Origin of the sequence: Pseudomonas sp., from assembly GCF_049645325.1 — a bacterium.
Lineage (GTDB): Bacteria > Pseudomonadota > Gammaproteobacteria > Pseudomonadales > Pseudomonadaceae > Aquipseudomonas.
In genome coordinates, this window is record NZ_JBARTQ010000623.1 from 1 (window position 1) to 56,615 (window position 56,615).

Below are 56,615 nucleotides of genomic sequence, written 5' to 3' on the forward strand. Positions count from 1 at the left end.
CGGCGGCCCACGGATTCAAGCCGGAGTGCGGGCATGCCGAGCCTAAGCGAGGCACCGAGTGGAGGGGCAAGAGCGTTTTGCTTACTTTTGCGCTCTATCAAAAGTGAGCCGCCGTAAGGGCGGAACCATAACCAGCCACACCCCAAACAACGGATACCCACTCAATCCCCCCGATAAAACACCCGATACCCCACCTGCCCCACCGCCTCATTGATCAACTGCCCACTGCGCCACACCGCCACAAACTCCGGCATCCAGCCGCCCAACGGCCGAGCATTATCCACACCCAAAAAGCCCACCGGCCCCGGCACCACGGTGAAGCCAGCCTTCTCAAAACTCCACACCGCACGCGGCATATGCCACGCCTGGGTCACCACCACCACGCGCTTGATACCTTGAGGCAATAAAATCCCCGCACTCATCTGCGCGTTTTCCCACGTCGTACGGCTGCGCTCTTCCTTCCAGCGCACCGTCACGCCGAAATCATCCTGCATAGAGACGGCCATCAATTCCGCCTCACTGGGCGGCGTGCCGTAATGCAAGCCACCGCTGGTCAACACCGGCAACCCCGACGCCTTGGCCAGCCGCGCGGCATACCGCTGGCGCTCCAACCCGATGCCGGTGGGCTGGTCGCTGCCCCACGCAGGATCACCTCGCTCACGCCCAGACCCCAGCACCACAATCGCATCAGCGCGCTGGGCCAGGGTCGCCCAGTCTTCCCGAGCCAACGCCGGCTCAGTCTCCAGCGCATACGCGCCCCACTGCACCACTACCGGCAGGCTGATCAGCCACATCCCGCCCAACCCAACGGCAAAGCAAAGCCCCGCCAGGCGCGGGCGGCTTTTACGAAACCACCACGCAAGCGCAAGCAACAGCAAGAAAATGCCGGGCGGCAAGAGCAATTGTTTAATGAAATAACGAAAAGGCATCGGGCATCTCCAAAGATGCCCGAAGCCTAGATGCAACGCGGTTTAGCGACAATCTTTACCAGCATCTTTTGAGAAGGCCAACGACTAACGCTGTGCTTCACTTGGACCGGACGGCCCGACGTTTTTCGGGGCCGCGACCGGCAGACACGTCCTTCAGCCAGATCACCTTGGCCGAACGCGAGGTCTCCTGGGTCGGCGGGGAAGCCTGCCCATGAGAGGCACGGTGGTGATTCAATTCCAGGTAGCACTTGATCAGTTCAAGTTCTGCCTGGCTCAAGCCTCGCAACTCCAGTTCCAGAGGCCGCTCATCACGCAATCGGCCTGCTGTTCTTGCGGCGTCCAATGCCCGACCCAACCGGTCGATCAGTCCTTCATACAACTGCGGTTTCGTTAAAGTTCGCTGCGATTCAACCATCCCCTCACCTCATTGAAGATAAGACTCACTCCCCAATAAACAGCGTAGTCCCCACGGCTGCACCTGCCCGGCGCCGCGACAGACGGCCCTGCCTGCGCAATCAGGGTTTCCCTCGATAGAGTGGGGTCATGTATGCTACGGCGCTTCCTGTAACTCCACTTCCCGCAGGGTTTGGGCACGGACGCGCCGCTTTTTGGTGTCGATCAACCTGAACGTTGCACCGAAGAGGATTAGGCCACCCCTATTCAGTTCAAAAGTAGCCATGCACGAACAATATCAGCCCCGTGAAATAGAAAACGCCGCCCAAACCTTCTGGGACGAGCAAAAGTCCTTTGAAGTCAGTGAACAGCCAGGCAAGGAGACTTTCTATTGCCTGTCGATGTTCCCTTACCCCAGCGGCAAGCTACACATGGGGCACGTGCGTAACTACACCATCGGCGATGTGATTTCCCGCTACCAGCGCATGCTCGGCAAAAACGTCCTGCAACCTATGGGTTGGGACGCCTTTGGCATGCCGGCGGAAAACGCCGCGATGAAGAACAACGTGGCGCCCGCCAAGTGGACCTACGAAAACATCGCCTACATGAAGACCCAGCTGCGCAGCCTGGGCCTGGCGGTGGACTGGTCCCGCGAAGTGACCACCTGCAAGCCGGATTACTACCGTTGGGAACAATGGCTGTTCACTCGCCTGTTCGAAAAAGGCGTGATCTACCGTAAAAACGGCACCGTGAACTGGGACCCGATCGACCAGACCGTACTGGCCAACGAGCAGGTGATCGACGGTCGCGGCTGGCGTTCCGGCGCAGTGATCGAAAAACGCCAGATCCCGATGTACTACTTCAAGATCACGGCCTACGCCGATGAACTGCTGTCGAGCCTCGATGACATGCCGGGCTGGCCTGAACAGGTCAAGACCATGCAGCGTAACTGGATCGGCAAATCCAAGGGCATGGAAGTGCAGTTCCCGTACAACGTCGATTCCATCGGAGTTGCCGGCGCGCTGAAAGTCTTCACTACCCGTCCAGATACGCTGATGGGCGCCACCTACGTCGCCGTGGCCGCCGAACACCCGTTGGCCACCCAGGCCGCACAGAACAACCCTGAGCTGCAGGCGTTCATCGCCGAATGCAAAGGCGGCAGCGTCGCCGAAGCCGACGTCGCCACCCAAGAGAAAAAAGGCCTGCCAACCGGCCTGTTCGTCGAGCACCCGCTGACCGGTGAAAAGCTGCCAGTGTGGGTCGCCAACTACGTGCTGATGCACTACGGCGACGGAGCCGTCATGGCTGTGCCGGCTCACGACGAGCGCGATTTCGAGTTCGCCAACAAGTACAGCCTGCCGATCAAGTCCGTCGTGCGCACCAGCGCCGGTGACGCCAACCCGGCCCCGTGGCAAGACGCCTACGGCGAGCACGGCGAACTGATCAACTCCGGCGAGTTCGACGGCCTGGACTTCCAAGGCGCCTTTGACGCCATCGAAGTCGCACTGATCAAGAAAAACCTTGGTGCCTCGCGCACCCAGTTCCGCCTGCGCGACTGGGGCATCAGCCGTCAGCGCTACTGGGGCTGCCCGATCCCGATCATCCACTGCGAAACCTGCGGTGACGTGCCGGTGCCGGAAGACCAGTTGCCTGTGATACTGCCGGAAGACGTGGTGCCGGACGGTGCGGGTTCGCCACTGGCGCGCATGCCCGAGTTCTACGAATGCAGCTGCCCGAAATGCGGCCAGCCTGCCAAACGTGAAACCGACACCATGGACACCTTCGTCGAGTCCTCGTGGTACTACGCCCGCTACGCCTCGCCTCACTATGAAGGCGGCCTGGTGGAGAAATCCGCAGCCGACCATTGGTTGCCGGTGGATCAGTACATCGGCGGCATCGAACACGCGATCCTTCACCTGCTGTACGCACGCTTCTTCCACAAGCTGATGCGCGACGAAGGCCTGGTGAGTTCCGACGAACCGTTCAAGAACCTGCTGACCCAAGGCATGGTGGTCGCCGAGACGTACTACCGCCGCGAAGCCAATGGCGCCTACACCTGGTTCAACCCGGCGGACGTCGAGCTTGAGCGTGACAGCAAAGCCAAGGTCATCAGTGCCAAGCTGATTGCCGACGGCCTGCCGGTGGAAATCGGCGGTACCGAGAAGATGGCCAAGTCCAAGAACAACGGCGTTGACCCGCAGTCGATGATCGATCAGTTCGGCGCCGACACCTGCCGCCTGTTCATGATGTTCGCCTCGCCGCCCGACATGAGCGCCGAATGGTCCGACTCCGGTGTCGAAGGCTCGCACCGTTTCCTCAAGCGCGTCTGGCGCCTGGCCCACGCCCATGTCAGCCAGGGCTTGCCCGGCAAACTGGACGTGGCCAGCCTCAACGACGAGCAGAAAGCCATTCGTCGCAGCACCCACCTGGCCATCCGCCACGCCAGCCAGGACGTGGGCCAGAACCACAAGTTCAACACCGCCATTGCCCAAGTGATGACGCTGATGAACGTGCTGGAAAAGGCGCCGCAAACCACTGAACAAGACCGCGCGCTGGTACAGGAAGGGTTGGAGACAGTCGTCCTGCTGCTGGCGCCAATCACGCCGCACATCAGCCATGACCTGTGGAGCCGTCTGGGCCACAGCGGCGCGGTGATCGACGCCGGCTGGCCGGTGCAGGATGACAGCGCCCTGGTACAGGACACGTTGCAACTGGTGATTCAGGTCAACGGTAAACTGCGTGGCCAGATCGACATGCCGGCCAGCGCCAGCCGTGAAGACGTAGAAGCCGCCGCACGCGTCAACGAAAACGTGCTGCGTTTTACCGAAGGCCTGACGATCCGCAAAGTGATCGTAGTGCCCGGCAAACTGGTCAACATCGTCGCCAGCTGAATCGGATCGGGCGCAGGGCTTGAGCCCTGCGCCGAACAAAACCTCCAAGGCCTCGATATGGCCGACATGGTTTCAAGGGGAGCAACACAATGATCAAACGCAACTTGCTGGTGATGGGCCTTGCTGTGCTGTTGAGCGCCTGCGGCTTCCAACTGCGCGGCACCGGCACCAATGAACTGAGCATCAAGGAACTCGACGTCAGCGCCCGCAACGCCTACGGCGACACCGTGGTTCAGCTGCGCCAGACCCTGGAAAACAGCGGCGTGCATGTCTACACCGGCGCGACCTACAAACTGGTGCTCGTGGACGAGAAAGAAACCCAGCGTAACCTCAGCTATGCGAGCGCCGGCCGAGCGTCGGATATCGAGCTGAATACGTTGGTCGCCTATGAACTGCAAGGCCGCGACCAACTGCCATTGATGGGTGACAAGGTCGAAGTTCAGAAGGTCGTGAGCCACGACGGTAACAACCTGGTCGGTTCGGACTCGGAGACGATCCAGGTTCGCAAGGAAATGCGCCGCGAGCTGATCCAGCGCCTGATGGTTCGCCTGCAACAGCTGACCCCGGAAAAACTGGAAATGCTGCAGCAAACCGCTGACAACAAGGCCAAGGCTGACGCCGACGCCCTGAAAGCCGCGCAAGAGTATGAAGACAACACGCCGAAACAATCGCCTGCTGAAGTTCCAGCCGAGTAAGCCAGACGGGGCGCCCCAGGCGCCCCGTTCGACCCGCCTATGAAACTTGCCCCCGCCCAACTCGCCAAACATCTGCAAGGTGGCCTTGCGCCTGTCTATATCGTCAGCGGTGATGACCCGCTGCTGTGCCAGGAAGCGGCGGACGCCATTCGCACTGCTGCTCGCCAGCAAGGCTTCGATGAACGCCAGGTGTTCAGCGCCGACGCCAGTTTCGACTGGGGAACGCTGCTGCAAGCTGGCGCGAGCATGTCGCTGTTTGCCGAAAAACGCCTGCTGGAGCTGCGCCTGCCGTCGGGCAAGCCCGGTGACAAGGGCGCAGCCGCCTTGATGGAATACTGCTCACGCCCCGCCGAAGACACGGTATTGCTGGTCAGCTTGCCGAAGCTCGACGGCAGCGCGCAGAAAACCAAGTGGGGCAAGGCGCTGGTGGAAGGGCCGCAAACCCAGTTCATCCAGATCTGGCCGGTGGACAGCAACCAGCTGCCGCAGTGGATTCGTCAACGGTTGTCCCAGTCGGGGTTGTCGGCGACACAGGACGCGGTGGAGCTGATTGCTGCGCGGGTCGAAGGCAATTTGCTTGCTGCCGCCCAAGAGATCGAAAAGCTCAAGCTGATGGCCGAAGACGGGCAGATCACTGTCGAAACCGTGCAAGCTGCGGTGGCTGACAGCGCCCGCTTTGACGTGTTCGGGCTGGTGGATGCGATTCTTAACGGCGAACCGGCCCACGCTTTGCGCATGCTCGAAGGGCTGCGCGGCGAAGGCGTGGAGCCTCCGGTGATTCTGTGGGCCCTGGCCCGGGAATTACGGGTGCTGGCCAACATTGCCTTGCAATACAGCCAGGGCATCCCGCTGGACAAAGCCTTCAGCCAGGCAAGGCCGCCGGTGTGGGACAAGCGTAAACCCCTGATGAGCAAAGCCCTGCAACGGCACTCAGCGCAACGCTGGGCGCAGCTTCTGTTGGAGGCGCAACGCATTGATGCGCAAATCAAGGGCCAGGCAGCGGGTTCACCGTGGATGAGCCTGAGCCGTTTGTCGTTGCTGATGGCGGGCCAGCGCCTTACATTGCCGGCCGAGTAACTTTCGTTCCAAACACACCACATCCCCCTGTGGGAGCAGATAAGCCAGCGCCCACATTAACTGTGTCCACTTGATTCTGTGAAAATGCCTACACATCGCCGGGCTTTACAGCCGCACCACTTCGGCAGATGATTTGCCCCGCTCCACCCCACCTATCGAGAGTACCCATTATGAGCAAAAAGCCATCCAAGCATGGCCCCAACAAGGCCAAATCCATCATCGCCCAGCCACTGTTCCGCAGCCGTCAGGAACGCGCCGGCAAGGGCAAAGGCAGCTACCGCCGCGAAGCCTTCCAGTCTAATAGCTGGGAGGCTTCTTACTTTCTGGCTGCTTGAAGGCAAGCGCCCCTTCGGCATGATAAGGTCTGCACCTGATTTGTAATCCCTGGACCTGTGCATGCCCTCTAGTCTTTCCCGTCGTTGGCACCTTCGCCAATTGATCGCTGCCTCCAGCCTCATTCTGCTTGTCGCCTGCGCGGAAAAACCTACCGCTGCGGACGCTCAACCCCTGCCAAAACTGCAGACCGTACCGGCCGTCGCGCCTGCTGTGGTTGCACCCCTGGCTCTGGACAACCTTGATATCCAACCGACCCAGACCTTCGCCGAATGGCAGGCTGGCTTTCGTGTGGAAGCCCTGAAAGCCGGGATTACCGCGGCCGTCTTCGATAATGCCTTCGCCAACGTCACGCCCGACATGGGCGTGATCCGCGCTGACCGCAGCCAGCCGGAATTTTCCCGCCCGGTGTGGGAATACCTCGACGGCGCCCTGTCGCCGGTGCGCGTGCGTAACGGCCAGGCCTTGCTGATCAAGTACGCCGATATCCTGCAAAGCATCGAACAACGGTATGGCGTTGACCGCCAGGCGCTGGTCTCGGTGTGGGGCATGGAAAGCAACTTTGGCCAGTTCCAGGGCAATAATTCGGTGATCCGCTCCCTCGCGACCCTGGCCTATGAAGGCCGTCGCCCGGCATTCGCCCAAGCGCAACTACTGGCGGCGTTGCAGATCATCCAGCATGGCGACATCCAGGCTGACCAGATGAAAGGCTCCTGGGCCGGCGCCATGGGCCAGACCCAGTTCATCCCGACCACCTACAACACCCACGCCGTCGACTTTGATGGCGACGGCCGCCGCGATATCTGGAACAGCCCGGCCGACGCCCTCGCCTCCACTGCGCACTACCTGCAAAGCTCCGGCTGGCAGAAAGGCCAGCCTTGGGGCTTCGAGGTGCAGCAATTGCCGGCGAATTTCGATTACGCCCTGGCTGACGGCGGCATCCGCAAGACCGTCGCCGAATGGCTGAAACTGGGCATCCAGTTGCCGCCTGGCGCGAGCATGCCCGCGAATGTCGACCAACTGTCCGCCGCCCTGCTGCTGCCCGCCGGCTACCGTGGCCCGGCATTCCTGGTGCTGGATAACTTCCGCGCGATCCTCAAGTACAACAACTCCTCGTCCTACGCGCTGGCGGTGGGCCTGTTGTCGGAACGGTTCGCCGGAGGTGGTGTGATTCGTGGCGACTGGCCGAAAGATGAGCTGCCGTTGAGCCGCTCCCAGCGCATGGACCTGCAAACGGCGCTCAGCGCCAAAGGCTATGACGCCGGTAACCCGGACGGGATTATTGGGGCCAATACGCGCAAGGCGATTCGTGCGGCGCAGCAGTCGCTGGGCTGGCCGGCGGATGGGTATCCGACGGTGAAGCTGTTGGAGTCGTTGCAGAGCCAGTGATGGGGGGCTGCTGCTTAATGTGGTAGCGGGCTTGCCCCGCTCACCACATGAAAGCCTCACCCCATCAGGGTTTGAACCACAGCCTGCTCCAACACCACCCGCTGCTCCCCTGCATCCAGCCGCACCCACGCGCCCATCGGCAGCGTCAGGTTCGGATCGCAATGCCCACTGCGCCAGCCGGACAGCACCGGAATGCGCAATGGTTCGAAGGTTTGCTTGAGCAGACGCTCCAGCGCGACGTTATCCACACCCGCCACATCCCCTACCAGCACACCCGCGACCTGCGCCAACTTGCCCGCCAGGCGCAGATGGGTCAGCAGACGGTCGATGCGATAGATCGGCTCGTTGACGTCCTCGATGAACAGGATGATGCCTTCAGCGTCAATCTCGTACGCCGTGCCCATCACTGCCGCAATCATTGAGAGATTACCCCCCAGCAAGCGCCCACAGGCGATGCCAGGCTCGATCGTGGTCAACGGGTAAGCCGCCGGGTGCGCCAACACGCTACCGGCGCCGAGGTCACCGCGCAGCATGCTGAACAGTGACGTCTGCGTGGGTGGCTGCTTGTTTCCCAGCAAGTCGGCATTCAGCATCGGCCCGTGGAAGGTCACGAAGCCTGCGTAGCGGCTGATAGCCAGGTGCAGCGCGGTAATGTCGCTGTAACCGACGAACGGCTTGGGGTTGGCTCGCAGCAGGTCGAAGTCCAGGCGGTCGAGCAGGCGTGGCGTGCCGTAGCCGCCGCGCAGGCAGAAGATGGCGTCGATCTCGGGGTCGGCGAAGGCGGCATGCAGGTCACGCAGGCGTACGTCATCGCTGCCGGCAAGGTAGCCGTCGCGTTCGTACACGCTCGGCAAGATGCGCAATTCGTAGCCCCGGGCACGCATCCATTGCCCGGCTTTTTCAACGTCCAGAGTGGCAGGGCCAGCGGGGGCGATCAGGCCGATGACGCCTTCGGCGCGCAGGGCGGGTACGGCGGCGACGCGTTCAGTGGTCATCCATGTTCTCCGTATGGGTGTCGCACAACGAACTGTGGGAGCTGGCTTGCTTGCGATGCGGGCACCTCGGTGCATCGGGTGCACCGAGGTGATGCTATCGCAGGCAAGCCAGCTCCCACAAAAGCCAGCTCCCACCTGTGTGGCAGCGGCGTTGTTACGAAACCAGGCTAGCCTTGACCAGCTTGGCCTGCTCGTCGGCGTGGTACGAGGAACGCACCAACGGGCCGGACGCCACGTTCTTGAAGCCCATTTTGTAACCTTCCTCGGCGAACCAGGCGAACACGTCCGGGTGCACGAAACGCTGCACTGGCAAGTGGCTGCGGGACGGTTGCAGGTACTGGCCCAGGGTCAGCATGTCGATGTCGTGTTCGCGCATGCGCTTCATGACTTCGATGACTTCTTCGTCGGTCTCGCCCAGGCCCAGCATCAGGCCGGACTTGGTCGGGATGTGCGGCATCATCTGCTTGAATTTCTGCAGCAGGGTCAGCGACCACTGGTAGTCCGAACCCGGACGCGCGGCCTTGTACAGGCGCGGCACGGTTTCCAGGTTGTGGTTGAACACATCCGGCGGCTCGGCGGCGGTGATTTCCAGCGCCACGTCCATACGGCCGCGGTAGTCCGGCACCAGGGTTTCAAGCATCACGTTCGGCGACAGCTTGCGGATCTCGCGGATGCAGTCGGCAAAGTGCTGGGCACCGCCGTCACGCAGGTCGTCGCGGTCTACCGAGGTGATCACAACGTATTTGAGTTTCAGGTCGGCGATGGCGATGGCCAGGCTTTCCGGCTCGTTGACGTCCAGTGGCTTTGGTCGGCCGTGGCCAACGTCGCAGAATGGGCAACGACGGGTGCAGATGTCACCCATGATCATGAAGGTCGCGGTGCCACCGGAGAAGCACTCGCCCAGGTTCGGGCAGGACGCTTCTTCGCACACGCTGTGCAGCTTGTGTTTGCGCAGCAGGGCCTTGATACGGTCGACTTCCGGCGAAACCGGGATGCGCACGCGAATCCAGTCAGGCTTTTTCGGCAGTTCGGTGGTCGGGATGATCTTGACCGGGATGCGTGCAACCTTCTCGGCGCCGCGCAGCTTGACGCCGGCTTCCACCTTGGCACGCGGGGCCGGGGCCGGACGCTCGGTAATGTCCAGCGTCGGGATCATGGTTTGCACTGCATCAGTAGTCATAATCAGTCGATTCCGCCCGTGAGGGTCGTCTGCTCAGCATAGTCGAGGTGTTTGACGAGCTGCGCACGCAGCCGGGCACTTACCTCGGCAAATTTAATCGGTGTGGCGTGGTCGCTCATCTGGGTCATCGCCAACCCGGCATAACCGCACGGGTTGATCCGCCGAAACGGCGCCAGGTCCATGTCCACGTTCAGGGCCAGGCCATGAAAGGAACAGCCGTGGCGAATACGCAGCCCCAAAGAGGCGATTTTCGCGCCGTCCACGTACACACCGGGTGCATCGGGCTTGGCCGCGGCGGTCACGCCGTAACTGGCCAGCAGCTCGATCAGGCAAGCCTCCATACGGCTCACCAGGTCGCGCACGCCGAAACCCAGCTTGCGCACATCCAGCAACAGATAAGCGACAAGCTGACCGGGGCCATGGTAAGTCACTTGGCCACCTCGGTCGACCTGCACCACCGGAATATCACCCGGCAGCAACAGATGTTCGGCCTTGCCGGCCTGGCCCTGGGTGAACACCGGCGGGTGTTCCACCAGCCAGATTTCATCGGGGGCCGAGCTGCCGCGCTCGTTCGTAAAACGCTGCATGGCATGCCAGACGGGCTCGTAGGCCATCTGGCCGAGCTCACGAAAGCCCAGGACCTGAGACATCACAGCACCATGTGCACGAAGCCGGTGGCCCGCAGTTCGCTGTTGATGTCGTAGAGCTGGTCTTGACCCGTCGCAACGATGTGCAACTGGATCGTGGTGTATTTACCGTTGGAGCTCAAACGCTCGTCCACCCGGTTGTCGTTGATCTCTGCGTGTTTACGCACAATCTCAAGAATCTTGTCTTTGTTGCCCACACCGGTATCGCTGATCACCTTGACGGGATAGTCCACGTTTGGGAATTCGATCTTCGGCGCCTTTACTTCTACTTCTTTATCGGTCATGGCGTAACGGCCTCGTAAGCGTAAGCCGTGGCGACGGGCAAAGCCCCGTGTCGGATCAACACGGGGCTTTGCAGGTGCACACTTATCAGTTGAACAAGCTGTAGAAGAATAGACGGATGCTATCCCAGACGCGGCGGAAGATACCACCTTCGTCGACGGCTTCAAGCGCGATCAGGTCGGCGCTGTGGACCACTTTATCGTCCAGCTTCACTTCGACCTTGCCGATAACGTCGCCTTTGGCGATCGGTGCAGTCAGTTGCTGATTCATGGTCATGCTGGCAGCGAGCTTCTTGAGCTGGCCTTTAGGCATGGTCAGGGTCAGGTCGTCGGCCAGGCCAGCCTTGACTTGATGGGTCGCGCCTTTCCATACCGGGGCTTGAGCCAGCTCAGCACCCTTCTGGTAGAAGGTCTGGGTTTCGAAGAAGCGGAAACCGTAGGTCAGCAGCTTTTGCGTTTCAGCCGCACGGGCCTGCTCGCTGTTGGTGCCGAATACCACGGCGATCAGGCGCTGGCCATCACGTACGGCGGACGACACCATGCAGTAGCCGGCTTCGTCGGTGTGGCCGGTTTTCAGGCCATCAACGGTCTTGTCGCGCCACAGCAGCAGGTTGCGGTTAGGCTGCTTGATGTTGTTCCAGAAGAATTCCTTCTGGGAGTAGATCGCGTAGTGCACCGGGTCGACGCGAATGATCGCGCGCGCCAGGATCGCCATGTCGTGAGCCGACGAGTAGTGCTCCGGGTTCGGCAGACCGGTCGGGTTCATGAAGTGGCTGTTGGTCATGCCCAGGTCAGTCACGGTTTTGTTCATCATGTCGGCGAACGCGTCTTCGCTGCCGGCGATGTGCTCCGACAGCGCCACGCTGGCGTCGTTGCCGGACTGGATGATGATGCCGTGCAGCAGGTCGCTCACAGTTACCTGCGAACCCACCTTGATGAACATCCGCGAACCGCCGGTGCGCCAGGCGTTTTCGCTGACGGTCACCGGGTCGTTCTCGCCGATCTGGCCGCGACGGATTTCCAGGGTCGCAATGTAGGCCGTCATCAGCTTGGTCAAGCTGGCGGGCGGCAGGCGCTGGTCACCGTTGTTCTCGACCAGCACGTTGCCGCTGGCGGCATCCATGAGGACCCAGGCCTTGGCGGCCAGTTGCGGGGAAGCCGGCACCATTTCAACCGCCCAGGCGGCCGGGGTGATGATCAGCGAAAGAAGCAGGCACGTGCGTTTGGCTAAGGTGGTGATGTTCATCCGTCTCTCGAAATTGCTTATGGAAACTTGCCCTCGCGGGCAAAACTTATTCAGACAGGCCGTTGCCAGACTGTCGCGTGTTCGGTTGCCCGCTCACCCCTTGCCCCTGGGTTTTTATTCTTCAACGAGCCAACAACCAAGGCCCGGGCGCGCATGCGAACCCGAACCATCAATCCTTTACTTATTCGGCGGTGACCACGCTGGGTTGCCCCAGGTTGGCCAAACGCACGCTGTTCTGCACTTGCGCCACTTCACTCGGCGAACCGATCGGGCCCATGCGCACACGGTGCAGGGTCTGCTGGTTACGCACGATGGAGCTGATAAATACGGGCGCGCTGACCATGCCGCTGAGCTTGGACCTTAACAGTTCCGCCGCATCCGGGTTGGCGAAAGCGCCGACCTGCAGGTATTGCCCGCCCACGGTCGAGGCACCCGGTGCGGCACGCGGCACGACGACCGTGTCCGGCGCGTGCTGCGCCGGTGGTGGCGTCCACTGTTCGATCTTGCCGGCCGACGCGGTGACTTGCGGCTGCTGTGTCTGCGGTTCGTTGAGCATCAACGGCGCCGGTTTGCCACGCTGGGCCCAGTACTGCGCGGGGTCGATCCCTTCAACCTTGACCCGCGCGGTGCCGATTTCGGCATAGCCGAGTTTTTTCGCGGCAGCGTAGGACAAGTCGATGATCCGGTCCGAATAGAACGGCCCACGGTCGTTGACCCGCAGGATCACTGTGCGGTTGTTGTCCAGGTTGGTCACGCGTACATAGCTGGGCAGCGGCAGGGTCTTGTGCGCCGCGCTCATGCCATACAGGTCATAGACTTCGCCGTTGGCGGTGTTCTGGCCATGAAACTTGGTGCCGTACCAGGACGCGGTGCCCGATTGCACGTAGGTCTTGGATTCCTGCAGCGGGAAGTAGTTTTTACCTAGCACGGTGTAAGGGTTGGCCTTGTACGGGCCGGTGTGCAGGGTTGGCGTGGCGTCGGGGATCTTCGACACGTCGACGTCCCACCACGGCGCGCCGTCTTTGTGCGCGCGGTTGATGTCCAGGCCCGGCTGGGCACGGACGATTCCGCCACCCGACTTTTGCGCCGGTGCGCGGTTGGTGGTGGATGAACAACTGACAACCAGCAAGGACAACGCGGCAAACGCCACCAGCTTGAGCGGTTTTTTGAACGGCGATGCCCGCATTACTTGTTGCCCCGTGCTTGGACCAGCATGTCTGACAGCTGATGCACGGCCATGGCGTACATCACACTGCGGTTATAACGCGTGATTGCGTAAAAATTCTTCAGGCCCATCCAGTATTCCGGGCCGTTTTCGCCTTCCAGGCGGAACGCCGTCACCGGCATGTCATCGCGTGGCGCATTCTGACTCGACCAGCCCAGCGCCCGCAACTCCCCGACCGTCTTCGCAGGCTCGATACCCTGGGTCAGGCCTTCGTCGGCGCGGTCCCCGGTCACGTCGGCACGGATGACGACCGGCTCGCCGGCAACCCAGCCATGGCGCTTGAAGTAGCTGGCCACGCTGCCGATGGCATCGTCCGGGTTGCTCCAGATATTGATGTGGCCGTCGCCGTCAAAATCCACCGCGTACGCGCGAAAGCTGCTCGGCATGAATTGCGGCAAGCCCATCGCCCCGGCGTAGGAGCCCTTGAGGGTCAGCGGGTCGACCTGCTCTTCACGGGCCAGCAACAGGAATTCGCGCAGTTCCTTGCGGAAGAACTCGGCGCGCGGCGGGTAATCGAAGCCCAGGGTCGACAACGCATCGATCACCCGGTAACTGCCGGTATTGCGCCCGTAAAAGGTTTCAATGCCGATGATCGCGACAATTACCTGGGCTGGCACGCCGTATTCCTGCTCGGCGCGGGCCAGCACGGCTTCGTGCTGGCGCCAGAAGTCCACACCCCGGGCCACGCGGGCGTCGGTGAGGAACATCGGGCGGTATTCTTTCCACTGCTTAACCCGCTCGGCGGGGCGCGAAATAGCATCGAGGATCGCCTGCTTGCGCTGGGCTTCGCGGAACACGCCCATCAGCTGTTCACCGGCGAAACCGTAGTCGCGGGTCATCTCACCGACAAATTCGGCGACCTGGGGCGAGCCATCGTAGTCACCGGCCTGCGCCTCTTGCGTCGCGCCCAGCAGCCCAATCAGGCCCATCCAGGACGCGTGCCGAGTCGCCCAGCCGCGCATTACTTGCATTGACATCTTCACCTTATTCAAACCTGTGCGATCCATTTGCGATGCGTATGAATCGACATCAAAACCCCAAACGCTGACATCAAAGTCACCAGCGAAGTTCCGCCGTAGCTAATGAATGGCAACGGCACCCCAACCACCGGCAGCAGGCCACTGACCATACCGATGTTGACGAAAACGTAAACAAAAAAAGTCATGGTCAGGCTGCCGGCGAGCAACTTGCCGAACAGCGTCTGCGCCTGGGCGGTGATCACCAGGCCGCGCCCAATCAACAGCACATAGATCAGCAACAAGGCGCAAATGCCCACCAGGCCGAACTCTTCGCCCAATACCGCAATAATGAAGTCGGTGTGGCTCTCGGGCAAAAAGTCGAGGTGCGACTGAGTGCCCAGTAACCAACCCTTACCAAATACCCCACCGGAACCGATGGCGGCCTTGGACTGAATAATGTTCCAGCCGGTGCCCAGCGGGTCGCTTTCCGGGTCGAGGAAGGTCAGGATCCGCTGCTTCTGGTAGTCGTGCATAAAGAAGAACCACATCGCCACGGCCACCGGGATCGCGGCGGCCAGCACGCTGAGAATCCAGCGCCAGCGCAGCCCGCCCATAAACAGTACGAACGCGCCGCCGGCGAGGATCAGCAGCGAGGTGCCGAGGTCGGGCTGGCGCACGATCAGGATAAACGGCACGCCGATCAGGATCAGGCTGACGCCCACGTGCTTGAGCTGCGGCGGCAAGGTGCGCTTGGACAGGTACCAGGCGATGGTCGCCGGCATCAGGATCTTGAGGAACTCCGACGGCTGGAAGCGAATCACCCCCGGTATGTTGATCCAGCGGGTCGCGCCCATGGCGTTGTGGCCCATCACGTCCACCACCACCAGCAGCAATACGCCGACGACGTAACCCAGCGGCACCCAGCGCGCCATGAACCGCGGCTCCAACTGGGCGATCACCACCATCGAGAGCAAGCCCAGGCCGAACGAAGACGCCTGCTTGATCAGCAGGTCCCAGTTCTTGCCACTGGCCGAATACAGCACGAACAGGCTGCCGGCCGCGAGGGTCAGCAGCAGGATTAGCAAAGGGCCATCAATGTGCATGCGTTGCAGCAACGTCGCACGGCGACGCATCACATCCTCGCTTGAGAGGATGCGGTCAAAATTACTCTTCACGGGCCGTAACCTCGGTGCTTGAAGGGGGGCCGCCATATTCGGGCTTGAGCCTGCCGTCGTCGGCCAGCAGCCAGGCGTCCATGATCTGACGCACCACAGGTGCCGCGACGCCGGAGCCGGATTCACCGTTCTCGACCATCACCGCCACCACGATTTTCGGCGCGTCCGCCGGGGCGAAGCCGACAAACAAGGCGTGGTCGCGGTGGCGTTCCTGAACCTTGGAACGGTCGTATTTTTCGCCCTGCTTGATCGCGACCACCTGGGCGGTGCCGCTTTTGCCGGCAATGCGGTACTGCGCGCCGGCGGCCGCTTTACGAGCGGTGCCACGGGCGCCGTGCATCACTTGCTGCATGCCGTGGTTGACCTTGGTCCAGTCGGACGGGTCACGCAGCACGATGTCGGGGATCGGGTTTTCATCCACCGGCTTTTCGCCTTCGATGGTCTTGGCCAGGTGCGGCCGGTTCCAGACGCCCTTATTGGCCACCAACGCCGTGGCTTGCGCCAGTTGCAACGGTGTGGCCTGCATGTAGCCCTGGCCGATCCCGAGGATCAGGGTTTCGCCCGGGAACCAGGCTTGGCGGCGGGTCGCGCGCTTCCACTCCCGCGATGGCATCAGGCCTGGCGATTCCTCGAACATGTCCAGGGAGACTTTCTGACCGAGGCCGAACTTGCCCATATAGGCAGACAGGCGATCGATCCCCAGCTTGTGGGCCAGATCGTAAAAATAGGTGTCGTTGGAGCGCATGATTGCGGTGTCCAAATCGACGTAGCCGTCACCAGTGCGGTTCCAGTTGCGGTATTTGTGGTCGTAGTTGGGCAGCATGTAATAGCCCGGGTCGAACACTCGGCTTGAGGCCGTGACCACACCCGAATCCAGGCCGGCAATCGCCACCGCCGGCTTGATCGTCGAACCGGGCGGGTACAGGCCGCGCAGCACGCGATTGAACAGTGGCCGGTCGATGGAATCACGCAGCTCGGCATAGGCCTTGAAGCTAATCCCCGTCACGAACAGGTTGGGGTCGAAACTCGGCTGGCTGACCATGGCCAGCACTTCACCCGTGGTCGGGTCCAGCGCCACCACGGCCCCGCGTCGCCCGCCCAGCGCCATCTCGGCCGCTTCCTGCAACTTGATGTCCAGGCTCAGCACAATGTCCTTGCCCGGCACCGGGTCGGTGCGCTTGAGCACCCGCAGCACGCGGCCACGGGCGTTGGTCTCGACTTCTTCGTAACCCACCTGGCCGTGCAATTCCGGCTCGTAGAAACGCTCGATGCCGGTTTTGCCGATATGGTGGGTGCCGCTGTAATTGACCGGGTCGAGGCTTTTCAGCTCTTTCTCGTTGATCCGCCCCATGTAGCCGACGGAGTGCGCAAAGTGCGGCCCTTGCGGGTAATGCCGCACCAATTGCGCCACCACTTCCACACCGGGCAGGCGGAACTGGTTCACCGCGATCCGCGCGATCTGCTCTTCGTTCAGCTCAAACAGGATCGGCACCGGCTCGAAAGGTCGGCGCCCCTGCTTCATGCGCTTTTCGAAGATCACCCGGTCTTCCGGCGTCAGCTGCAGCACCTCGACGATCACATCGAGGATCTGCTGCCAATCGCCGGAACGCTCGCGGGTCATGCTCAGGCTGAAGCTGGGCCGGTTATCCGCGACCACCACGCCATTGCGGTCGAAAATCAGCCCACGGGTCGGCGGAATCGGCTGCACATGCACCCGGTTGTTTTCCGACAGCGTGGAGTGATAGTCGTACTGGATCACCTGCAGGAAATACAGGCGTGCGATCAGCACCGCGATCAACCCCACCACCAGAAAGGCGCCGAACACGACCCGCGCGCGTACCAGACGTGCGTCTTTCTCGTGGTCCTTGATGCGGATCGGCTGAGTCATCGGGAGGGGCGCAGATTATTTGTGGTAAGGGTGCCCGGACAGAACTGTCCAGGCGCGATACAGCTGTTCACCGATCAGAATCCTTACCAACGGGTGCGGCAGCGTCAGCGCCGACAGCGACCAGCGCTGGTCCGCCCGCGCACAGACTTCCGGCGCCAGCCCTTCGGGGCCGCCGACCATGAAGTTGACGGTGCGCGAATCCAGGCGCCAGCGATCCAGCTCCACCGCCAATTGCTCGGTGCTCCAGGGTTTGCCGTGCACTTCCAGGGTGACGATGCGCTCGTTGGGGCCGACCTTGGCCAGCATGGCTTCGCCTTCCTGACGGATAAAGCGCGCCACGTCGGCATTCTTGCCCCGGGTGTTGAGCGGTATTTCCACCAATTCCAGCGACAGCTCAGCGGGCAGACGCTTGGCATACTCGTGCCAGCCTTCTTCCACCCACTTGGGCATGCGTGAACCGACAGCGATCAGACGCAGGCGCACAGCCGTTCCTTATTCCTGGTCTTTGTTGAGCTTGTCGAAGTGCGCGTGGCCCACTTCCGGGTTGTGGTGCTTGCCATCGGCGGCACGGCTCTGCTCGGCGCCTTTCCACAGACGCTCCAGGTCGTAGAACTGACGGGCGTTGGAGGTCATCATGTGAACGATCACGTCGTCCATGTCCAACAGCACCCAGTCGCTGTCGCCCTTTCCTTCTTCACCCAATGGCTTCACGCCTTGGGCTTTGACGGCTTCGCGGACCTTGTCGAGCATCGCGCCGATCTGGCGGTTCGAGGTACCGGTGGCGATGATCATGAAGTCAGTGATGCTTTGCTTGTCACGCACGTCCAGGACCTGGATGTCCTGGGCCTTCACGTCTTCCAGGGCAGCCACGGCCACTTTTACCAGCTCTTCGCCAGCCAGTTCCGGGCCAACGTGGGCTTCTACCGGCAGCGGCGCGCTTTTGAAGGTGCCTTTGCGCTTAACTTTGCTTACGTCTTTGTTCGTCATATAAAACTCGTTTTGCTCGTATGTTCGGGCGCTTGCTGCACGATTTTTCGTGCGTTCAAGCGCGCCTTTTCAGTTCGACGCACGGTAAAGCCCGTGCGCATCGATGTAGGCCAGGACCGCGTCAGGCACCAGGAAACGTACCGACTTACCGCTGGCCAGCAGTTGACGGATCTGGGTGGCGGACACCGCAAGCGGGGTCTGCCAGACGAATGCAATATTCCCGTTCGGCCCGGTCAGGGCCAAGGGGTCACTTACCGACCGCGCGGCCAGCAGGTTGCGCAAGGCATCCGGCGGTTCGCTGTCGGCATCCGGGCGTTGCAAAACCAGGATGTGGCAATGCTGGAGGAGTTCCTCCCAGCGGTGCCAAGAGGGCAGGCCGCAAAATGCGTCCCAGCCCAGAAGCAGAAACAACTGGTCATCCGCGGCCAACTCGGCACGCATCAGTTCCAGGGTATCGACAGTGTAGGACGGTTTATCACGCTTGAGCTCGTGGTCGTCCACCACCAGCGGCGCTATGCCTTCCACCGCCAGGCGCACCATTTCCAGGCGCTGTTGCGCCGACACCTGCGGCGTGTCGCGATGCGGCGGCCGCGCGTTAGGCATCACACGCAGCTCATCCAGCGCGAGGGCATCCGCGACTTCCAGTGCACTGCGCAAGTGGCCGATGTGCACGGGGTCGAAAGTGCCGCCGAGCAGCCCAATGCGTTTAGCCATCAAGTGCGCACATGACCGTCGCCGAACACCACGTACTTCTCGCTGGTCAGGCCTTCCAGGCCAACCGGGCCGCGTGCGTGGAGCTTGTCGGTGGAGATGCCGATCTCCGCCCCCAGGCCATACTCGAAGCCGTCGGCAAAGCGCGTCGAGGCGTTGATCATCACCGAAGCGGAATCCACTTCGTTGAGGAAACGCCGGGCATCACTGAAATGCTCGGAAACAATGGCGTCGGTGTGCTTGGAGCCGTATTTGTTGATGTGTTCGATGGCCTGATCCAGGTCGTCGACGATGCGGATCGACAGGATCGGCGCCGTGTATTCGGTGTACCAGTCTTGCTCAGTCGCCTCGATCACGTCGGCGCCCAGCAATGCACGGGTGCGTTCACAACCGCGCAATTCAACGCCCTTGTCGCGGTAAATGGCAGCCAGCGGCGGCAGCACGCGCTCGGCAATGCCGACGTGCACCAGCAGGGTTTCCATGGTGTTGCACGGCGCGTAGCGGTGGGTCTTGGCGTTGTCGGCGATGCGGATCGCCTTGTCGATGTCGGCGGCGACGTCGATGAACACGTGGCAGACGCCGTCCAGGTGCTTGATAACTGGCACCTTGGCATCGCGGCTCACGCGCTCGATCAGGCCCTTGCCACCGCGCGGCACGATCACGTCGACGAATTCCGGCATGGTGATCAGCGCGCCAACGGCGGCGCGGTCAGTGGTCTCGACCACTTGCACCACGTCGGCCGGCAACTCGGCCACGGCCAGGCCTTGCTGGATGCAGGCGGCGATAGCACGGTTGGAATTGATCGCCTCGGAACCACCACGCAGGATGGTGGCGTTGCCGGACTTGAGGCACAGGCTCGCGGCGTCGATGGTCACGTTCGGGCGCGACTCGTAAATGATGCCGATCACGCCCAGGGGCACACGCATCTTGCCCACCTGGATGCCGGACGGCAGGTAACGCATGTCGCGGATTTCACCGATGGGGTCAGGCAGCTTGGCCACCTGACGCAGGCCTTCGATCATGTCGTCGATACGTGCCGGGGTCAGCGCCAGGCGGTCCAGCAGGGCCGGCTCCAGGCCATTGGCGCGGCCGTTGGCCAGGTCCAGTTCGTTGGCGGCGGCCAGCTCGGAGCGCGAAGCATCCAGAGCATCGGCGGCGGCCAGCAGGGCACGGTTCTTCTGCGCAGTGCTCGCACGGGCGATCAACCGCGAGGCCTGACGGGCAGCGCGACCCAGGCGGGTCATGTAGTCAAGAACGGACTCAGTCATGGTCAGGGAGTCTTGGCAGGGAGGAAAGCGGCAGATTATAGCTGTGACGCCGCCCGACTGACAGCGGTGCGGGGCGGATGGTCGAAATGAACTGTAAAAACCCGGGGTTCAGCGGTAATTAAGGTGGGAGTTGTTATTATTCCGTCACATTTAGCCGTATTAACCGCCAAACGCCATGAATGTCATGACCCCGCAACGCCCCGCCAGCGCCCTGCCCGACCACTTCTTCGACCGCGACGCGCAACTGCTTGCGCGAGATTTGCTCGGAAAAGTCATACGTCATCGCGTGGGAAATCTCTGGCTTTCAGCTCGAATTATTGAAACCGAAGCCTATTACGTGGCCGAAAAAGGCAGCCACGCCTCACTCGGCTACACAGAAAAGCGTAAGGCTTTGTTTCTGGATGGCGGGCACATCTACATGTACTACGCCCGTGGCGGTGACTCGTTGAACTTCAGCGCCCATGGCCCGGGCAATGCCGTGCTGATCAAGTCGGCGTACCCGTGGGTCGACGACGTCTGCGGGCCGGCCAGCCTGGCGCAGATGCTGCTGAACAACCCGAACGTCGACGGCAGCCCGCGCGCCGCGCAGAAGCTCTGCGCCGGCCAGACCCTGCTGTGCAAGGCACTGGGCCTGAAAGTGCCGATGTGGGACGCCAAGCGCTTCGACCAGGAATTGCTCTATGTTGAAGACGTGGGCCAGACGCCTTCGCAGATCATCCAGACCACCCGTCTGGGCATTCCCAGCGGGCGCGATGAGCACCTGATGTACCGCTTCGTCGATGCTGGCTATGCGCCGTATTGCACGCGGAACCCGCTGCGCCGGGGGCAGGTCGAAGGCCGCGATTATTATTTGATTTGAATGAAAACATCAAAACCGGCAGCGCAGAGATCCAATGTGGGAGCGGGCTTGCTCGCGAATGCGGTGTATCAGTGAAGGAAGCCGTAGCTGACACACCGCATTCGCGAGCAAGCCAGCTCCCACAATTGATCTCCACGGGCTCTGGTTATGTATTGCATGGATGGAGTAACAATTTATGAGCCAATGGCTCGATAGCATTACCGGCTGGCTGACTCTGAACCCTGAATGGCTGGCGGTGGCAGTGTTTGTCGTCGCATGCGTGGAATGCCTGGCCATCGCCGGGCTGATCGTACCCGGCACGGTGTTGCTGTTTGCGATTGCAGCATTGGCCGGCAGCGGCGCGCTGTCCTTGAGTGAAACCTTGCTGCTGGGGTTTCTCGGCGGGTTATTGGGCGACGGGGTTTCGTACTTCCTGGGCCGACATTTCCACCAGAACATCCGGCGTTTGCCGGGCCTGCGTCAGCACCCGGAATGGATGAATGGCGCCGAAACCTACTTCCACAAGTATGGAATCGCCAGCCTGCTGGTAGGGCGTTTCATCGGCCCGCTGCGGCCCATGCTGCCGATGGTGGCCGGGATGTGTGACATGCCGTTTCCGCGCTTTGCCGCCGTGAGCGTTGTGGCCGCCGCCGGCTGGTCAGTCGCGTACCTGCTGCCGGGCTGGGCCACCGGCGCTGCATTCCGCCTGCCATTGCCGGAAGGTTTCTGGCCGGAAGCCGCGATTGTCGCTGCCTGCCTGGCGGTATTGCTCGGGTTGAGCTTGAACAGCAGCCTGCGCGGCCATCGTCGCGCCACGCTGTGGATCGGTTGCGCCAGCCTGACCTTGCTGATCGCGCTGTTTATTGGCTATCCGCACCTCAACCACTTCGATCAAGGCCTGAGCGCGCTGGTGCAGGAGCATCGCAGCCCGTGGCTGGACGAGGTGATGGTGCGCATCACCCAACTGGGTGAGTTCAAGAAGATGTTTGTCGCCAGCGCCGTGTTCACTGGCTTGCTGTTACTGGCGCGACAATGGCGCCATGCCGTGTTTGTCGGCGCGACCCTGGCCGGGGCGGCAGTGATCAACACCGGCACCAAGCTGTTTTTTGCGCGTGGCCGCCCGGAAATCCTGACCGACCCGCTGACCAGCTTCAGCATGCCGAGTGGCCACGCCTCCGGCGCCTTTGCGTTTTTCCTGGCGTTGGCGGTGCTGGCCGGGCGTGGGCAACCCACGCGGTTGCGCCTGACCTGGATGCTGATGGGCTGCATCCCCGCCGCGTTCATTGCCTTGTCACGGGTTTACCTGGGCGCGCACTGGCCGACGGACATCTTGGCCGGCACGCTGTTGGCGATGACCATGTGCGCGTTCAGCCTGAGCGTCATCCAGTATCAAAGCCCGTTGCCGGCCCTGCCGCGGAAAACCTGGTGGCTGCTGCTGCCAACACTGGTGGCGGTGCTGAGCTTTATCGCCCTCACCGGCACACCGCACGCCCTGCTGCGCTACGCCTATTGAGTGAACAGTTCGCCCTGCAACTCGTCGAGCAACATCTGGATCGCATCCAGCCGTTGCTGCGGGTCGTCGAGTTGCAGCAGGTCGATCTTGTCGGCCTCGGTGAACGGCAGCAGGTACGCCAGCTGATTGCCCAGGGATTGCTGGCCATCCGCTTCGTTGCCCATGTCCAGCGAGGCGACCATCGGATGTTCGGCCAGGGCATGAAGTAACGCCAACAGGTCGGCGTCCTCTTCTTCCAATGGCTGGTCCGGCAGTTCTTCGAGCCATTGCACCTCGGCGACCAGCAACTGGTCCTTCTGCGCACCGGCGTCACGCACGCGGAACCGGCGCCCGCCTTCGACGCGAATCCCGAGCAGGCCGTTGTCCTGTTGCTTGAAGTCGCGAATCAGCGCTTCGCAGCCGATCAGCGCATAGCCATCAGGCGCCATGCCCACTTCCTTGCCGTCGAGGATGCACACCACGCCAAAGCTTTCGCCCTTTTTCATGCAGCGGCTGATCATGTCCAGGTAGCGTGCCTCGAACAGTTGCAGGTCGAGGGTGCAGCCAGGGAACAGCACGGTATTGAGCGGGAACAGCGCCAGACTCATAAAGGTTTCCTTAAACCCGGTTTAAACAATCACCGACACGGCCAACGGCAAAAACACCGCCGTGGCCACGCCCATCAGACTCATGGCCAGCGCTGCAAAGGCGCCGCACTCTTCGCTTTCCTGCAAGGCCACCGAAGTGCCGACGGCATGGGCGGTCATGCCCAGGGCCATGCCGCGCGCTTCGGGGCTGTGCACACCGAGGCGCGAGAGGTAGGCCGGACCGATCATCGCGCCAATCACGCCGGTGATCAGCACAAACACCGCCGCCAAGGCCGCCACACCGCCGATCTGCTCGGCCACCAGCATGGCGATCGGTGACGTCACCGACTTGGGCGCCATGGTCATCAGCATCATGTGTTCGGCGCCGAACCACCAGCCCAGCAAGACACACAAGCCGGTGGCCAACACGCCGCCTATCACCAGCGTAGTAAAAATCGGCCAGAACAATTGGCGAATCCGCCGCAGGTTCAGATAAAGCGGCACCGCCAGGGCGACGGTGGCGGGGCCGAGCAGGATGCCCATGATCTCGGTGCTCTTGCGGTACTCGGCGTAGGTCAGGCCGCAGGTGAGCAACACACCAATCACCAGCAACATGGACACCAGCACCGGTTGCAGGAAGGTCCAGCGGGTTTTCTCGAAGGCCGCCAGCACTAATTGATAGGCGCCAAGGGTGATGCCAATGCCGAATAACGGATGGTGAATGACCGCCGTCCAGGCGCCCTGCCAGTCGAAGGTCATTGATCCTTCTCCTTGCGCTTGACCAGGTGCTGCATCAATACACCGACAAACCCCATGGCAACCACCAGCGACAACACCAGCGCGCCGACAATGGCCCAGAAATCCGCAGCAATATCTTTGGCGTAGACCATCACGCCCACCGCCGGCGGCACCAGCAGCAACGGCAGGTAGCGCAACAGGCTGCTCGCCGCCAGGCTCAATGGTTCGCCGACTTCGCCGCGCCAGATCAAAAAACCCAGCATCAGCAGCAAGCCAATGATCGGCCCCGGCAGCACCGGCACCAGCAAATGGTTGATCGCGGTGCCGATCAATTGAAACAACACCAGCCATGTCAGGCCTCGTAACAGCATCCGTCCTCTCCCCCTCAACGCTCGCGCGCATTATAAGCACGCCCGCCCTATGCTCCGGCATTCGCCAAAAGCATGGTGGGTTGACCGGGCCTGTTGCCCATGATGATCTACCATGGATTTCGCACACCTATAAAAACCGATGAACCAAGGAGAGTCGCAATGCCCTATGTACCTGTAGCGCAGCTCAAAGATTATGTCGGCAAGGAACTGGGACGTTCCGAATGGCTCACCATCGACCAGGCGCGTATCAACCTGTTCGCAGAAGCCACTGGCGATCATCAGTTCATCCACGTCGACCCGGTCAAGGCCGCGCAAACACCGTTCGGCACCACCATCGCCCACGGTTTCCTGTCGCTGTCGCTGATGCCCAAGCTGATGGAAGACATCCTCATCGTGCCTGAAGGCCTGAAGATGGCGGTCAACTACGGCCTGGACAGCGTACGTTTTATCCAGCCCGTGAAGGTTAACTCCAGGGTCCGCCTGAATGTGACCCTCACGGATGTCACCGAGAAAAAACCTGGGCAGTGGCTGTTAAAAGCTACCGCCACCCTGGAAATCGAAGGCCAGGAAAAACCCGCTTACGTTGCCGAGTCGTTGTCGCTCTACTTCGTATAAGGCCGGGCCTGTGGTGAGGCAATAAACCTTGCCACAGTGTATGTAAATTTATGTATGAATCTCGCGGCTGCGGCATACTCGGCGCTCAATTATCCGGATCCCGCTATGCGCCCACTCGCTCCCCTTGCCCTTGCCCTGTTGCTCACCGCTTGCGGAGATGGCGAATCGCTGTTGCCGCCCGATGCGCGCCTGCCCGATGGCGGCCGCTACCGGGGCGATGTGGTCAATGGTTTGCTGCAGGGCCAAGGCCGTGTGGACTACCCCAACGGCAGTTGGTACGCCGGCCAGTTCGAAAAAGGCCAGTGGCACGGCCAGGGCGAATGGCATGGCAGCAATGGCGAGGTCTATAAAGGCCAGTTCCAGCAAGGCCTGTTCGACGGCCACGGCAGCCTGACCACCGCGGGCAGCAGCTACGTCGGCGGCTTCAAAAGCGGTCGACGCAACGGCGAGGGCACCCTCAAAGAGGGGCAAATGACCTATCGCGGCGAATTCAAGGATGACCAGTATTCCGGCCTCGGTCGCCTGGAGCTGGCCGACGGCAGCCAGTACCAGGGCCAGTTCGCCCACGGCAAGCCGAATGGCGAAGGCCAGCGCAACGACGACAGCGGCAACCAGTTCAGCGGCCACTTTGTGGATGGCCAGCTGGAAGGCAACGGCACATTCAACAGCGCCGACGGCGACATCTATGTCGGCCAGTTCAAGCAGAACCAGCTCAACGGCAAAGGCCGCTACGAAAACGCCGACGGCGACGTGTGGATCGGCCAATTCAAGGAAGGTGCCCTGAGCGGCAAGGGCGAACTGATCGGCATCGACGGCAGCCACTATGTCGGCCAGTTCAGCGAGTGGCGTTTCAGCGGCGAAGGCCGTTTGAACCTCACCGACGGCAGCTTTTATATCGGTGGTTTCGACAGCGACAGCTATCAAGGCAAAGGCACCCTGGTATTGACCGACGGCTCCGTACAGGCCGGCACGTGGGTCAATGGCATGCGCGTGCGTGACGCCGACGGCAAGCTGCTGCCCGACCCGCTGGAAACCGGAATACTGGCGCAAGGCCGCTTGCTCGATGCGGCTCTCGCGGCGGTGCCACCGTCTACCCCGGCAGTCGAGCTGTACACCCTGGTGCTGGCCGGCGACGGTAAACAAAGCGTGTTCCTGCGCGAAGCCGATTACGTCAGCAACATGCTCGCCACGCGCTTCGGTGCACGTGGGCAGATCCGCCTGGTCAACCACCGCGACCATATCGCCGACCGCCCGTTGGCCACCCGCGAAAGCCTGCGCCGCGCAGTGCAAACCCTGGCCGAGCGCACCGGGCCGGAAGACCTGGTGTTTATCTACATGACCAGCCACGGTACCCACGAACACGAACTGGTGCTCGACCAGCCGCGCATGGAGCTGGCCGACCTGCCCGCCGACGAGTTGGCCGCCGTGCTCGAACCGCTGAAAAACCGCGACAAGATCATCGTGATCTCCGCGTGCTACTCCGGTGGTTTTATCCCGGCCCTCAAAGACGAACGCACCTTGATCATGACAGCCTCCCGCGCGGATCGCGTGTCGTTCGGCTGCTCTGAGGAAGCGGACTTCACCTACTTCGGCGACGCACTGTTCGCCCAGGCTTTCAACCAGACCGACGATTTGCAGCAAGCCTTCAAACTGGCACAAGGGCACGTGGCCGAGCGCGAACAGGCGGACAACTTCGAAGCCTCCGAACCGCAGATCTGGGCGCCCAAGGGGGTGATCGCCCATTGGCAGTTATTACGCAAACAGCAGGCACGAAAGGCGCTCGAAAGCGTCTCTATGAATAGCAAGGAAGCCAAAGGCAACTAAGCTGTAATGTGTAACAAGGGGGAAACACCATGTACCTGACGCCTCAACATATCCTGCTCGCTGGCGCCTCCGGCCTGACCGGCGAACACCTGCTCGACCGCCTGCTCAACGAACCCACGGTGACCCGCGTTCTGGCGCCCAGCCGCAAGCCACTGGCCGAACACCCGCACCTGGAAAACCCGGTGGGCGACCCGGCCGTGTTCCTGCCGCAGCTGAGCGGCCAGGTCGATATCGCCTTCTGTTGCCTGGGCACCACGATCAAAAAAGCCGGCTCTGAAGCCGCCTTTCGCGCCGTCGACCTGGACATGGTCGTGGCGTTCGCCAAGCGTGCGCGGGAAATGGGCGCGCGGCACCTGATCGTAATCAGCGCGATTGGCGCCGACCCGAAATCCTCGATCTTCTACAACCGCGTCAAAGGCGAAATGGAACTGGCGCTCAAAGCGCAGGACTGGCCGCAACTGACCATCGTGCGGCCGTCGTTGTTGCTGGGTGAGAGGCTGGAACAGCGCCTGGCCGAGAAGCTGGCCGGGCCGTTGTCGCGCTTGATTCCGGGCAAGTACCACGGCATTGAAGTCTGTGAACTGGCCCGCGCCATGTGGCGCCTGGCGCTGGAAGAACAGGACGGCGTGCGCGTGGTGGAGTCGGATGAGCTGCGCAAGCTCGGCAAATAATTCTGCTGTGCCTTTAACGGCCTCATCGCAGGCAAGCCAGCTCCCACAGGGGAATGCATTCCAAAGGTGGGAGCTGGCTTGCCTGCGATGGGGCCAGTGCAGGCACCATCAAGCTAAAGACCGCCGGTTGCGTTAAACCCAACCCCCAACACCGTCAACACCGACAGCGGCAACAGCAGCGTGTCGAGCACCGCGCTGGCGGGCAGGTCCACATGCGGATAGCTCGGCGCCTCTGCGCCAAACCGGTCCCTGGCGCAACAGCCGCCGTTAATCGCATACAAATCCAGGCGCGTACCGGCATACACCACCGGCGCGCCGCGTTGCGCGGCATCCAGGGTGCGCGCCGTGGCGCAGCCCGTCAGTTGCAGCGCCAACAGCACCAGCAGCGCCTTATTCATCGCTGCTCAAATGGTGCTCGCCCCAACGCGGCAGCATGTCTTGAGGGATGTTCAGCAGATTGAGAATCCGCGCCACCACAAAATCCACCAGGTCATCAATGGTCTGCGGCTGGTGATAAAAGCCCGGCGAGGCCGGCAAGATTGTCACGCCCATGTTCGACAGCTTGAGCATGTGCTCCAGGTGGATGCTCGAATACGGCGCTTCGCGCGGCACCAGGATCAATTGGCGGCGCTCCTTCAAGGTCACATCCGCCGCGCGCTCGATCAGGTTGTTGCAGGCGCCCGTAGCGATCGCCGACAAGGTGCCGGTGGAGCATGGCACTACCACCATCGCCGCCGGCGCACCGGAGCCGGAGGCCACGGGCGACATCCAGTCCTCTTTGCCGTAGACCTTGATCTGCCCTGCCGCCGCACCGGTGTATTCGGTGAGGAAGGCCTGCATCATCTGCACCTTGGGCGGCAGCGAAACATCGGTCTCGGTGGCCAGCACCAATTGCGCAGCCTTGGAGATCAGGAAGTGCACCTCGCGGTCCTCGCGCACCAGGCAATCGAGCATGCGCAAACCGTACGGCGCGCCGGAGGCGCCGGTCATTGCCAGGGTGACGCGTTCCGGGCCGCTCATTTCAATGCCTCAGCCAGTTTGCCATGCAGGCCGCCGAAACCGCCGTTGCTCATCACCACCACATGGGTGCCGGGCTTCGCCAGCTGCTTGACGTGTTCAATGATGCCCTCAATCGAATCGCAGACAGTGGATGGCACGCTGCACAGCGCCGCAATCGCCGGCAGGTCCCAACCAAGATTGGCAGGCGCATACCAGACCACTTGGTCGGCATCGTTGACGCTTTCCGGCAACCCATCACGGTGCGCACCGAGCTTCATGGAGTTGGAGCGCGGCTCGACAATCGCAATGATCGGGGCATCGCCGACGCGCTTGCGCAGGCCATCCAGGGTGGTGGCAATGGCCGTCGGGTGGTGGGCAAAGTCGTCGTAGATGGTAATTCCATTCACGTCGGCGACTTTTTCCATGCGCCGTTTCACGCTTTTGAACGCGCTCAAGGCTGCAATGCCCATGGACGGCACTACGCCGACATGCCGCGCGGCCGCCAGGGTCACCAAGGCGTTGGCGACGTTGTGCTGGCCGGTCATGTCCCACTCGACAATGCCCTGGGCCTCGCCTTCGAACAGCACTTCAAATTTGGAGCCGTCTTCGCTGAGCAGTTTGACCTGCCACTGCCCGCCCGCGCCGGTGGTTTGCACCGGGGTCCAGCAACCCATGTCGATCACGCGCTGCAAGGCCGGCTCAGTGGTCGGATGGATGACCAGGCCTTCGCTCGGAATGGTGCGTACCAAGTGATGGAACTGGCGCTCAATAGCCGCCAGGTCAGGGAAAATGTCCGCGTGATCGAACTCAAGGTTGTTCAGGATCGCCGTGCGCGGGCGGTAGTGAACGAACTTGGAGCGCTTGTCGAAGAACGCGCTGTCGTATTCATCCGCCTCGATCACGAAGAACGGCGTATCGCCCAGACGCGCCGACACCGAGAAGTTTTGCGGCACACCGCCGATCAGGAACCCCGGGCTCATGCCCGCGTGTTCCAACACCCAGGCAAGCATGCTGCTGGTGGTGGTCTTGCCGTGAGTGCCGGCGACGGCCAGGACCCAGCGGCCTTGCAACACATGATCGGCCAGCCACTGGGGGCCGGAGACGTAAGGCAAGCCTTTATTAAGGACGTACTCGACCGCCGGGTTGCCACGGGACATGGCATTGCCGATCACCACCAGGTCCGGCACAGGGTCGAATTGCGACGGGTCGTAGCCTTGGGTCAACTCAATGCCCTGGGCTTGCAATTGCGTGCTCATGGGCGGGTAAACGTTGGCGTCGGAGCCCGTGACGTGATGGCCCAGCTCTTTGGCCAAAACCGCCATCGAGCCCATGAAAGTGCCGCAAATACCGAGAATATGAATGTGCATGGTTGACCTCGTAAAACATCGAGGCAGGTTAGCGCAGGGAGGGGGAAATCGCACCTTTTATGCGGCGGGCGGCCCAGTGAAGTGGCGGGTGAAGATCGCTGGCAGCGCGCGGAGCAGGCGAGGAATTAGAGGCGCTGTTGAAGCTGAAAGTGTTCACTCGGGGTGGTTGTTACTGTTTAAAAACACCGTAAGCAGCTGCCCCATTGATTGAGCAACTGCTTACAAACGGTGTCACTGGAACAACCCACTACACCGTGTACAACACGAGCGTCAGGACATTAAATACGCCTTTCACCAAAGGCCTCGCGACTGACAGAGGAGTCGATCAGGCCTGAGCGCTCTGCACCAGTTTGGTCGTATTGCGCGCTAGGCTGGCAGTCTCGCGGCTCTGCTCCTTTTCTTGCGGTGAAGGCGTTGGGACGGTGCCGGGATTAGCTTGAATGCCTTGATGCTCTTGTTGGGACTCGCTGAAAGAACTCCCATCTTTTATAGATACGCCCGAGTCTTGGCGAAGATCACGTAATGCCTGCGGGCTAACCGGAGTGAAGTCTTTCAGCTCAGTGCCGTACGGCGCCATTGTTTTAGGGTCCAAGGCGTACCACTTGCCGTTTCGGTTCGCCGCCAATACGGAAAACTCGGTACCCTTTTCGCCTAACGGCCGGTAAGTACCGTCGGCGATGGTTTGCTTGTAGCCACCTTGAGGGATATCCCAACTACCACTGCGCCCGCCGAGATGACGCACCTTGTCAAACAAGGAAACCTCAACGGACGGCAGTGATCTGACCACCGTCTTGCCCAGTTTAAATACGCCTTTCCCCGCGTCGTAAATACTTCCCAAAGGGTTAGCGGCCTTGATGCCTGCTTTAGTGAAGCCCTTAATAAAGCCCGACACCGATCCGATTCCCTTAGCCCCGATTTTTGCGCCCGCATACCCACCTTTTACACCAGGCACGACCAAGCCGAGAAAGTCGAGTAACCCACTAACCACCGCATCCTGCTTGTTGCCTTCAGTGGCATGTTTAATGACGTCATGAAAAGGGATGAGGCCCACAATGAAATTTTGCCAAAACTTCATTTGAGCCGCTTCCTTCTCTAACCTTGTTACCCCTTTGGCCGAGCTTTTGAAGGCGTTCGCCATGTCGCTGTAATAAGCACTGACCATCTTATTCAATTCGTCGGCTCTGTGGCCTGGCTGTGCCGCAGCAGGCGGTTCATGCACGGCACCCGATGAGACGAAGCCCATCCTCAAGGGGTAAATGTCATCGCCGACTTTCAAACCACGCCGGGCGTGTTCAAGAGGCCCGCGATGGACATGACTGGTGTCCACCAAGTTCCAAGCTTTAGTGCCCTTAAGCATCGGGTCATCTAATTTGGCAATCTTCCCCATCGCTGGCGAATACACGTACTTGACTAACGTTCCATCCAGATGGGTATCGAATAAAACAGCACCATTTTCGAAGAACCTTACTGCGGGTTGATCGCTGGCTTTTGGAAAAGAGGAATCCGTCTTGGGGCTAAAGTAGTTAGAAACAATACGACCCTGCTCGAATCGCTTGCGATCCTCGGGTGGCAACAGCGCCAAGTGGTGCTGGAACATTGCCGCCACGGCCTTGCTGGAACCCTCGCTGTATTTAGCGAATTCGTCTTCAAATTCCTGCTTGATATCCGGCAGCTTGGCAATGCCCTCACGCAATACATCGACAGGGTAGTTGACGCCGATAGGCCTCACTGTTTGACGGTGATGGTCACCGGACATATAAATTTCCAACAACGAATATTTAGGACCGTCGCCAAAAGCCCCAAGCGCTAAGGAGAGATTTTTTTCCTCAAAAAGAGGCGCGTAGCCTTGACCGAATACCCGCGTCAATTCAGCCAAGGCCAATTCTCGACGCGTCGGTATCGGGGCGGTCATCGCGCTCAAGGACGCGGCTAGGCCATCGACCTGCTTTTGCATGGCCGCAGATATACGCTCGATCGCTTCAGGGCTGTAATTGCCGTCCTTGCTTTCTTCAATAACACCATTGGCGATACCCCAGTCGATGACCGACGTCATTGCAGCACGCTGTGCCTGGTTATGCCCTGCGTCCGTAACGGGATCCAGCGAATTGCGTTGCATGATCTCGGCATAGGTACTCCCAGCCGATGACCCGGGAGTGTCCTGCTCACGGCGCGACACAGCCGCACTGAAGTTGGCCCATTGCTGTGAACCATAAACCAGGGTGTGAGGAACATCCTTGACCAGGAATTCCGGGGCAGACATCGCCAGCAACTGATAAGCCGCCACCCTGGCCATATTTCGGCCTACGCGGCCTTCAAGGTGCTCCTCAAAGCGTTCCACGATTTGCGCTGGCGAACGCCCCAAATTGTCTTGCTGACGCAAGTTGTACCCATTCAAATTGTCACGCTGCGATCCCGCCGCAGGGTCAGCCTCCAATGCCAACGCCGCGAGCAACGCTTCCTGCCCGCTGTTTTGGCTAGGCAGTGCGCCAATCGCCTCTTGCAGTTGCTCGCCCAAAGCACGGGCCTGAGGGGTATTGATCAAGGCTTTTAGAAACGCGCCAGGATCGGTGTCGGCCAGCTCCCGCATAGCCTGTGGAAGCGCACGGTCAAGGTAGCGAAACAGATTTGGAACATGCCCCTCGCGAGCAGCTGGGACCTGTGTTTGCTGGGCCTTCCAAGTGCTGACGGTTTCGACGATTTTTTTCTGAGCGTCCTCGCCCATCGGCAAGGGCTTGCTCAGCAATCCGCCATAGTTGGCTTCAGCCGGTGCACTCAAAGGCGCTGCGAACAACGCGAGTTCCAGGTTGGCAAGTGCCTCTGGTGTCGTTGGAGTTTGCAGGCCGTAGGCGTTCAGTAACTGCTTGAGGTTCATCGTTATGGGTTGCGCTTGCTCTGCGTTCCACAATACCGAATGCGGCGCGATCGCTACGACGATGGATTCAAGATCAGGTTTCGCGCCGGGCGCCTCAATCTGTTTTTTCAAAGCAGCGAGCATGTTATGCCGCGTTTCGGCTTCGCCCGTTTTACTTAAAATATTAGCGGGGACGTGGTTGTCAGGCAATGCCCTCGGCTCCGAGCCGTAAAACTGTTGGACCGCGTTCGATTCGACCGTGTTCTGCCCGGACGCATCAGGTTTAAAAACGTCATGACGGCTCAATCTGACATCAGGAGCAAATCGTTTAGCGATGACCATCAAGCTGTCGAACAACGCTTCACCGCCCGGAATACCGTTTATGTCGGGGGCGTCTGCGTTAATTTTTATCTTCCCGCCGTCAAACCAGATTTCACCTTTATAGGGATCAATATGAGTGAGCGCACCAAGTCCTCCAAAATGACTCTCCAAACGCTTGAATGCAGAAGAATTGATTAGAGAGTTCAGTGCTTCAAGCCACTGCCCCATTGTCGACTCTGACGGAACCGGCATGCGCATGCCTGCTGAAAGCTGCGCACTATTTTGCTTCAAACGCGCATCGGCTGACACTCGGGCCGCCTCAGTGTCGCGCGATGGCGTGTCGTCACTCATCTTGGACGGGGCGTCGTTCGCGTTACTGTTTGAGCGAGGAAAATCATTGGTTGCCGAGCCAACGCGCGGCACATATAAAGTATGCACAGTCATAGATTATCTCTTTCACGGTTTCGATAAGCGGCTCGCAAACGCACTGAAATAAACAGCGCGATGGACGGGCAACGTTTTATAAAGCCGGTCAAATTCAACGCCCATTAATAAGCGCCGTACTTCACGGCCAAACATTCGAACACCCCAAGCTGGCGAGCTATTTCAAATTCCTTATTAGATGAGCGCAGACCAGCCGGCCAGTAAACTAACCAGATAATGCTCGATTGTGAAAAGAGACAACCCCGGCCTCTCAACTTATTACGTGGCCCTCACCACCTAAACAGTTCCAAGGCAACCAACCTCAATACCAACTTTATAGATTGAATATAACTAACAGCCCTATAGAGCGCCGCTATCGCCAATACGCAACTCTTTAAGCTTATTCCTATACATCAATTAATTAATGCGCTCAGACGTTACAACCCCATGTTTTCGCAACTTGCGGTACAGCGTATTGCGACTGACACCGAGTTGCTCGGCGGTATGGGTCATGTGCCAATGGTGCTGCTCAAGCGCGCTCAACAACGCTTGGCGCTCTGCCTCGTACAAGGGCGACGCATCAGGCGTCGTGCCTGGCGCAGCCTTCGCCGTACGTATGACGGCCGGCAAGTCGTCCACTGCAACACGCCCGTCCTCCGCCAATGCCACCAGCGTGCGCAACACCATGCGTAATTGGCGCACATTGCCCGGCCAGCCATAGGCGAGCAGCGCCTCGCGTGCCGCCGACTCCAGCGTGACGGCCTGCCCCGCGGCCTCTTGGTCCAGTAAAAAGTCCAACAACTGCGATTTGTCGCTGCGTGCGCGCAGCGCCGGCAACGCGACTTCCAGGCCGTTAAGCCGGTAGTACAAGTCTTCACGAAAGCTGCCGGCCTGAACGCGCTCAAGCAAATTGCGGTGGGTGGCGCTGATGATCCGAACATCCACCGCCTGCGGTGCGCCGCCAATGGGCACGACCAGACGGTCTTCCAGCACCCTTAATAGCCGGGTCTGCATCGCAAATGGCATGTCGCCAATCTCATCGAGAAACAGCGTACCGCCGTCGGCCTGCTGTAATTTGCCGCGCATGCCCTCTTTGAGCGCGCCGGTAAAACTGCCGCCGCGATAACCGAACAGCTCGCTTTCAATCAGGCTTTCCGGAATGGCGGCGCAGTTGAGTGCAACAAAGGCCTTGTCGGCACGCTGACTGGCCTGATGCACGGCCTTGGCGAAGGCTTCTTTACCGCAACCGGTTTCGCCATTGATCAGCAGCGGCACGTCGCGTTCGAACACTTTCAGGGCCCTGCGAAAGTCCGTCTGCAGCGCGGGGTCGCCCAGGCAGATGCCCGGCAGACGTGGCGCCTCGGGCTTGGCAACCGGGGCCGCAAGGCTGCGCTGCTGACCACGCAACGCCGCGAACAACGGCCGGCCATCGCGCGTGCGCAGCGGCCAACTGGCGGTGGCATTGGCGCTGGCGCGGCCGAGCAACTGGTCGAGGGAACAGTCGAAAAACGCCTCCACCGGCAGCCCCAACAAACCATCGCGCGCCTGACCCAGCAGGTTCAGCGCGCTCTGGTTGACCGCACAAATGCGCCCTTCGCCGTCAAACGCCAGCAGCCCTTCGCTGAACAACCCCACCGACTCGGCTTGCAGATGGAAGCGCAGCAGCCAGTGATTTTCAAAATGACGCAGGAAGTAACAACTCTCGATCATCTTCGCCGACAGGTTCACCAGCGCCATGGTGTGGAACTGGCTCTGGCGCGACACCGCTTCGCGCGCCGACGACACGTCGAGCACCGCCAGCAATTCGCCATGCGGGTCGAACACCGGGCTCGCCGAACAGGTCAGCCCGGTATGGCGGCCGCGAAAATGCTCATCACGGTGAATGGTCACGGACTGGCGCTCCACCAGGCAGGTGCCGATGCCATTCGTGCCCTCGCACGCCTCGCTCCAATCGGCACCCAGCCACAGCCCGGCGCGCTCGAAAATCTTGCGCTCGGACGGCGCCGTCACACAGTTGAGGATCACCCCGCGCGCGTCGGTCAACAGCACCGCATGACCGGCGCCAGAGAGTTGTTGATGCAGACTGTTCATCTCACTGCCGGCGATGTGCAGCACCTGGTGCAGGCGCTCGCGGCTTTCCAGCAGGCGCCCGTGTTCGAGCACGGTGGGGGCGATGCTCAGCGCAGGGTCGAGGTGGTAATCCTCAAGACAGCGCAGCCAGGAGCGGGCGATGGACGGGTCGCTGCCGGGGCCTTGGGACAGGTCCTGCCCACGGGTAACGGTGAGGACTTGCTGGGCATGGCGACTGAAATGATCGTTGTGCATGTTCTTATTATTCTCCCTGCGTGAGAACGGCCAGCATCCCCCAGCCATCCGGCCATTGCAATCCCGGGGCGACTGGCCGGTCATGGGCTGTATCGGTTATGGCACAAACTGTCACTCACGCTGTATCAGCCTTGCCACAGCAACGCCTTGCAACACACCCCAACCCCCTGATTTTACTGGTCGGCAAGGCGCTGGCCCAACCTTTGCTCTACGCTTTACAAGCGCTTGCCGCGCTGCACTCCCAATAAACATAAGAGCCAGGAGATACCCACCATGCGTTACGCACACCCCGGTACTGAAGGCGCCATCGTTTCGTTCAAGGCCAAATACGGCAACTTCATCGGCGGCGAATTCGTTGCGCCGGTCGACGGCAACTATTTCACCAATACCTCGCCAGTCAACGGCAAGGCCATCGCCGAATTTCCGCGCTCCACCGCCAAAGACATCGATAAAGCCCTCGACGCCGCCCACGCCGCCGCTGACGCCTGGGGCAAGACCTCGGCCCAGGACCGCTCGCTGGTGCTGCTGAAAATCGCCGACCGCATCGAACAGAACCTCGAACTGCTGGCCGTTACCGAAACCTGGGACAACGGCAAGGCCGTGCGTGAAACCCTCAACGCCGACATCCCGCTGGCCGCCGACCACTTCCGCTACTTCGCCGGTTGCATCCGCGCCCAGGAAGGCACCAGCGCCGAGATCAACGAACTGACCGCGTCTTATCACTTCCACGAGCCGCTGGGCGTGGTCGGCCAAATCATCCCGTGGAACTTCCCGTTGCTGATGGCCGCCTGGAAACTCGCGCCAGCCCTGGCTGCCGGTAACTGCGTGGTGCTCAAGCCTGCCGAGCAAACCCCGCTGGGCATCAACGTGCTGATGGAATTGATCGGCGACCTGCTGCCACCGGGCGTGCTGAACGTGGTGCACGGCTACGGCAAAGAAGCCGGTGAAGCCCTGGCCACCAGCAAGCGCATCGCCAAGATTGCCTTCACCGGCTCCACGCCCGTGGGCTCGCACATCATGCACGCGGCGGCCGAAAACATTATTCCGTCCACCGTTGAGCTGGGCGGCAAGTCGCCGAACATCTTCTTCGCCGACATCATGAAAGCCGAACCCTCGTTCATCGAGAAAGCCGCTGAAGGCCTGGTGCTGGCGTTCTTCAACCAGGGCGAAGTGTGCACCTGCCCATCGCGTGCGCTGGTGGAGGAGTCGATCTACGACGACTTCATGAAAGTGGTGATGAAAAAGGTCGAGCAGATCAAGCGCGGCGACCCGCTGGACACCGACACCATGGTCGGCGCCCAGGCGTCCGAGCAGCAGTTCGACAAGATCCTGTCCTACCTCGAAATTGCCAAGGGCGAAGGCGCGCAGTTGCTGACCGGCGGTAAGGTCGAGAAGCTGACCGGTGATATGGAAGGCGGTTATTACATCCAGCCGACCCTGCTCAAGGGCACCAACGAAATGCGCGTGTTCCAGGAAGAAATCTTCGGCCCGGTGGTGAGCATCACCACCTTCAAGGACGAAGCCGAAGCCCTGGCGATTGCCAACGACACCGAGTTCGGCCTCGGCGCCGGCGTATGGACCCGCGACATCAACCGCGCCTACCGCATGGGCCGCGCGATCAAGGCGGGCCGCGTGTGGACCAACTGCTACCACCTCTACCCCGCGCACGCCGCGTTCGGCGGTTACAAAAAGTCCGGTGTGGGCCGTGAGACGCACAAGATGATGCTGGACCACTACCAGCAGACCAAAAACCTGCTGGTGAGCTACGACATCAATCCGTTGGGCTTTTTCTAACTCAAGCCTGTAACAGGCGACCAGTTCTCAACTTGAAATGCAATCAAGTGTGGGAGCTGGCTTGCCTGCGATGCAGGCACCTCGGTGTGTCAGGCACAGCTAGGTGATGCTATCGCAGGCAAGCCAGCTCCCACATTGGATCTTCGCAAGTACTTGCAACTCGCATTCGACCCAAAGAGGCCGAGTTAAAACAATAAAAATGGACGGTACTTTCCCATGCCCAGCGAACCCACTGGTTCTTCCGTCGACTTCGAAAAAGTCGGCACCGACTACTTCCAACAACGTGAACTGAAAAAAGGCGCCGCCGGCTGGGTGCTTTTGGTTGGCCTTGGCGTTGCCTACGTGATCTCCGGCGACTACGCCGGCTGGAATTTCGGCCTCGCCCAAGGCGGCTGGGGCGGCATGTTCCTCGCCACATTACTGATGGCCACCATGTACCTGTGCATGTGTTTCTCCCTGGCCGAACTGTCTTCCATGATTCCTACCGCAGGCGGCGGCTACGGTTTTGCCCGCAGCGCCTTCGGCCCCTGGGGCGGGTTCCTCACAGGCACCGCCATCCTCATCGAATACGCCATCGCCCCCGCCGCCATCGCGGTGTTTATCGGCGCCTATTGCGAGTCGCTGTTCGGCATTGGCGGCTGGATGATCTACCTTGCGTTCTACATCATCTTTATCGGCATCCACATCTTTGGCGTGGGCGAAGCCCTGAAACTGATGTTTGTGATTACCGCCGTCGCGGCAATTGCCCTGGGCGTGTTCCTGGTGTCGATGGTGCCGCACTTCAACGTCGCCAATTTGCTCGACATTCCGGTGACCGAGGCCAAGGGCGCCAGCACCTTCCTGCCGTTTGGCTACGTGGGCGTGTGGGCAGCGATTCCTTATGCCATCTGGTTTTTCCTCGCCGTTGAAGGCGTGCCGCTGGCTGCCGAAGAAACCAAAAACCCGAAACGCGACCTGCCCCGCGGCCTGATCGGCGCCATTGTGGTGCTGACCAGTTTCGCCCTGTTGATTCTGGTGATCGCTCCGGGCGGCGCCGGCACTTATGCGCTGATCAAATCGGGCAACCCGCTGGTTGAAGCCCTGGCATTGTCCTACGGCGGCTCGACCTGGATGGGCAGCTTCGTCAACCTCGTCGGCTTGGCCGGGTTGATCGCGAGCTTTTTCTCGATTATCTATGCCTATTCGCGGCAGATCTTCGCGCTTTCACGCGCGGGCTACCTGCCGCGCAAGCTGTCGCAAACCAACAAAAGCAAGGCGCCGGTGCTGGCACTGGTGATCCCGGGCATCATCGGCTTTGGCCTGTCGCTGACCGGCCAGGGCGACTTGCTGATTCTGGTGGCGGTGTTTGGCGCGACCATTTCCTATGTGCTGATGATGGCCGCGCACATCACCTTGCGCATCCGTCGCCCCAAAATGGACCGTCCATACCGCACACCGGGCGGCATTTTCACCTCCGGCGTCGCCCTGGTACTGGCCTGCGTGGCCGTGGTGGCGGGCTTTCTGGTGGACCCGCGCGTCGTTATTGGCGCCGCGATCATCTATGGAGTATTAATTGCTTACTTTGCTTTCTACAGCCGGCATCACTTGGTAGCAGGCACGCCCGAAGAAGAGTTCGCGGCGATCCAGGCCGCAGAGGCCGCCTTGCACTGATAGCCGTAAACCTCGACGCGGGCGCCTTACTCACAGCCTGCCCGCGTCGCCAAGGAGACACTGTATGGCAAGTTTTTCCCACGCGGTGGGTGCACAGACCTACCGCTTCGACAGCCTCAAGGACGTGATGGCCAAGGCCAGCCCCGCACGTTCCGGGGACTTCCTCGCCGGTGTCGCCGCGCAAAACGACGGCGAGCGGGTGGCGGCGCAGATGGCGCTGGCGAACATCCCGTTGAAACACTTCCTCGAAGAAGTGCTGATCCCCTACGAAAGCGACGAAGTCACCCGCTTGATCATCGACACCCACGATAAACAGGCGTTTAGCGTGGTCAGCCACCTCACCGTCGGCGGCCTGCGCGACTGGCTATTGAGCGACGCGGCCGACGAACATTCCCTACGCGCCCTCGCGCCCGGGCTGACACCGGAAATGGCCGCCGCTGTCTCCAAGATCATGCGCGTGCAAGACCTGGTGCTGGTGGCGCAGAAGATCCGCGTCGTCACCCAGTTTCGCGGCACCATGGGCCTGCGCGGGCGGCTCTCGACGCGCCTGCAACCCAACCACCCCACCGATGAACCGGCCGGCATTGCCGCGAGCATTCTCGACGGCCTGCTCTACGGCAACGGTGACGCCATGATCGGCATCAACCCGGCCACCGACAGCATCGCCTCGATCTGCGCCATGCTGGAAATGCTCGACGCGATCATCCAGCGTTACGAAATCCCAACGCAGGCCTGCGTGCTGACCCACGTCACCACCTCCATCGAAGCCATCAACCGTGGCGTGCCGCTGGACCTGGTGTTTCAGTCGATCGCCGGCACCGAAGCCGCCAACGCCAGTTTCGGCATCAGCCTCAGCGTGCTGCAGGAAGGTTACGACGCGGGCTTGAGCCTCAATCGCGGCACCTTGGGCCAGAACCTGATGTATTTCGAAACCGGCCAGGGCAGCGCCTTGTCGGCCAACGCGCACTTTGGCGTCGACCAGCAAACCTGTGAAACCCGCGCCTATGCCGTGGCCAGGCATTTCAAGCCGTTCCTGGTCAACACCGTGGTCGGGTTTATCGGCCCCGAGTACCTCTACAACGGCAAACAGATCATCCGCGCGGGCCTTGAAGACCACTTCTGCGGCAAGCTGCTCGGCGTGCCGATGGGCTGCGACATCTGCTACACCAACCACGCCGAAGCCGACCAGGACGACATGGACACCCTGCTGACCCTGCTGGGTGTGGCCGGGATCAACTTCATCATGGGCATCCCCGGGTCCGACGACATCATGCTCAACTACCAGACCACCTCGTTCCACGACGCCTTGTACGCCCGCCAGACATTGGGGCTTAAACCGGCGCCGGAGTTCGAACAGTGGCTGGCGAAAATGGGCATCTTCACGCAAGCCGACGGCAAGGTGCACTTCGGCAAAAGCCTGCCACCGGCGTTTCGCCACGCCTTGGCGCAATTGGGATGAAGGAGCCGCCCGTGCACGTCGAACCGCTTGAAACCACGCCCGATAACCCGTGGCTGGAACTGCGCCGCCTGACCCCGGCGCGCATTGCCCTGGGCCGCACCGGCACCAGCATTCCCACCAGCGCGCAGCTGGATTTTCAGTTCGCCCACGCCCAGGCGCGCGACGCGGTGCACCTGCCTTTCGACCACGCAGGCCTCAGCGGCCAAATGGCCGAGCGCGGCCGCGAAAGCCTGTTGCTGCACAGCGCCGCCGTCGACCGCCATATGTACCTGCAACGCCCGGACCTCGGTCGGCGCCTGAGCGATGAGTCGGCGCAAACCCTGCGCGACTACGCCGCCGCCAACCCGGGCGGCGTGGATTTGGCCGTGGTGGTCGCCGATGGTTTGTCGGCGCTGGCCGTGCATAAACACACGCTGCCGTTTCTGACACGCATGGAAGAACAGACCCACGCCGAAGGGTGGTCCTTGTCGCCGGTGATCCTGGTCGAGCAAGGCCGCGTGGCGGTAGCCGATGAAGTCGGCCAGTTGCTCGGGGCCAGGATGGTAGTGATCCTGATCGGCGAACGGCCAGGGCTCAGCTCGCCGGACAGCCTGGGCCTGTATTTCACCTACAACCCCAAGGTCGGCCTCACCGACGCTTACCGCAACTGCATCTCGAATGTGCGCCTGGAAGGCTTGAGCTACGGCATGGCCGCGCATCGCCTGCTTTACTTGATGAAAGAGGCGTGTCGCCGGCAGCTGTCGGGGGTCAATCTCAAGGACGAGGCGCAGGTTCAGACGCTCGAGTCGGATGACCCTGACCTGATGAAGGGCAATTTCCTGCTCAGCTCACCGGATGACTGATCGCTGCATGATTGCGCTTTTTCGCGACGTTAGGCAGCATCCAGTCACGGCCGCTTGTGTGGTCATTCCCCCTTTGGAAGTTGAGGCCTGGCATGCGGATTACTCAAGCGACCCTGGAACACCTGGACCTGTTGACTCCGCTCTTCGTCAAATACCGCGAGTTCTATGGGGCGCTGCCGTTCCCGGACTCGTCGCGGGCCTTCCTGGAAAAGCGCCTGCGGCGCAAGGAGTCGGTGATTTACCTGGCGTTGGCCGATGATGACGACAAGCGACTGCTCGGGTTCTGCCAGCTGTACCCCAGTTTTTCGTCGCTGTCGCTCAAGCGCGTGTGGATCCTCAACGACATCTACGTGGCCGAAGATGCCCGCCGGCAGCTGGTGGCAGACAACCTGATGCGCACGGCGAAGAAGATGGCCAAGGAAACCCAGGCCGTGCGGCTGCGGGTATCGACCAGCAGTGACAACGAGGTGGCGCAGAAGACCTACGAGTCGATCGGCTTTCGTGAAGACACGGAGTTCAAGAACTACGTGCTGCCGATCAGCGAGGATTGAGAAAACACCGCTGCCCTCTGTGGGAGCTGGCTTGCCTGCGATAGCGCAATGTCAGTCAATACAAGGCTGGCTGATGCTCCGCCATCGCAGGCAAGCCAGCTCCCACCTTTAGAATAGCGTCACCTTTAATATTGATTTGGCCGAAATACCAGCGACATCCCCCGCTACAAAACCAACACGCTTTTCACCTCCCAATCCGTATAATGCGGACCTTTCAGGGTTGTAAGAAATGCGGCATACGCTTGTAGCCTTATTACCCGTAGCCCCCGCACTGGCCTGCTGAGCCGGGCCATTCACACAGGTGCCATCCATGGATTTCAACCCGCTCGACCTTATCCTGCATCTCGACGTGTACCTCGACATGCTGGTGAGAAACTACGGAGTGTGGATTTACGCCATTCTGTTCCTGGTCATTTTTTGCGAAACCGGGCTGGTGGTCATGCCCTTCCTGCCGGGCGATTCCCTGCTGTTCATCGCCGGCGCCATCGCCGCAGGTGGTGGCATGGACCCAATATTGCTGGGCGGCCTGCTGATGTTGGCGGCGATCCTGGGCGACAGCACCAATTACGTGATCGGGCGAACAGCCGGGGAACGCTTGTTCAGCAACCCGAACTCGAAAATCTTCCGCCGCGACTACCTGCAAAAAACCCACGACTTCTACGACAAGCACGGCGGCAAAACCGTGACCCTGGCGCGCTTCCTGCCTATCCTGCGCACCTTCGCGCCGTTCGTCGCCGGCATCGCCAAAATGCCGTACGCGCGTTTCTTCGGCTTCAGCGTGTTTGGCACCATCCTCTGGGTCGGCGGCCTGGTGACCCTGGGTTACTTCTTTGGCAACGTGCCGTTTATCAAGAAAAACCTGTCGCTGCTGGTGGTGTTCATCATCCTGCTGTCGCTGGTACCGATGATCATCGGCGTGTTCCGCAGCCGCTTTGGCCGCAGCTCCTCCGAAGCCAAGCCGCAGTAACCGGCGATGTGGTCCCTCAGCGCCTGGCGTCGCCGGCGCCTGCTGGCCAAGCACCCGATTGCCGATGACACGTGGCAACGGGTGCGTCACCACCTGACCTTCCTCGACGGCATCACTGCCGAGCAAGACCAGTGGCTGCGCGAAGCCTGCGTGGTGTTTCTCGCCGAAAAACACCTCACCGCCCTGCCCGGCGTCGACCTGCACCAGGAGCACCGCCTGCTGCTCGCCGCCCAGGCCCAATTGCCGCTGATGAACCTCGGCGACCTTGACTGGTACCAGGGTTTCCACGAAATCGTGCTATACCCCGACGACTTCTTGAGCCCGCAGCGCCATCGCGATGCCAGCGGCGTCGAGCACGAGTGGGACGGCGAACACAGCGGCGAAGCCTGGCAACAGGGCCCGGTGATCCTTGCCTGGCCGGGCGTGCTGGCCAGCGGTCAGTGGGAAGGCTACAACCTGGTCATCCACGAACTGGCGCACAAGCTCGACATGCTCAACGGCGACGCCAACGGCCTGCCGCCGCTGCACAGCGACATGCGCGTGCAGGAGTGGGCCAGCGTCATGCAGAGCGCGTTTGATGACCTCAATCGCCAACTCGACGCCCACCCGAATATAGAAACCGAGATCGACCCCTACGCCGCCGAAAACCCGGCCGAGTTTTTTGCCGTCACCAGTGAATACTTTTTCAGTGCCCCGGATTTACTGGTCAGCACTTATCCACAGGTGTACGCGCAGTTGAGCCACTTCTATCGCCAGGACCCGTTGGCCCGCCTGCACCAACTGCAAGCCAGCGACGCCCGCTACCAGACTGAACGCCACGCGCCGTACGACGTCTGACGCATGGCATCGGCGTCAGAATACGCCTATAATCGCCGCCACTTTTAGGCCAATCCGGCCATGTTTCATGGCCAACTACGGGGGCAACGCCCAATGAGCTACAGCAAGATTCCGGCTGGCAAAGACCTGCCGAACGACATCTACGTCGCCATCGAAATTCCGGCCAACCACGCGCCGATCAAATACGAAATCGACAAAGACAGCGACTGCCTGTTCGTTGACCGTTTCATGGCCACCCCGATGTTCTACCCGGCCAACTACGGTTTCATCCCGAACACCCTGGCTGACGACGGTGATCCCCTCGACGTGCTGGTTGTAACCCCTTACCCGGTGACCCCAGGCTCGGTTATCCGCGCACGCCCAGTCGGCATCCTGAACATGACCGACGACGGCGGCGGCGATGCCAAAGTTATTGCGGTGCCACACGACAAGTTGTCCCAACTGTACGTGGACGTGAAGGAATACACCGACCTGCCGCCACTGCTGCTGGAACAGATCAAACACTTCTTCGAGAACTACAAAGACCTCGAAAAAGGCAAATGGGTAAAAATCGAAGGCTGGGGCAACGCAGACGCCGCCCGCGCCGAGATCATGAAGTCGGTCGCTGCCTACAAAGGCTGATACCCGCTCCTCATTGCCCCGGCAATCAAAAAAGCCCCGATCATTCGGGGCTTTTTTTGTGGGAAAAATTAAACGCCAAGTTCAACGTTTAAGGCGCAGCGTTCAACCAACTTATAAAACTGACAACTCAGGCTACAACTAAGCAAACTCCTACACGCGCAATTCAACGCATGGTTTATTTGATGAGGTTTCCCGGCCAGTAAACTCTGCGTTTATGAATACATCAGGTGATCGACTAAAAGCACTCCTGCGGGAAGTTCATCTTTCCGCTTCCGACTTCGCCAAGAACCGCGGTGTCACGCCTCAACACGTGAACAACTGGTTCAAACGCGGCGTGCCCATGGGCCGACTCAACGAGATCGCAGAACTGCTGTGCATCTCCAGCCGTTGGTTGCGCACCGGCGAAGGCCCCAAACACCCACCGGCCAACTTCCTGCTCGAAGGCCACGACACAAGGAACGTGATCCCCATCCGCGAAGACGCGGGCAAATACCTCACAGGCCCCTCCTGCCCTCCCGAAAAAAACGACGTGGAAATCCCCCTCCACCCCACTTTCACTTCAACCGAGCGCATCCGCGTCTCCCTGCACACCCTCAACGCATTAAACGTAAACCCCGACCGCGCCATCGGCGCCTACATGGTCGACAACAGCATGACCGACATCATCCAGCAAGGCGCCACCCTCGGCATCGACAGCGGCCGCAGCCAGCTCATCGACGGTGAAATCTACGCCGTCGAACACGACGGCATGCTGCGCATCAAATACCTCTACAACCGCCCCGGCGGCGGCCTGCGCATGCGCAGCCACAACGCCAGCGAACACCCGGACGAATACCTGACACACGAGCAACGCTTCGAACAGAACTTCCAGATAGTGGGTTGGGTGTTCTGGTGGTCCACCCTCAACAACCGCCGCCCACCGGTGCCACTGGATGAGCATTTATTAGGCTGGGAAGGCTCTAAATCGGACCCGGAGGTAGGCATTTAAGGTGAATGTGGGTATCATGCCGCCCACATTTGGCAGGGGGTGGCTTTGCGCTATCCACCCTGCTCGGCGAAGCGGAGGAGTTCCCGCGGATGCCCCTACTATTCAGCCCGACGCAACGTGGGCTGAGCGATTTGAAGGCTGGCGAGGTTTGTCAAAAACAAGCTGAAGCAGTCCCCGAGAAGCCGGCCACAAGCCGGCTTTTTAATGCCCGTAACACTGATGTCAGCGAGCGACGTTTTGCGCTGCTCGCCTCTCACAGCGTTAATCCGGCTGCAAACACTCCACAGCCCGATCCGCCACCATCTTCGCCATCTCCACCAAATGCATCACCGCCCTGTGCGGTGCACCCAGCGGTTCACCGAGCGCTTGCGAGGTAGCCACCGCGCACTGCAGCAGCTCAGCCACGCGCACCCAGGCATCTTCGAAGCTCAGTTCTTCGTTAACTGTGAATGGGTGAGTCACACCCGATGGCGGTAAATCCGAAACAACGTTATCCATTAGCGAAATTCCCTAGCAGTAAGTGAATACCACCGTCCTTTCGCGACTAAACGAGCAGGGGTGGCGGCTGTACGCAGGTTAGTCGACCGGCTGCTAGGCTCCGGCGCACCCGAAGGTGCCCTGCGCACAGCCACCATAAAGTGCAGGCGAGAAGACACCTGTCTCTGGGATGGCGCGTGCGCCTAGCAAGGTCCGGGCGACTAAACCCGATCACTGAATAACCAGTGACGGACCGCAGCCTAGTCTCGGAATTTCGCTGACGCAAGCGGCTGGGATTCTCTAGGAAACGTCCTGCAAATGAAAGGGATCAGCCCTGCTGGCCCTTGAAGATCACGCCTCAATCCAGGATCAAATGCGGCAAAAACCGGCTCGAATCCTTGGTAATCAAACTATTGTCTTCCCGCACGCCGATGCCGGCGGCCTGATCACCAATCACCCACGACCCAACCAACGTATAGCTGTCGCCAAACTTCGGCAGCGGTGCGAATTCCTGGAGGATGAACGGCGCGTCGGTATAGGGCCCGTCCTCTTTCACGATCAGCCCGTCGGCCGTTTGCAGTTCGATGTTGGCCCCTTCCCGTGAGAAGAACGGTTTGCGTACCCAGCCTTTCGGCACGGCTTTGCCCGGGTCGGTGTCCAGGTGGGACGCGAGCAGGTTGGGGTGGCCTTTGTTGAACTCCCACAACAGCGGCAGGATGCCTTTGTTGGAGAGGATGGATTTCCAGGCGGGCTCGAAGAACTGGGTATCGCACTGGGCAATCGCGGCGCCGAACGGCTCGTGGAAAATGAATTCCCAGGCGTGCAGTTTGAACAGGTGCGGAATCCAGCGATCCTCTAGATCGACGAAGCGGCCTTCGGCGGTCAGGCCGATGTCTTCGATGTCGATGTGGCGGGACTCGATGCCGACTTTTTCGGCGACGAGGCGCAGGTAGTCGGTGGTGCCTTTGTCTTCGATCGAGTCTTTCATCGAGGCGAAGTAAAACGGCTGGTTGAGCTGCAATTGGGCGAAGGCCTGGTGCAGTTTGGTGTCGATGCTGTTGAATTGGTCGGCGTGCTTGGGCAGCAGGCCGCGCTCGATGCATTGCTCCAGCCAGCCCCACTGAAACGCCGCCGCCTCGTAGAGGCTGGTCGGGGTGTCGTAGTTGAGTTCGAGCAACTTGGCGGGGCCGGTGCCGTTGTAGGAGAAGTCCATGCGCCCGTACAGGTGCGGGTGGCCTTCGAGCCATGAGGTGCGGATCATGTCGTAGAACGGCGCGGGAATGCTCAGGCGTTCCAGCAGTTCCTCGCTGTGGACCACGCGGGCGACGAGGTCCATGCACATGTCATGGATCTCGGTGGTCGGGTCTTCGAGGTCGCGCTCGATTTGTTTGAGCGTGAACTGGTAGTACGCGCTCTCGTCCCAGTAGGGTTCGTCGTCGATGGTGTGGAACAGAAAGCCGAGGCTGTCGGCGGTCTGTTTCCAGTCATGGCGTTCTGCGCAATGGATCTTTTTCATGGCCCGGTTTCCTTAACTGCTCGATCCGCCGCCGCCCCAGCCACTGCGGGCGCTGGCTTTGCTGCCGAAGCCGCCACGCGAAGTGGCCGACGAAACGGCGCTCGACTTGCTGGAGGAGCGCAGCGTGTTCGAGTAATTGCTGCTGCCGTAGCGGGCCTGGTTCGAGCGGCCGAAGGTCGCGCCATTCGAGACGCGCTGGTTGAGCGTCGAGGAGCCGTAATTGCCACGATCATCGCGGTAGCGGTACACCGGCTCGGAGCGGTAGCTGTTGCGATTGTTGCTCAGCATGTTGCCGATCAGCAGACCGGTCAGCAGGCTGCTGGTGGAGAAGCCTGAGCCGCCACTGTTCGCTTGCGCGCCGGACGCTTGAGCGTTGGCCGCGTCGACCTGGGACTGTGTCACCCGGCCTTCGGCGGTCAGTTCAAAACCGCCGAGTTTGGGGATGAACTTGCCGGTGGAGTCTTGCTGGCACCAGTCGGCGACAAAGTCGGCATCGCAGTCGGCCTGGCTGTCGTACACCGGGGCAATGCGGCGGTGCTCGGCCATGGCCGTCATGTAGGCGTCCGAGCAGACGTCGACCGGAAGTTTTTCATCGGCGCATTGCTGAACGGACTGGAAGTTGTACTTCTTCTGCAAATCGTAGGTTTTTTCGGTCGGCCCGCAGCCGGAAATCGCCATGGCGACCGACGCTGCCAGCGAAAGCTGGACGTACTTGCTTCGTTTCATCGGGAGCTCCGTGCGAGATCAGTTCTGGGTAGGCGTCATGCACGCGGCGTTCAGCATGCCGACGCTGATGGCCACGGCCGCCACGTAGATGCCGGCCGCCAGTTCGCCCTTCTTGATGCGCTCAGACGTGCCTTTGAGCACCAGGTTGGTCACCAGAAACGCCAACAGCTGGACGACGGCGGCGATCACGGCCCAGACGACGAAGTCGAGGATACTGATCGAGAAGGCAATCACGTTGCTGGCCGGAATCGCGAAACCGATGATGGCGCCGCCCAAAGCGACCGCCGCCGACACGTTGCCCGCGCGGATCAGTTCGAATTCCTTGTGCGGCGTGACGCGGGTGTAGATGAACTGGAACAGCGCGAACAGTACGGCCGCCCCCAGGAGGTAGGTGACGAACCCCAACACGGCCGCTTTGTTCAGGGAGATAGAGAGAGCTTCGAGCATGGATTTCTTCCTTTTTTAGAGCGCAGTCAGGTCGGTTGTGTACAGCGAAATGCCCAGCGACGTGCTCAGGCTGATAGTGCCCTCAGCGTCTTCTTCGACGGAAAACAGCAAAAACTCGCGACGATCGGTCAGGCCTGTGTCGCGGGCGTACAGCATCGAGCGGTGTTCGACTAGGTAGGCGTCTTCGGGATTGATCACCTGTTCGCTCATGGCGACCAGTTCTGTCTGGCCAGCCTCGCTGCCCCATACGCGCGTGTATTCGACGCCGTTGTGGGTGTACGTCGGCAGCCCGATCAGGCTTTGTGGCCCGGCCAGCCGGCGCAGTTCCGGTTCACTGTTGATCGTGACGTAACTCAGGTAGTTGAACAGGATCACCGACTCGACCTGCCCGGCGATCTCGCCCGTGGTGTGCACTTGCAGCCAGTAGTCTTCGTCGTTCATGTAATAGCGCGACAGCCAGGTCGACTGGCCAAGGTCGACGGTACCGTTGCTCCAGATTTCCTGGGAGCCTGGAATCACCACCGAGGTTTTGCCATCGAGCAGCAATTTCAGGGTCGTGTCGAACATCACGCCCTTGCCCGGTGCCAGGCCCAGCGGGCCTGTGGTCGGCAGGGTTTGGCCGGCAGCCCGGTTGGGTTCTGGGCTCGCATTCGGGGCTTCAAGCCCCATCAACTGTTTAAACCATCCCATTGGAAATTTCCTTGAGGCGGGTGGAGGCGATATAGAAGAGTTCACCGCCTTCAACGCGGGTGGCGCTGGGCGGGTTGATCGACGGTTGTTGCGCACCTTTGGCGCGATAGCCAATGAGCGTGGCGTTGTGGTGTTCTTTCATTCGCGTGTACAGGTCGCCGAACGTTGCCTCAAAGGCCTCGGGCAATCTCATCAAATATTGTGTGGCGCCCTGGCCCACGCACAGCAACTCATTGATGACCACGGAGGAGCCCGGGTCCTGGGAGGCGCGCACCAGCATCTCGATGGCCATGCTGGAGGTGCATTCCAGGCTGGGGGCGTAAGAACTGGCGAGTGCGGCGATTTCACTTTCATTGAAGTGCGCGACCACATGCCCGACGGGGCTCAATTGATTCACCGCGAGCACGGTGGCCAGCGTCAGGTCGTCAGACGGGGTTCGCACCAGCACGCGCTCGGCACCGGGCACACCGGCGCGCAGCAACAACGCGGTGGACGACAGACTTTCCCCGCGGATGAACGCGGCTTTGCCCGGCATCGGGTTTTCTTCGAGCGTGCAATCGCAGATGACGATCAGGTTATCGTTTGAGGTTTCGTCTTGAAGCAACAACTCGATCACGCGTTCGCTGGATGAACCTTCCCAGCCAATGAGCACCGTGTGGCCCACCTTGCCGGTGAAATCACCTTTGCCCTTCATGCCTTTTCTCCATGCATCGATAACACTGCTGGTGGTTTTGCCGATGGCTGCCGTCAGCAGCGCAATGCCCCCAAGCATGATCCAGGTGGCCACGAACACGCGCCCCGCCGAGTTTTGCGGCGCAAGATCGCCATAACCAACGGTGAGCGTGGTGGTGAGATAGAAGTAAACAAATGTGGCGAGGCTGGTGAGGTGGTGCTCGCCCAGCAATATCAGGCCCAGATAAGCCGAGCTCAGGTGAATACCCAAGGCGATGACCAGGCCGGCCCAGCCGAAGCGGTGAAAGAGGGAGGAGGCGTACATGCGCAACAACAGAAAAATCGACATTTCGTCCCTGGCTCCCTGGGTACTTGATTCCTGATGACGCCATCGCCCCGACGTCTGGATGCTCAAGTGCGCTCACGCGGCATTAGACCTGCTGCGCGGCGTGGAGAGAAGTACCTTGGCCGCAATAAATCCGGCGAACGCACCAAACAGATGACCTTCGAAGGAAATACCCCGGCGAGGCAGGAAGCCCAGGATCAGGCCGCCATACAGCAGCGCCACGACACCGGCCGTGATCAGGTTGCTCCAACTCCTGTGGAACCAGGCGCGCGCCAGAAGATAGGCCCACAACCCGAATACCCAGCCACTGGCGCCGACGTGTACACCGCTGAAACCGAACAGCCAGACCAGCGAGCCGCCCAGCACAATAATGATCGCGCTGACGCTGACGAACCGGTTGAAGCCTTCGATAATGACCAGAGTGCCCAGTATCAAAAACGCAATCAGGTTCGCGCTCAGGTGCGCGAAGGATGCGTGCAAAAACGGTGAGGTGAGGATGCCGGGCAGCCCTTGCACCGTCCTGGGAATCAGGCCGAATGCCATGAGGCTGTAACCGGTGGCTGCATTCAGCAGTTGCAGCGCCACCATCAAGAGCGCCAGGCCTGCAATTGTCTTGAAACCCTTCAGGGCGTCCATCCTGACCTCGACGTAAAAAAGGAAGGGCTGAAGACGCCCTTCCTGTTGCGGCGTTGCTTACTCGGCCGACTTTTGCTTCAGGCGTTCCAGAATCGCGTTGGCGCTGCCTTCGTTCGGCGTGATGCCGGCTTCGCGCAACTTGCGCTCAAGGTCGGAACCCGTCGATGCCTCAGCCAGTTCGTCCTGGGCTTGCAGTTCAGCCGCGCGCTGCTGCTGCTTGGCCTGCAGGCGATTCAACGTACCGACGGCCGTTTCGAGCTTGCCGTTGGCACCGCCACTGGCGATGGAGGCGCTGACCTGGGCCTTCTGTACGCTTTCGCGCGCCTTGGCCATGTCCACTTGCTGGCGCAGGCTTTTGATCCGGCTTTCGGCCTTGGTGATGTCTTTGCGCATGCTTTCTGCGTAGCCACCAAACTCGGCGGTCTGCTTTTGCTCGACGTCGCGTTCGTTGGTCAGGGTCGAAATGGCTTCGGCCACTTCCAGGGCGAGGTCTTCACGGTTGGCCTGGATAGCGGCCATCGCCTTGGACTCCAGGTCCTTGATCTTGGCGTCGTACTCGCTGACGCGATCATTCGCCAGTTTGTGCTTGGCCATGATGCTGACCAGCTCACGCTTGGCGTTGGCCAGCGCGGTGTCGGCGTCGCGAATTTCCTGGTCGAGGATGCGCAGGGCTTGTTGGTCGACGATCGATTCGCCGACTTCGCTGGCACCGCCACGCAGCGCGGTGAACAGTTTGCTCCAGATGGATTGAGTCATTGGATACTCCCGAATACTTAATTGAAGAAACGTTCGAAGGCTTCGCTGGCGCGCTGCACGTTGTCGACGAGGGTTTTCACCTCGGTCACGATGTTTGTCAGGCTGGAGTCGGAGCTCAACGCGCCGAACATGTTGTAGACAACCTGGCCATTAGGCATGGACTCGATACCGATTGAGGACAGCGGGAACATTTCCCGGCTGCGCAGCACTGCGTCATTGAAGGCCGTTACGTCGTTGATGGACTCGACGTCGACCAGCACGGTATCGACGATGATTTGCTCACCTACCACCGCGATGTAAATCGGCAAGCCACCGAAGTCGTTCATTTCCAGCTTGATGCTGGACTCGGAGCCTTGAACGAGAGAAAGCGTAATGTCGTTGGAAACCACATCATCCAGGGCCTGAAACGCGCTGAAGAGGCGATCGATATTCCAGTTGGTACCTGCGCTCATGAAATTCTCCGACATGAATGAGCCAGCCAGAATCGGCTGGCGAAGCTGTTTCTCCATCTGCTTGAGCAGGCTTCGATTTTCGGGAAGCACCCAAGTCTCGTGTTTCACATAACCGGCGGCCGCCAGGCCCGCGCGCATCTGCTTCATGTAAAAGCTCGACGGTTTTTTCGCGGACGGCTTCAAGCGCTCTCCCTGAAGGCTTGCTGTATCGGGATCGGACCCAGCCGACGGGCTCGATGGAGAGCTGCTTTTCATACTACTGACCTCGTTGTGAAAAACTCACGCGTGAGAAAATCTACAGGCAAAATTCGTCTGGCTCAATAGCTCACGCGTGAGATTTTTTGTCTCAATTTTCCTATGCTCGAACAGACTCGGAACTGCTAAGCGATAGGCAATTGTCTCCTTTGAGTTGACGGTATTACCCATCCCAGCCGATTTATCCCCCAGCAACCACCCATTAATCTGTGCCCATGTTGAACGCAACGCCAAACCCACTTAAACAAAAAAGGATTCAACCATGAGCACTCCAACCTACAACCGCTTGAACAAAGACGACGCCATCGTGCTGCTGGTCGACCACCAGACCGGCCTGATCTCCCTGGTGCAGGACTTCTCGCCCAACGAGTTCAAGAACAACGTGCTGGCCCTGGGCGACCTGGCCAAGTTCTTCAACCTGCCGACCATCCTCACCACCAGTTTCGAGCAAGGCCCCAACGGCCCACTGGTGCCGGAGTTGAAAGAGATGTTCCCGGACGCGCCGTACATCGCTCGCCCTGGCCAGATCAATGCGTGGGACAACGAAGACTTCGTCAAAGCGATCAAGGCCACCGGGCGCAAGCAGATCATCATTGCCGGTGTGGTAACGGATGTGTGCGTGGCATTCCCGACGTTGTCGGCGCTGGCGGAAGGCTTTGAGGTGTTTGTGGTGACGGACGCTTCGGGCACCTTCAACACCACGGTGCAGCAGGCGGCGTGGAGCCGGATGACGCAAGCCGGTGCGCAATTGATGAACTGGTTTTCGGTGGCGTGTGAGTTGCAGGGCGACTGGCGCAATGACATCGAAGGCTTGGGCAATCTGTTGTCCCAGCGCATCCCCAACTATCGCAATCTGATGAACGGTTACTCGGCGCTGACAGCACGCCAGCACTAATCCCGCCACGCTCTAAGTTAAGCCCGCCTTGAACCGCGGGCTTTTTTGTGTGCGCTCGCCCTACGCCTCGAATGTTCCAAAATAGCCTTGGCGTTGTGAATTGTTGTGAAGGCTTTGCGAATCAGCCAAACGTCCGTGCTAAGTTCCGTGACGTTGCATTTCACAGCATTCATGCACAGCGGCCAACCCACTAAGGCCGCCCTCTTGTTATTCAATAAACAGCCTCGGTTAGTTAACCAGGAAGTTGCGCGGCCCTGCGCGTTTTAAAAGGTGTCGACGCAATAATTACATCAGGAGAAGAACCATGGTAGCGAAGGTAGAAACGACCCCAAAGGACGCCGCGGTCACTCAAAAAAGCTCCGTCGTTGCCTGGGAAAAATCCGTCAAAAAAGCCTCTGCACCCAAGGATGAGTTGGGCAAAGGCCAGAAACGCCCTGAGGGCGACACCCGCTCAGCCCAGCAAATTATCGATGACACGCCGCTGCTCAAGTTCCTGGGCAACCAAAGCGGGGTCAAGGACAACCTCAAAAAGCAGGTCGGCGACTTTGATAAAGACGCTGACGCGGCTTATCGCGCCTCCAAGGTGCTGGAGCACGTCGAATACATTGATGAAGACGGCAAGTTGACCAAAGGCGAGAACGTCGGCAACGAGAGCGTCGACGGGTTCACCAAAGACGGCGAGGCCCGGCATGGCACCGAAGCGGGCCGCCTGCAGGACTTTGGCAAGTACGGGTATTCGAGCCTGCGCGGCGAGGTGGTGAAGTCGGACCTGGGCGACCAACAGAAGCGCCCCGACGGTGACACGCGCTCGGCCAAGGAGATTATCGACGCCACGCCGCTGCTGAAAAACCTCGGCAACCAGAGCGATGTGAAGGACAACCTGAAGAAACAGGTGGGTGATTTCGAGAACGACGCCGACGCCGCGTACCGCGCCACCCAGGTGCTGGAACACGTGGTCAGCCTGGATGAAAACGGCAAGCTGCTGACCGGTAACGACGCCCGCAACAAAGACAACGACAGCATCGATGGCTTCACCAAAGACAAGGAAGCCCGCCACGGCACCGAAGCCGGGCGCTTGCAGGACTTCGGCAAGTACGGCTACTCAAGCCTCAAAGGCGACCTGATGCACGTCAAGGACGCGACGCACTCCGACAAGGCCGCGCCGCCAGATGAACCCGAAGACGTAAAGGCCCTGCGCGACAAGTACAACATCCCGAGCTTCGGCGCTGAAGGGCTGATGGACATGGAGTTGCCCAACGACAAGACCGTGGGTGGGCAGACGGCCGAGAACTTTGTGCAAGCCATTCGCGATGACATCAAGAGCGGCAAGCTGACCGAAGACTCCGATGAAGCCAAGATCGTCAAGCTGATGGACGCCCAGGCCGCGCTGGACAGTGGCTATGACCTCTACGGTTATGCCGAGAGCATCAACCTGGGCAGCGGCACTTACCGCGAAACAGACAAGACCCCGACCAAGTTGAACGGCAACGATGTAAAGGAGATGGTCGACGAGGACAAACTCGCCAAGGAAATTTCCACGCTGATGGGCAAGGAAGGAATTAAGGACCGCTACGACTCGGAACTAAAGAAGAGTGTCGGTAGTTTGTCGGAAGACCGACTGAATGAAGTGCGCGAACAGGTCTTTCCTGCGCTCTTCAAAGACGGCACCCGCGATGCCAACTTGGACTTCGAAGACTATGTCATCGCCATGAACGATTCAGGCGATCCGAAGAAATCGGAAATGGCCGAGTTGGACGTGGACCGCTATTTCGAGTCGCTGCGCATTCTCGAACCGGACAGCTACACCGCACGCCGTCAGACGTTCGACCAGAACATGATGACGCACCAACTCAACACCTACATGGAAAACCCCGACAAGGTCTCGCCGGAAAATGCCGAAAGTGGGTTGAAGGCCTCGTTCACGATGATCAAGGGTGGCATCAACGCCGCTCTTGGTGGCCTGGACAAGGGCGACAAAACGTACGACATGTACAAGAAGATGAAGGATGAGATCGACATCCTCGACGGCCACATCAAAGGGCTGACCCCGGCAGAAAACAAACAGATCGCAGCGGCCATTCGTCTCGCGGCGGCCAGCGGCGACCCGAAAGCCATCGACAAGGTGGTCGACACCCAATTGAAGGGCCTGGGCGCCAACCGTGAGGCGGCCGCTGGCTCCTTGAAGACGGTGTTGCACAAGGCCAGCTCCACGGGTGGGCTCAGTGCGTTGGCAGGCACCATGAACCTGGTAAGCGGCGCGCTGCAGCTCGCCAATGGCGGCGGCAACATGACCGATGACCAGAAAATCGCTGCCGCGAAAGACCTGGTCGCCGGTTTGAGCTTCACCAACGATTTCCTCAAGTTCGGTTCCAACATCGTGGAAACCCTGGGCGGTACTAAAACCTACGACCCTGCCGTGGACAAAGACGGTAAAGGCCCGCCAAAAATCAAAGCCACCGAATGGCTCGGCCTGATCGATGAGAACCTCCCGGATATCTGGGGCAAGAAATCCACTGAAAAATCCGACGCACTGGCCGCCTCTATCAGCACCCGCGTCAAGGAATCTTCCGAAACCCTCAAGAAGCTCGACGTGGGCAACCTGTCGGCCGATGAGGTCAAGGAGTACGACAACGCGGCCAAATCCCTTGGCGAACAAATGGGCGTGAAGGACATTCCCGGCAAAAGTACCCCGGCTTCAAAATCCGAAATCGCGATCGCCTCCGGCCGGTCGTTCCTGCGCTTTATGGGCGGTTCCGGCCTGGACTTGACCGGCGGCGTGATGGACATCGTTTCCGGCGCGCGCAAACTCAAAAATGCCAAGACCGCACTGGAAAAAACCGACGCGGCCTTCACGCTGGGCGGTGGTGCATCCGGTACCGGTATGGCGATCGCCAACACCATTGCGATGTTCGCGCCCAAAGGCGCCCACCTGGCTGGCAAACTGGCCGGTGATGTTGCCGCGACCGTGATACGCGGGCTGGCTATCGGCGCGCGTGTTGCGGGTCCGATTTTCGCCGTGGCGGGTGTGATCTTCGGGGTCGCAGGCACCCTGATTGCCGAGGCGGTCGAGCATGCCAAAATGCAAAAACTCACCGATTCCCAAGGCAAGTTCTTCAAAGACCTCGCCGATGCAGGCGTGACCAAAGACGACTGGGGCGACAAGCTCGAATACGCGCGCTACGCCACCTATATGTACGGCGGCCGCGATACGCCGGACGACAAATCGATGTTCGAGTATCAGTCGGACGAGTGGAAACACTTCAAGGAAACCGAAGACAAAAAAGGCAGCTCCCTGGCGCGGCTGGCGCCCTACCTGCACAAAGACAGCGACCCCGACAGCAAGAACC

53 protein-coding genes (1 of these 53 running past the window's edge) are annotated in these 56,615 nt (G+C 60.5%); 21 read left to right on the plus strand and 32 right to left on the minus strand.

The features are described from left to right. Nucleotides 1-161: 161 nt before the first annotated feature. Nucleotides 162-929, minus strand: coding sequence for a YdcF family protein (locus WBB95_RS26285; protein WP_424490232.1), 768 nt, complete (start codon nt 927-929; stop codon nt 162-164). Nucleotides 930-1,026: 97 nt separating this feature from the next. Beyond that, nucleotides 1,027-1,344, minus strand: coding sequence for a hypothetical protein (locus tag WBB95_RS26290; RefSeq protein WP_424490233.1), 318 nt, complete (start codon nt 1,342-1,344; stop codon nt 1,027-1,029). Nucleotides 1,345-1,606: 262 nt separating this feature from the next. Between WBB95_RS26290 and leuS the strand changes: the two genes are divergently transcribed. The 5 genes from leuS (at nt 1,607) to WBB95_RS26315 (ending at nt 7,707) form a co-directional block, all read left to right on the plus strand. After that, nucleotides 1,607-4,213 (plus strand): leucine--tRNA ligase, encoded by a 2,607-nt coding sequence (gene leuS, locus WBB95_RS26295; protein WP_424490234.1) that lies wholly within the window; start codon nt 1,607-1,609, stop codon nt 4,211-4,213. An 89-nt stretch (nt 4,214-4,302) separates the two neighbouring features. Further along, nucleotides 4,303-4,908: an LPS assembly lipoprotein LptE gene (gene lptE, locus WBB95_RS26300; protein ID WP_424490235.1), complete on the plus strand. Its 606-nt coding sequence runs from the start codon at nt 4,303-4,305 to the stop codon at nt 4,906-4,908. A 39-nt stretch (nt 4,909-4,947) separates the two neighbouring features. Further along, on the plus strand, nt 4,948-5,985 hold the full coding sequence (gene holA, locus WBB95_RS26305; RefSeq protein WP_424490236.1) for a DNA polymerase III subunit delta: 1,038 nt from the start codon (nt 4,948-4,950) through the stop codon (nt 5,983-5,985). Between the two features lie 170 nt (nt 5,986-6,155). Further along, nucleotides 6,156-6,320, plus strand: a complete 165-nt coding sequence (gene arfA / locus WBB95_RS26310; RefSeq protein WP_003176285.1) for an alternative ribosome rescue factor ArfA — start codon at nt 6,156-6,158, stop codon at nt 6,318-6,320. Nucleotides 6,321-6,381: 61 nt separating this feature from the next. Further along, the gene (locus WBB95_RS26315) at nt 6,382-7,707 is read left to right on the plus strand and encodes a lytic murein transglycosylase (protein WP_424490237.1); all 1,326 of its coding nucleotides are present in this window, start codon (nt 6,382-6,384) and stop codon (nt 7,705-7,707) included. Between the two features lie 56 nt (nt 7,708-7,763). Here WBB95_RS26315 and WBB95_RS26320 read toward each other — a convergent pair whose 3' ends face one another. The 13 genes from WBB95_RS26320 to WBB95_RS26380 all read right to left on the minus strand — a co-directional run bounded on the left by WBB95_RS26320 (nt 7,764) and on the right by WBB95_RS26380 (nt 20,269). Further along, complete coding sequence (locus tag WBB95_RS26320; protein WP_424490238.1) at nt 7,764-8,702, minus strand: S66 peptidase family protein; 939 nt, start codon at nt 8,700-8,702, stop codon at nt 7,764-7,766. 154 nt (nt 8,703-8,856) lie between these two features. Then, the gene (gene lipA / locus WBB95_RS26325) at nt 8,857-9,858 is read right to left on the minus strand and encodes a lipoyl synthase (protein WP_163003191.1); all 1,002 of its coding nucleotides are present in this window, start codon (nt 9,856-9,858) and stop codon (nt 8,857-8,859) included. Between the two features lie 26 nt (nt 9,859-9,884). After that, the gene (lipB, locus tag WBB95_RS26330; protein WP_424490239.1) at nt 9,885-10,532 is read right to left on the minus strand and encodes a lipoyl(octanoyl) transferase LipB; all 648 of its coding nucleotides are present in this window, start codon (nt 10,530-10,532) and stop codon (nt 9,885-9,887) included. Further along, entirely contained in the window at nt 10,532-10,813 is a 282-nt protein-coding gene (locus tag WBB95_RS26335) for a DUF493 domain-containing protein (protein ID WP_424490240.1), read from the minus strand. Before WBB95_RS26335 ends, lipB begins: the two co-directional genes overlap by 1 nt. 85 nt (nt 10,814-10,898) lie before the next feature. Continuing rightward, nucleotides 10,899-12,056: a D-alanyl-D-alanine carboxypeptidase family protein gene (locus WBB95_RS26340; protein ID WP_424490241.1), complete on the minus strand. Its 1,158-nt coding sequence runs from the start codon at nt 12,054-12,056 to the stop codon at nt 10,899-10,901. Between the two features lie 181 nt (nt 12,057-12,237). Next, a complete protein-coding gene (locus tag WBB95_RS26345; RefSeq protein ID WP_424490242.1) occupies nt 12,238-13,242 on the minus strand; it encodes a septal ring lytic transglycosylase RlpA family protein in 1,005 nt (334 codons plus the stop codon). Further along, the gene (gene mltB, locus WBB95_RS26350) at nt 13,242-14,252 is read right to left on the minus strand and encodes a lytic murein transglycosylase B (RefSeq protein WP_424490243.1); all 1,011 of its coding nucleotides are present in this window, start codon (nt 14,250-14,252) and stop codon (nt 13,242-13,244) included. Before mltB ends, WBB95_RS26345 begins: the two co-directional genes overlap by 1 nt. A 17-nt stretch (nt 14,253-14,269) precedes the next feature. Beyond that, nucleotides 14,270-15,373 carry a rod shape-determining protein RodA gene (rodA, locus tag WBB95_RS26355; protein WP_065911239.1) on the minus strand — a complete coding sequence of 368 codons (1,104 nt, stop codon included), beginning with the start codon at nt 15,371-15,373 and terminating at the stop codon, nt 14,270-14,272. A gap of 31 nt (nt 15,374-15,404) precedes the next feature. Then, nucleotides 15,405-17,303: a penicillin-binding protein 2 gene (gene mrdA / locus WBB95_RS26360; RefSeq protein ID WP_424490244.1), complete on the minus strand. Its 1,899-nt coding sequence runs from the start codon at nt 17,301-17,303 to the stop codon at nt 15,405-15,407. A gap of 15 nt (nt 17,304-17,318) precedes the next feature. Then, nucleotides 17,319-17,786: a 23S rRNA (pseudouridine(1915)-N(3))-methyltransferase RlmH gene (gene rlmH / locus WBB95_RS26365; protein WP_003176297.1), complete on the minus strand. Its 468-nt coding sequence runs from the start codon at nt 17,784-17,786 to the stop codon at nt 17,319-17,321. A gap of 9 nt (nt 17,787-17,795) precedes the next feature. Further along, nucleotides 17,796-18,290, minus strand: a complete 495-nt coding sequence (rsfS, locus tag WBB95_RS26370) for a ribosome silencing factor (protein WP_058412893.1) — start codon at nt 18,288-18,290, stop codon at nt 17,796-17,798. A 69-nt stretch (nt 18,291-18,359) separates the two neighbouring features. Then, nucleotides 18,360-19,004 (minus strand): nicotinate-nucleotide adenylyltransferase, encoded by a 645-nt coding sequence (gene nadD, locus WBB95_RS26375; RefSeq protein WP_424490245.1) that lies wholly within the window; start codon nt 19,002-19,004, stop codon nt 18,360-18,362. Next, nucleotides 19,004-20,269 (minus strand): glutamate-5-semialdehyde dehydrogenase, encoded by a 1,266-nt coding sequence (locus WBB95_RS26380; protein ID WP_424490246.1) that lies wholly within the window; start codon nt 20,267-20,269, stop codon nt 19,004-19,006. Before WBB95_RS26380 ends, nadD begins: the two co-directional genes overlap by 1 nt. A 175-nt stretch (nt 20,270-20,444) precedes the next feature. Here WBB95_RS26380 and WBB95_RS26385 point away from each other — a divergent pair, with 175 nt between their 5' ends. After that, the gene (locus WBB95_RS26385) at nt 20,445-21,128 is read left to right on the plus strand and encodes a DNA-3-methyladenine glycosylase (protein ID WP_424490247.1); all 684 of its coding nucleotides are present in this window, start codon (nt 20,445-20,447) and stop codon (nt 21,126-21,128) included. A 175-nt stretch (nt 21,129-21,303) separates the two neighbouring features. Continuing rightward, on the plus strand, nt 21,304-22,620 hold the full coding sequence (locus WBB95_RS26390) for a bifunctional DedA family/phosphatase PAP2 family protein (protein WP_424490248.1): 1,317 nt from the start codon (nt 21,304-21,306) through the stop codon (nt 22,618-22,620). Here the strand turns inward: WBB95_RS26390 and WBB95_RS26395 are convergent. From WBB95_RS26395 to WBB95_RS26405, 3 genes are read right to left on the minus strand one after another with little or no spacing between them, the layout of a single operon-like run. Next, on the minus strand, nt 22,614-23,207 hold the full coding sequence (locus tag WBB95_RS26395) for an LON peptidase substrate-binding domain-containing protein (RefSeq protein ID WP_424490249.1): 594 nt from the start codon (nt 23,205-23,207) through the stop codon (nt 22,614-22,616). The genes WBB95_RS26390 and WBB95_RS26395 overlap by 7 nt on opposite strands. A 21-nt stretch (nt 23,208-23,228) precedes the next feature. Continuing rightward, a complete protein-coding gene (locus tag WBB95_RS26400; protein ID WP_424490250.1) occupies nt 23,229-23,945 on the minus strand; it encodes an LrgB family protein in 717 nt (238 codons plus the stop codon). Beyond that, nucleotides 23,942-24,295, minus strand: a complete 354-nt coding sequence (locus WBB95_RS26405) for a CidA/LrgA family protein (protein WP_424490251.1) — start codon at nt 24,293-24,295, stop codon at nt 23,942-23,944. Before WBB95_RS26405 ends, WBB95_RS26400 begins: the two co-directional genes overlap by 4 nt. 159 nt (nt 24,296-24,454) lie before the next feature. Between WBB95_RS26405 and WBB95_RS26410 the strand changes: the two genes are divergently transcribed. From WBB95_RS26410 to WBB95_RS26420, 3 genes are all read left to right on the plus strand, one after another. Continuing rightward, nucleotides 24,455-24,910, plus strand: coding sequence for a MaoC family dehydratase (locus WBB95_RS26410; RefSeq protein ID WP_424490252.1), 456 nt, complete (start codon nt 24,455-24,457; stop codon nt 24,908-24,910). Nucleotides 24,911-25,015: 105 nt separating this feature from the next. After that, complete coding sequence (locus tag WBB95_RS26415) at nt 25,016-26,734, plus strand: C13 family peptidase (RefSeq protein ID WP_424490253.1); 1,719 nt, start codon at nt 25,016-25,018, stop codon at nt 26,732-26,734. 29 nt (nt 26,735-26,763) lie between these two features. Continuing rightward, nucleotides 26,764-27,405 (plus strand): oxidoreductase, encoded by a 642-nt coding sequence (locus WBB95_RS26420; RefSeq protein WP_424490254.1) that lies wholly within the window; start codon nt 26,764-26,766, stop codon nt 27,403-27,405. Between the two features lie 113 nt (nt 27,406-27,518). Here WBB95_RS26420 and WBB95_RS26425 read toward each other — a convergent pair whose 3' ends face one another. From WBB95_RS26425 to WBB95_RS26445, 5 genes are all read right to left on the minus strand, one after another. Further along, entirely contained in the window at nt 27,519-27,803 is a 285-nt protein-coding gene (locus tag WBB95_RS26425) for a YceK/YidQ family lipoprotein (protein ID WP_424490255.1), read from the minus strand. Further along, on the minus strand, nt 27,796-28,425 hold the full coding sequence (gene ubiX / locus WBB95_RS26430) for a flavin prenyltransferase UbiX (RefSeq protein ID WP_424490256.1): 630 nt from the start codon (nt 28,423-28,425) through the stop codon (nt 27,796-27,798). Before ubiX ends, WBB95_RS26425 begins: the two co-directional genes overlap by 8 nt. Then, nucleotides 28,422-29,771, minus strand: coding sequence for a UDP-N-acetylmuramate:L-alanyl-gamma-D-glutamyl-meso-diaminopimelate ligase (gene mpl / locus WBB95_RS26435; protein ID WP_424490257.1), 1,350 nt, complete (start codon nt 29,769-29,771; stop codon nt 28,422-28,424). Before mpl ends, ubiX begins: the two co-directional genes overlap by 4 nt. Nucleotides 29,772-30,096: 325 nt before the next feature. After that, nucleotides 30,097-33,387: a hypothetical protein gene (locus tag WBB95_RS26440; protein ID WP_424490258.1), complete on the minus strand. Its 3,291-nt coding sequence runs from the start codon at nt 33,385-33,387 to the stop codon at nt 30,097-30,099. 396 nt (nt 33,388-33,783) lie between these two features. Beyond that, entirely contained in the window at nt 33,784-35,691 is a 1,908-nt protein-coding gene (locus tag WBB95_RS26445) for a sigma-54-dependent Fis family transcriptional regulator (RefSeq protein WP_424490259.1), read from the minus strand. Nucleotides 35,692-35,964: 273 nt separating this feature from the next. Here WBB95_RS26445 and exaC point away from each other — a divergent pair, with 273 nt between their 5' ends. The 9 genes from exaC (at nt 35,965) to WBB95_RS26490 (ending at nt 45,400) form a co-directional block, all read left to right on the plus strand. Next, entirely contained in the window at nt 35,965-37,485 is a 1,521-nt protein-coding gene (gene exaC / locus WBB95_RS26450) for an acetaldehyde dehydrogenase ExaC (protein WP_424490260.1), read from the plus strand. A gap of 216 nt (nt 37,486-37,701) precedes the next feature. Continuing rightward, nucleotides 37,702-39,135, plus strand: coding sequence for an ethanolamine permease (gene eat, locus WBB95_RS26455; RefSeq protein ID WP_145162522.1), 1,434 nt, complete (start codon nt 37,702-37,704; stop codon nt 39,133-39,135). 64 nt (nt 39,136-39,199) lie between these two features. Further along, nucleotides 39,200-40,594, plus strand: coding sequence for an ethanolamine ammonia-lyase subunit EutB (locus WBB95_RS26460; protein ID WP_424490261.1), 1,395 nt, complete (start codon nt 39,200-39,202; stop codon nt 40,592-40,594). Continuing rightward, nucleotides 40,591-41,436 (plus strand): ethanolamine ammonia-lyase subunit EutC, encoded by an 846-nt coding sequence (eutC, locus tag WBB95_RS26465; protein ID WP_424490262.1) that lies wholly within the window; start codon nt 40,591-40,593, stop codon nt 41,434-41,436. Before WBB95_RS26460 ends, eutC begins: the two co-directional genes overlap by 4 nt. A 92-nt stretch (nt 41,437-41,528) precedes the next feature. Further along, nucleotides 41,529-41,987, plus strand: a complete 459-nt coding sequence (locus WBB95_RS26470; protein WP_017136027.1) for a GNAT family N-acetyltransferase — start codon at nt 41,529-41,531, stop codon at nt 41,985-41,987. A gap of 310 nt (nt 41,988-42,297) precedes the next feature. Continuing rightward, on the plus strand, nt 42,298-42,954 hold the full coding sequence (locus tag WBB95_RS26475; protein WP_424490263.1) for a DedA family protein: 657 nt from the start codon (nt 42,298-42,300) through the stop codon (nt 42,952-42,954). 6 nt (nt 42,955-42,960) lie between these two features. Beyond that, on the plus strand, nt 42,961-43,791 hold the full coding sequence (locus WBB95_RS26480; protein WP_424490264.1) for a zinc-dependent peptidase: 831 nt from the start codon (nt 42,961-42,963) through the stop codon (nt 43,789-43,791). Nucleotides 43,792-43,884: 93 nt separating this feature from the next. Then, nucleotides 43,885-44,412, plus strand: a complete 528-nt coding sequence (ppa, locus tag WBB95_RS26485; protein WP_003237090.1) for an inorganic diphosphatase — start codon at nt 43,885-43,887, stop codon at nt 44,410-44,412. Nucleotides 44,413-44,626: 214 nt separating this feature from the next. Beyond that, a complete protein-coding gene (locus tag WBB95_RS26490) occupies nt 44,627-45,400 on the plus strand; it encodes a LexA family transcriptional regulator (protein ID WP_424490265.1) in 774 nt (257 codons plus the stop codon). Between the two features lie 261 nt (nt 45,401-45,661). On the opposite strand, the gene WBB95_RS26495 is transcribed toward WBB95_RS26490, so the two are convergent. The 9 genes from WBB95_RS26495 to WBB95_RS26535 all read right to left on the minus strand — a co-directional run bounded on the left by WBB95_RS26495 (nt 45,662) and on the right by WBB95_RS26535 (nt 52,265). Further along, nucleotides 45,662-45,898 (minus strand): DUF6124 family protein, encoded by a 237-nt coding sequence (locus WBB95_RS26495; RefSeq protein WP_424490266.1) that lies wholly within the window; start codon nt 45,896-45,898, stop codon nt 45,662-45,664. 337 nt (nt 45,899-46,235) lie between these two features. Then, on the minus strand, nt 46,236-47,393 hold the full coding sequence (locus tag WBB95_RS26500; protein ID WP_424490267.1) for a glutathionylspermidine synthase family protein: 1,158 nt from the start codon (nt 47,391-47,393) through the stop codon (nt 46,236-46,238). 12 nt (nt 47,394-47,405) lie between these two features. Beyond that, a complete protein-coding gene (locus WBB95_RS26505; protein WP_424490268.1) occupies nt 47,406-48,119 on the minus strand; it encodes a DUF1190 domain-containing protein in 714 nt (237 codons plus the stop codon). An 18-nt stretch (nt 48,120-48,137) separates the two neighbouring features. Then, nucleotides 48,138-48,566 (minus strand): DUF350 domain-containing protein, encoded by a 429-nt coding sequence (locus WBB95_RS26510; protein ID WP_424490269.1) that lies wholly within the window; start codon nt 48,564-48,566, stop codon nt 48,138-48,140. 15 nt (nt 48,567-48,581) lie between these two features. After that, complete coding sequence (locus tag WBB95_RS26515; RefSeq protein ID WP_424490270.1) at nt 48,582-49,256, minus strand: DUF2491 family protein; 675 nt, start codon at nt 49,254-49,256, stop codon at nt 48,582-48,584. Then, complete coding sequence (locus WBB95_RS26520; protein WP_424490271.1) at nt 49,243-50,277, minus strand: ion channel; 1,035 nt, start codon at nt 50,275-50,277, stop codon at nt 49,243-49,245. Before WBB95_RS26520 ends, WBB95_RS26515 begins: the two co-directional genes overlap by 14 nt. A 72-nt stretch (nt 50,278-50,349) precedes the next feature. Continuing rightward, complete coding sequence (locus WBB95_RS26525; protein ID WP_424490272.1) at nt 50,350-50,910, minus strand: rhomboid family intramembrane serine protease; 561 nt, start codon at nt 50,908-50,910, stop codon at nt 50,350-50,352. A gap of 57 nt (nt 50,911-50,967) precedes the next feature. Next, entirely contained in the window at nt 50,968-51,666 is a 699-nt protein-coding gene (locus WBB95_RS26530; protein WP_424490273.1) for a PspA/IM30 family protein, read from the minus strand. Nucleotides 51,667-51,683: 17 nt separating this feature from the next. Beyond that, entirely contained in the window at nt 51,684-52,265 is a 582-nt protein-coding gene (locus tag WBB95_RS26535; protein WP_424490276.1) for a YjfI family protein, read from the minus strand. Between the two features lie 370 nt (nt 52,266-52,635). Here WBB95_RS26535 and ycaC point away from each other — a divergent pair, with 370 nt between their 5' ends. After that, a complete protein-coding gene (gene ycaC / locus WBB95_RS26540; RefSeq protein WP_424490274.1) occupies nt 52,636-53,268 on the plus strand; it encodes an isochorismate family cysteine hydrolase YcaC in 633 nt (210 codons plus the stop codon). 304 nt (nt 53,269-53,572) lie between these two features. Beyond that, nucleotides 53,573-56,615, plus strand: partial view of a hypothetical protein gene (locus WBB95_RS26545; RefSeq protein WP_424490275.1) — the 5' portion only. The gene runs 125 nt beyond the window's last position; the window shows 3,043 of its 3,168 coding nt (coding positions 1-3,043); its start codon is at nt 53,573-53,575; the stop codon falls past the right edge of the window.

What these genes read in the sequence shown, in the direction of transcription:
- WBB95_RS26285 (WP_424490232.1), bottom strand. Translation starts at nt 929, where the DNA reads ATGCCTTTTCGTTATTTCATTAAACAATTGCTCTTGCCGCCCGGCATT.
- WBB95_RS26290 (WP_424490233.1), bottom strand. Translation starts at nt 1,344, where the DNA reads ATGGTTGAATCGCAGCGAACTTTAACGAAACCGCAGTTGTATGAAGGA.
- leuS (WP_424490234.1), top strand. Translation starts at nt 1,607, where the DNA reads ATGCACGAACAATATCAGCCCCGTGAAATAGAAAACGCCGCCCAAACC.
- lptE (WP_424490235.1), top strand. Translation starts at nt 4,303, where the DNA reads ATGATCAAACGCAACTTGCTGGTGATGGGCCTTGCTGTGCTGTTGAGC.
- holA (WP_424490236.1), top strand. Translation starts at nt 4,948, where the DNA reads ATGAAACTTGCCCCCGCCCAACTCGCCAAACATCTGCAAGGTGGCCTT.
- arfA (WP_003176285.1), top strand. Translation starts at nt 6,156, where the DNA reads ATGAGCAAAAAGCCATCCAAGCATGGCCCCAACAAGGCCAAATCCATC.
- WBB95_RS26315 (WP_424490237.1), top strand. Translation starts at nt 6,382, where the DNA reads ATGCCCTCTAGTCTTTCCCGTCGTTGGCACCTTCGCCAATTGATCGCT.
- WBB95_RS26320 (WP_424490238.1), bottom strand. Translation starts at nt 8,702, where the DNA reads ATGACCACTGAACGCGTCGCCGCCGTACCCGCCCTGCGCGCCGAAGGC.
- lipA (WP_163003191.1), bottom strand. Translation starts at nt 9,858, where the DNA reads ATGATCCCGACGCTGGACATTACCGAGCGTCCGGCCCCGGCCCCGCGT.
- lipB (WP_424490239.1), bottom strand. Translation starts at nt 10,532, where the DNA reads ATGTCTCAGGTCCTGGGCTTTCGTGAGCTCGGCCAGATGGCCTACGAG.
- WBB95_RS26335 (WP_424490240.1), bottom strand. Translation starts at nt 10,813, where the DNA reads ATGACCGATAAAGAAGTAGAAGTAAAGGCGCCGAAGATCGAATTCCCA.
- WBB95_RS26340 (WP_424490241.1), bottom strand. Translation starts at nt 12,056, where the DNA reads ATGAACATCACCACCTTAGCCAAACGCACGTGCCTGCTTCTTTCGCTG.
- WBB95_RS26345 (WP_424490242.1), bottom strand. Translation starts at nt 13,242, where the DNA reads ATGCGGGCATCGCCGTTCAAAAAACCGCTCAAGCTGGTGGCGTTTGCC.
- mltB (WP_424490243.1), bottom strand. Translation starts at nt 14,252, where the DNA reads ATGCAAGTAATGCGCGGCTGGGCGACTCGGCACGCGTCCTGGATGGGC.
- rodA (WP_065911239.1), bottom strand. Translation starts at nt 15,373, where the DNA reads ATGCGTCGCCGTGCGACGTTGCTGCAACGCATGCACATTGATGGCCCT.
- mrdA (WP_424490244.1), bottom strand. Translation starts at nt 17,303, where the DNA reads ATGACTCAGCCGATCCGCATCAAGGACCACGAGAAAGACGCACGTCTG.
- rsfS (WP_058412893.1), bottom strand. Translation starts at nt 18,290, where the DNA reads ATGACGAACAAAGACGTAAGCAAAGTTAAGCGCAAAGGCACCTTCAAA.
- nadD (WP_424490245.1), bottom strand. Translation starts at nt 19,004, where the DNA reads ATGGCTAAACGCATTGGGCTGCTCGGCGGCACTTTCGACCCCGTGCAC.
- WBB95_RS26380 (WP_424490246.1), bottom strand. Translation starts at nt 20,269, where the DNA reads ATGACTGAGTCCGTTCTTGACTACATGACCCGCCTGGGTCGCGCTGCC.
- WBB95_RS26385 (WP_424490247.1), top strand. Translation starts at nt 20,445, where the DNA reads ATGAATGTCATGACCCCGCAACGCCCCGCCAGCGCCCTGCCCGACCAC.
- WBB95_RS26390 (WP_424490248.1), top strand. Translation starts at nt 21,304, where the DNA reads ATGAGCCAATGGCTCGATAGCATTACCGGCTGGCTGACTCTGAACCCT.
- WBB95_RS26395 (WP_424490249.1), bottom strand. Translation starts at nt 23,207, where the DNA reads ATGAGTCTGGCGCTGTTCCCGCTCAATACCGTGCTGTTCCCTGGCTGC.
- WBB95_RS26400 (WP_424490250.1), bottom strand. Translation starts at nt 23,945, where the DNA reads ATGACCTTCGACTGGCAGGGCGCCTGGACGGCGGTCATTCACCATCCG.
- WBB95_RS26405 (WP_424490251.1), bottom strand. Translation starts at nt 24,295, where the DNA reads ATGCTGTTACGAGGCCTGACATGGCTGGTGTTGTTTCAATTGATCGGC.
- WBB95_RS26410 (WP_424490252.1), top strand. Translation starts at nt 24,455, where the DNA reads ATGCCCTATGTACCTGTAGCGCAGCTCAAAGATTATGTCGGCAAGGAA.
- WBB95_RS26415 (WP_424490253.1), top strand. Translation starts at nt 25,016, where the DNA reads ATGCGCCCACTCGCTCCCCTTGCCCTTGCCCTGTTGCTCACCGCTTGC.
- WBB95_RS26420 (WP_424490254.1), top strand. Translation starts at nt 26,764, where the DNA reads ATGTACCTGACGCCTCAACATATCCTGCTCGCTGGCGCCTCCGGCCTG.
- WBB95_RS26425 (WP_424490255.1), bottom strand. Translation starts at nt 27,803, where the DNA reads ATGAATAAGGCGCTGCTGGTGCTGTTGGCGCTGCAACTGACGGGCTGC.
- ubiX (WP_424490256.1), bottom strand. Translation starts at nt 28,425, where the DNA reads ATGAGCGGCCCGGAACGCGTCACCCTGGCAATGACCGGCGCCTCCGGC.
- mpl (WP_424490257.1), bottom strand. Translation starts at nt 29,771, where the DNA reads ATGCACATTCATATTCTCGGTATTTGCGGCACTTTCATGGGCTCGATG.
- WBB95_RS26440 (WP_424490258.1), bottom strand. Translation starts at nt 33,387, where the DNA reads ATGACTGTGCATACTTTATATGTGCCGCGCGTTGGCTCGGCAACCAAT.
- WBB95_RS26445 (WP_424490259.1), bottom strand. Translation starts at nt 35,691, where the DNA reads ATGCACAACGATCATTTCAGTCGCCATGCCCAGCAAGTCCTCACCGTT.
- exaC (WP_424490260.1), top strand. Translation starts at nt 35,965, where the DNA reads ATGCGTTACGCACACCCCGGTACTGAAGGCGCCATCGTTTCGTTCAAG.
- eat (WP_145162522.1), top strand. Translation starts at nt 37,702, where the DNA reads ATGCCCAGCGAACCCACTGGTTCTTCCGTCGACTTCGAAAAAGTCGGC.
- WBB95_RS26460 (WP_424490261.1), top strand. Translation starts at nt 39,200, where the DNA reads ATGGCAAGTTTTTCCCACGCGGTGGGTGCACAGACCTACCGCTTCGAC.
- eutC (WP_424490262.1), top strand. Translation starts at nt 40,591, where the DNA reads ATGAAGGAGCCGCCCGTGCACGTCGAACCGCTTGAAACCACGCCCGAT.
- WBB95_RS26470 (WP_017136027.1), top strand. Translation starts at nt 41,529, where the DNA reads ATGCGGATTACTCAAGCGACCCTGGAACACCTGGACCTGTTGACTCCG.
- WBB95_RS26475 (WP_424490263.1), top strand. Translation starts at nt 42,298, where the DNA reads ATGGATTTCAACCCGCTCGACCTTATCCTGCATCTCGACGTGTACCTC.
- WBB95_RS26480 (WP_424490264.1), top strand. Translation starts at nt 42,961, where the DNA reads ATGTGGTCCCTCAGCGCCTGGCGTCGCCGGCGCCTGCTGGCCAAGCAC.
- ppa (WP_003237090.1), top strand. Translation starts at nt 43,885, where the DNA reads ATGAGCTACAGCAAGATTCCGGCTGGCAAAGACCTGCCGAACGACATC.
- WBB95_RS26490 (WP_424490265.1), top strand. Translation starts at nt 44,627, where the DNA reads ATGAATACATCAGGTGATCGACTAAAAGCACTCCTGCGGGAAGTTCAT.
- WBB95_RS26495 (WP_424490266.1), bottom strand. Translation starts at nt 45,898, where the DNA reads ATGGATAACGTTGTTTCGGATTTACCGCCATCGGGTGTGACTCACCCA.
- WBB95_RS26500 (WP_424490267.1), bottom strand. Translation starts at nt 47,393, where the DNA reads ATGAAAAAGATCCATTGCGCAGAACGCCATGACTGGAAACAGACCGCC.
- WBB95_RS26505 (WP_424490268.1), bottom strand. Translation starts at nt 48,119, where the DNA reads ATGAAACGAAGCAAGTACGTCCAGCTTTCGCTGGCAGCGTCGGTCGCC.
- WBB95_RS26510 (WP_424490269.1), bottom strand. Translation starts at nt 48,566, where the DNA reads ATGCTCGAAGCTCTCTCTATCTCCCTGAACAAAGCGGCCGTGTTGGGG.
- WBB95_RS26515 (WP_424490270.1), bottom strand. Translation starts at nt 49,256, where the DNA reads ATGGGATGGTTTAAACAGTTGATGGGGCTTGAAGCCCCGAATGCGAGC.
- WBB95_RS26520 (WP_424490271.1), bottom strand. Translation starts at nt 50,277, where the DNA reads ATGTCGATTTTTCTGTTGTTGCGCATGTACGCCTCCTCCCTCTTTCAC.
- WBB95_RS26525 (WP_424490272.1), bottom strand. Translation starts at nt 50,910, where the DNA reads ATGGACGCCCTGAAGGGTTTCAAGACAATTGCAGGCCTGGCGCTCTTG.
- WBB95_RS26530 (WP_424490273.1), bottom strand. Translation starts at nt 51,666, where the DNA reads ATGACTCAATCCATCTGGAGCAAACTGTTCACCGCGCTGCGTGGCGGT.
- WBB95_RS26535 (WP_424490276.1), bottom strand. Translation starts at nt 52,265, where the DNA reads ATGAAGCAGATGCGCGCGGGCCTGGCGGCCGCCGGTTATGTGAAACAC.
- ycaC (WP_424490274.1), top strand. Translation starts at nt 52,636, where the DNA reads ATGAGCACTCCAACCTACAACCGCTTGAACAAAGACGACGCCATCGTG.